The sequence below is a fragment of the Pseudomonas sp. B21-028 genome, assembly GCF_024749045.1.
Lineage (GTDB): Bacteria > Pseudomonadota > Gammaproteobacteria > Pseudomonadales > Pseudomonadaceae > Aquipseudomonas.
This window is the reverse complement of sequence record NZ_CP087184.1, coordinates 2,290,504-2,348,174: the sequence shown is the minus strand read 5'-3', so window position 1 is coordinate 2,348,174 and position 57,671 is coordinate 2,290,504. Positions and strand designations below refer to the sequence as shown.

At 63.3% G+C, this 57,671-nt stretch carries 47 protein-coding genes, 2 pseudogenes and 2 riboswitches (1 of these 51 running past the window's edge); of the genes and pseudogenes, 19 read left to right on the top strand and 30 right to left on the bottom strand.

Annotated features, from left to right (window positions below; genetic code table 11):
- The 5 genes from LOY35_RS10675 to LOY35_RS10655 all read left to right on the top strand — a co-directional run.
- A protein-coding gene (locus LOY35_RS10675) for an ABC transporter ATP-binding protein (protein ID WP_258633553.1) crosses the window boundary here: on the top strand, window positions 1-77 show its 3' end. The gene continues 1,504 nt to the left of window position 1, outside the view; only the last 77 of its 1,581 coding nucleotides appear in the window; its start codon lies off the left edge, out of view; the stop codon is at window positions 75-77.
- A 121-nt stretch (window positions 78-198) separates the two neighbouring features.
- Window positions 199-1,614: a sigma-54-dependent Fis family transcriptional regulator gene (locus LOY35_RS10670; RefSeq protein ID WP_258632333.1), complete on the top strand. Its 1,416-nt coding sequence runs from the start codon at window positions 199-201 to the stop codon at window positions 1,612-1,614.
- Window positions 1,615-1,897: 283 nt separating this feature from the next.
- Complete coding sequence (locus LOY35_RS10665) at window positions 1,898-3,289, top strand: GntP family permease (protein WP_258632331.1); 1,392 nt, start codon at window positions 1,898-1,900, stop codon at window positions 3,287-3,289.
- A gap of 7 nt (window positions 3,290-3,296) precedes the next feature.
- Window positions 3,297-4,073 carry a 3-hydroxybutyrate dehydrogenase gene (gene hbdH / locus LOY35_RS10660; protein ID WP_258632330.1) on the top strand — a complete coding sequence of 259 codons (777 nt, stop codon included), beginning with the start codon at window positions 3,297-3,299 and terminating at the stop codon, window positions 4,071-4,073.
- Window positions 4,074-4,282: 209 nt separating this feature from the next.
- Window positions 4,283-6,238 (top strand): acetoacetate--CoA ligase, encoded by a 1,956-nt coding sequence (locus LOY35_RS10655; RefSeq protein ID WP_258632328.1) that lies wholly within the window; start codon window positions 4,283-4,285, stop codon window positions 6,236-6,238.
- A gap of 419 nt (window positions 6,239-6,657) precedes the next feature.
- Here LOY35_RS10655 and LOY35_RS10650 read toward each other — a convergent pair whose 3' ends face one another.
- Window positions 6,658-7,773 (bottom strand): PilT/PilU family type 4a pilus ATPase, encoded by a 1,116-nt coding sequence (locus tag LOY35_RS10650; protein ID WP_258632326.1) that lies wholly within the window; start codon window positions 7,771-7,773, stop codon window positions 6,658-6,660.
- Between the two features lie 123 nt (window positions 7,774-7,896).
- Between LOY35_RS10650 and LOY35_RS10645 the strand changes: the two genes are divergently transcribed.
- Entirely contained in the window at window positions 7,897-10,434 is a 2,538-nt protein-coding gene (locus LOY35_RS10645; RefSeq protein WP_258632325.1) for a PAS domain-containing protein, read from the top strand.
- 43 nt (window positions 10,435-10,477) lie between these two features.
- A complete protein-coding gene (locus LOY35_RS10640; protein WP_003182808.1) occupies window positions 10,478-10,753 on the top strand; it encodes a peptidylprolyl isomerase in 276 nt (91 codons plus the stop codon).
- Between the two features lie 130 nt (window positions 10,754-10,883).
- On the opposite strand, the gene LOY35_RS10635 is transcribed toward LOY35_RS10640, so the two are convergent.
- The 14 genes from LOY35_RS10635 to cobW all read right to left on the bottom strand — a co-directional run bounded on the left by LOY35_RS10635 (window position 10,884) and on the right by cobW (window position 26,816).
- Window positions 10,884-11,801, bottom strand: coding sequence for a sugar kinase (locus tag LOY35_RS10635; RefSeq protein ID WP_258632323.1), 918 nt, complete (start codon window positions 11,799-11,801; stop codon window positions 10,884-10,886).
- A 144-nt stretch (window positions 11,802-11,945) separates the two neighbouring features.
- Window positions 11,946-13,163: an amino acid deaminase gene (locus tag LOY35_RS10630; protein ID WP_258632321.1), complete on the bottom strand. Its 1,218-nt coding sequence runs from the start codon at window positions 13,161-13,163 to the stop codon at window positions 11,946-11,948.
- 39 nt (window positions 13,164-13,202) lie between these two features.
- Window positions 13,203-13,967, bottom strand: coding sequence for an IclR family transcriptional regulator (locus tag LOY35_RS10625; protein ID WP_258632319.1), 765 nt, complete (start codon window positions 13,965-13,967; stop codon window positions 13,203-13,205).
- Between the two features lie 134 nt (window positions 13,968-14,101).
- Window positions 14,102-14,488, bottom strand: a complete 387-nt coding sequence (locus LOY35_RS10620) for a RidA family protein (RefSeq protein ID WP_024781238.1) — start codon at window positions 14,486-14,488, stop codon at window positions 14,102-14,104.
- A gap of 24 nt (window positions 14,489-14,512) precedes the next feature.
- Window positions 14,513-15,304, bottom strand: a complete 792-nt coding sequence (locus LOY35_RS10615; RefSeq protein WP_258632317.1) for an amino acid ABC transporter ATP-binding protein — start codon at window positions 15,302-15,304, stop codon at window positions 14,513-14,515.
- On the bottom strand, window positions 15,301-15,963 hold the full coding sequence (locus LOY35_RS10610; RefSeq protein WP_046062046.1) for an amino acid ABC transporter permease: 663 nt from the start codon (window positions 15,961-15,963) through the stop codon (window positions 15,301-15,303). The genes LOY35_RS10615 and LOY35_RS10610 overlap by 4 nt, the downstream gene beginning before the upstream one ends.
- Window positions 15,964-15,972: 9 nt before the next feature.
- Window positions 15,973-16,635 (bottom strand): amino acid ABC transporter permease, encoded by a 663-nt coding sequence (locus LOY35_RS10605; RefSeq protein WP_258632315.1) that lies wholly within the window; start codon window positions 16,633-16,635, stop codon window positions 15,973-15,975.
- A gap of 54 nt (window positions 16,636-16,689) precedes the next feature.
- Window positions 16,690-17,538 carry a transporter substrate-binding domain-containing protein gene (locus tag LOY35_RS10600; RefSeq protein WP_258632314.1) on the bottom strand — a complete coding sequence of 283 codons (849 nt, stop codon included), beginning with the start codon at window positions 17,536-17,538 and terminating at the stop codon, window positions 16,690-16,692.
- 337 nt (window positions 17,539-17,875) lie between these two features.
- Complete coding sequence (locus tag LOY35_RS10595) at window positions 17,876-18,199, bottom strand: hypothetical protein (RefSeq protein ID WP_408981252.1); 324 nt, start codon at window positions 18,197-18,199, stop codon at window positions 17,876-17,878.
- A 72-nt stretch (window positions 18,200-18,271) separates the two neighbouring features.
- A complete protein-coding gene (locus LOY35_RS10590) occupies window positions 18,272-19,918 on the bottom strand; it encodes a phospholipase D-like domain-containing protein (RefSeq protein ID WP_258632311.1) in 1,647 nt (548 codons plus the stop codon).
- 194 nt (window positions 19,919-20,112) lie between these two features.
- Window positions 20,113-20,676, bottom strand: a complete 564-nt coding sequence (locus LOY35_RS10585; protein ID WP_309475905.1) for a VWA domain-containing protein — start codon at window positions 20,674-20,676, stop codon at window positions 20,113-20,115.
- A gap of 101 nt (window positions 20,677-20,777) precedes the next feature.
- Window positions 20,778-21,782: an ATP-binding protein gene (locus tag LOY35_RS10580; protein WP_258632309.1), complete on the bottom strand. Its 1,005-nt coding sequence runs from the start codon at window positions 21,780-21,782 to the stop codon at window positions 20,778-20,780.
- A gap of 204 nt (window positions 21,783-21,986) precedes the next feature.
- Complete coding sequence (gene cobN / locus LOY35_RS10575; RefSeq protein ID WP_258632307.1) at window positions 21,987-25,748, bottom strand: cobaltochelatase subunit CobN; 3,762 nt, start codon at window positions 25,746-25,748, stop codon at window positions 21,987-21,989.
- A 3-nt stretch (window positions 25,749-25,751) separates the two neighbouring features.
- Entirely contained in the window at window positions 25,752-26,816 is a 1,065-nt protein-coding gene (gene cobW, locus LOY35_RS10570; protein ID WP_309475904.1) for a cobalamin biosynthesis protein CobW, read from the bottom strand.
- Between the two features lie 97 nt (window positions 26,817-26,913).
- Window positions 26,914-27,129: riboswitch (cobalamin riboswitch) on the bottom strand.
- A gap of 363 nt (window positions 27,130-27,492) precedes the next feature.
- A riboswitch (cobalamin riboswitch) is annotated at window positions 27,493-27,716 on the top strand.
- Between the two features lie 105 nt (window positions 27,717-27,821).
- On the opposite strand from cobW, the gene LOY35_RS10565 reads away from it, so the two are divergent.
- The 4 genes from LOY35_RS10565 to cobM all read left to right on the top strand — a co-directional run bounded on the left by LOY35_RS10565 (window position 27,822) and on the right by cobM (window position 29,956).
- On the top strand, window positions 27,822-28,010 hold the full coding sequence (locus LOY35_RS10565; protein ID WP_258632303.1) for a CbtB-domain containing protein: 189 nt from the start codon (window positions 27,822-27,824) through the stop codon (window positions 28,008-28,010).
- Between the two features lie 11 nt (window positions 28,011-28,021).
- Window positions 28,022-28,729 (top strand): CbtA family protein, encoded by a 708-nt coding sequence (locus LOY35_RS10560; protein WP_258632301.1) that lies wholly within the window; start codon window positions 28,022-28,024, stop codon window positions 28,727-28,729.
- On the top strand, window positions 28,726-29,130 hold the full coding sequence (locus LOY35_RS10555; protein ID WP_258632300.1) for a cobalamin biosynthesis protein: 405 nt from the start codon (window positions 28,726-28,728) through the stop codon (window positions 29,128-29,130). The genes LOY35_RS10560 and LOY35_RS10555 overlap by 4 nt, the downstream gene beginning before the upstream one ends.
- A gap of 79 nt (window positions 29,131-29,209) precedes the next feature.
- Complete coding sequence (cobM, locus tag LOY35_RS10550; RefSeq protein WP_258632298.1) at window positions 29,210-29,956, top strand: precorrin-4 C(11)-methyltransferase; 747 nt, start codon at window positions 29,210-29,212, stop codon at window positions 29,954-29,956.
- Window positions 29,957-30,193: 237 nt separating this feature from the next.
- Here the strand turns inward: cobM and nfuA are convergent, their stop codons facing one another.
- Complete coding sequence (gene nfuA / locus LOY35_RS10545) at window positions 30,194-30,778, bottom strand: Fe-S biogenesis protein NfuA (RefSeq protein WP_024781251.1); 585 nt, start codon at window positions 30,776-30,778, stop codon at window positions 30,194-30,196.
- A gap of 115 nt (window positions 30,779-30,893) precedes the next feature.
- Window positions 30,894-33,185 (bottom strand): fatty acid cis/trans isomerase, encoded by a 2,292-nt coding sequence (locus tag LOY35_RS10540; protein WP_258632295.1) that lies wholly within the window; start codon window positions 33,183-33,185, stop codon window positions 30,894-30,896.
- A gap of 155 nt (window positions 33,186-33,340) precedes the next feature.
- Between LOY35_RS10540 and metH the strand changes: the two genes are divergently transcribed.
- From metH to LOY35_RS10520, 4 genes are all read left to right on the top strand, one after another.
- A complete protein-coding gene (metH, locus tag LOY35_RS10535) occupies window positions 33,341-37,051 on the top strand; it encodes a methionine synthase (protein WP_258632293.1) in 3,711 nt (1,236 codons plus the stop codon).
- Window positions 37,052-37,139: 88 nt separating this feature from the next.
- Window positions 37,140-37,358 (top strand): DUF2970 domain-containing protein, encoded by a 219-nt coding sequence (locus LOY35_RS10530; protein ID WP_258632291.1) that lies wholly within the window; start codon window positions 37,140-37,142, stop codon window positions 37,356-37,358.
- A gap of 581 nt (window positions 37,359-37,939) precedes the next feature.
- The gene (locus LOY35_RS10525; RefSeq protein WP_258632289.1) at window positions 37,940-39,592 is read left to right on the top strand and encodes a nitrite/sulfite reductase; all 1,653 of its coding nucleotides are present in this window, start codon (window positions 37,940-37,942) and stop codon (window positions 39,590-39,592) included.
- Entirely contained in the window at window positions 39,576-40,070 is a 495-nt protein-coding gene (locus LOY35_RS10520; protein ID WP_139641944.1) for a DUF934 domain-containing protein, read from the top strand. Before LOY35_RS10525 ends, LOY35_RS10520 begins: the two co-directional genes overlap by 17 nt.
- A 185-nt stretch (window positions 40,071-40,255) precedes the next feature.
- Here the strand turns inward: LOY35_RS10520 and sohB are convergent, their stop codons facing one another.
- Window positions 40,256-41,287, bottom strand: coding sequence for a protease SohB (gene sohB, locus LOY35_RS10515; RefSeq protein WP_258633548.1), 1,032 nt, complete (start codon window positions 41,285-41,287; stop codon window positions 40,256-40,258).
- Window positions 41,288-41,519: 232 nt separating this feature from the next.
- Here sohB and LOY35_RS10510 point away from each other — a divergent pair, with 232 nt between their 5' ends.
- The 3 genes from LOY35_RS10510 to LOY35_RS10500 all read left to right on the top strand — a co-directional run bounded on the left by LOY35_RS10510 (window position 41,520) and on the right by LOY35_RS10500 (window position 43,582).
- Window positions 41,520-42,230 (top strand): histidine phosphatase family protein, encoded by a 711-nt coding sequence (locus LOY35_RS10510; protein WP_258632287.1) that lies wholly within the window; start codon window positions 41,520-41,522, stop codon window positions 42,228-42,230.
- Between the two features lie 51 nt (window positions 42,231-42,281).
- Complete coding sequence (locus tag LOY35_RS10505) at window positions 42,282-42,599, top strand: SCP2 sterol-binding domain-containing protein (RefSeq protein ID WP_258632286.1); 318 nt, start codon at window positions 42,282-42,284, stop codon at window positions 42,597-42,599.
- 119 nt (window positions 42,600-42,718) lie between these two features.
- Entirely contained in the window at window positions 42,719-43,582 is an 864-nt protein-coding gene (locus LOY35_RS10500) for a LysR family transcriptional regulator (protein ID WP_258632285.1), read from the top strand.
- A 100-nt stretch (window positions 43,583-43,682) separates the two neighbouring features.
- Here LOY35_RS10500 and LOY35_RS10495 read toward each other — a convergent pair whose 3' ends face one another.
- On the bottom strand, window positions 43,683-43,919 hold the full coding sequence (locus LOY35_RS10495) for a YdcH family protein (protein ID WP_258632283.1): 237 nt from the start codon (window positions 43,917-43,919) through the stop codon (window positions 43,683-43,685).
- Between the two features lie 216 nt (window positions 43,920-44,135).
- On the opposite strand from LOY35_RS10495, the gene LOY35_RS10490 reads away from it, so the two are divergent.
- On the top strand, window positions 44,136-44,657 hold the full coding sequence (locus LOY35_RS10490) for a DUF4142 domain-containing protein (RefSeq protein WP_139641935.1): 522 nt from the start codon (window positions 44,136-44,138) through the stop codon (window positions 44,655-44,657).
- Window positions 44,658-44,731: 74 nt separating this feature from the next.
- On the opposite strand, the gene LOY35_RS10485 is transcribed toward LOY35_RS10490, so the two are convergent.
- The 11 genes and pseudogenes from LOY35_RS10485 to LOY35_RS10435 all read right to left on the bottom strand — a co-directional run bounded on the left by LOY35_RS10485 (window position 44,732) and on the right by LOY35_RS10435 (window position 57,631).
- Window positions 44,732-45,001: a hypothetical protein gene (locus LOY35_RS10485; protein WP_258632279.1), complete on the bottom strand. Its 270-nt coding sequence runs from the start codon at window positions 44,999-45,001 to the stop codon at window positions 44,732-44,734.
- Window positions 45,002-45,097: 96 nt separating this feature from the next.
- On the bottom strand, window positions 45,098-47,209 hold the full coding sequence (locus tag LOY35_RS10480) for an ATP-binding protein (RefSeq protein WP_258632277.1): 2,112 nt from the start codon (window positions 47,207-47,209) through the stop codon (window positions 45,098-45,100).
- A gap of 137 nt (window positions 47,210-47,346) precedes the next feature.
- A pseudogene (locus LOY35_RS10475) lies at window positions 47,347-50,423 on the bottom strand (error-prone DNA polymerase).
- Entirely contained in the window at window positions 50,420-51,841 is a 1,422-nt protein-coding gene (locus tag LOY35_RS10470; RefSeq protein ID WP_258632275.1) for a DNA polymerase Y family protein, read from the bottom strand. Before LOY35_RS10470 ends, LOY35_RS10475 begins: the two are co-directional and overlap by 4 nt.
- A 7-nt stretch (window positions 51,842-51,848) precedes the next feature.
- Window positions 51,849-52,478: a translesion DNA synthesis-associated protein ImuA gene (imuA, locus tag LOY35_RS10465; protein WP_258632273.1), complete on the bottom strand. Its 630-nt coding sequence runs from the start codon at window positions 52,476-52,478 to the stop codon at window positions 51,849-51,851.
- Complete coding sequence (lexA, locus tag LOY35_RS10460) at window positions 52,478-53,095, bottom strand: transcriptional repressor LexA (protein WP_258632271.1); 618 nt, start codon at window positions 53,093-53,095, stop codon at window positions 52,478-52,480. Before lexA ends, imuA begins: the two co-directional genes overlap by 1 nt.
- Before the next feature lie 151 nt (window positions 53,096-53,246).
- A pseudogene (locus LOY35_RS10455) lies at window positions 53,247-53,516 on the bottom strand (DUF971 domain-containing protein); the annotation flags it as partial.
- Complete coding sequence (locus LOY35_RS10450; protein ID WP_258632268.1) at window positions 53,513-54,475, bottom strand: HEAT repeat domain-containing protein; 963 nt, start codon at window positions 54,473-54,475, stop codon at window positions 53,513-53,515. The pseudogene LOY35_RS10455 and the gene LOY35_RS10450, both read right to left, overlap by 4 nt.
- Entirely contained in the window at window positions 54,472-55,317 is an 846-nt protein-coding gene (locus tag LOY35_RS10445) for an ABC transporter ATP-binding protein (RefSeq protein ID WP_258632266.1), read from the bottom strand. Before LOY35_RS10445 ends, LOY35_RS10450 begins: the two co-directional genes overlap by 4 nt.
- On the bottom strand, window positions 55,317-56,099 hold the full coding sequence (locus LOY35_RS10440) for an ABC transporter permease (protein WP_258632264.1): 783 nt from the start codon (window positions 56,097-56,099) through the stop codon (window positions 55,317-55,319). The genes LOY35_RS10445 and LOY35_RS10440 overlap by 1 nt, the downstream gene beginning before the upstream one ends.
- Before the next feature lie 128 nt (window positions 56,100-56,227).
- Entirely contained in the window at window positions 56,228-57,631 is a 1,404-nt protein-coding gene (locus LOY35_RS10435; protein WP_258632262.1) for an ABC transporter substrate-binding protein, read from the bottom strand.
- Window positions 57,632-57,671: the final 40 nt, after the last annotated feature.

Genomic DNA, 57,671 nt, shown 5'->3' with positions numbered 1-57,671 from the left:
GTCATGAGGTGTTCGACGCACCAAAACATCCTTATACCAAGGAGCTGTTGGCGGCGGCGCATCCGGGGTGGGCATAATGCCGACACCGTGTCGCGCCCATCGCGAGCAGGCTCGCTCCCACATTGGAATGCGCTCACCTGTGGGAGCGAGCCTGCTCGCGATGGCGGCCTGACAGGCAAAACACAACCGGACCAGACCATGACCCCCACCGAAAACCTCAAGGACTACAAGCGCGTACGCACCCTGGCGATTCGCTCCTTGTTCGAGATCATCGAGCAGTCCAGCGAAGGCACGGTGATCGTCGACCGGGACGCCAACATCGTCTGGATGAACGAGCGCTACGCCCGGCGCTTCGGGCTGAACTCGGCGCAGGAGGCCATTGGTCGGGCCTGCGAGAGCGTGATTCCCGGCAGCCTGCTGCGGGAAGTGGTGCGGACCGGGCGGCCGATCCTGCTGGACATGCAGGAGATGCCCAAGGAGCCGCTGGTGGTCATGCGCCTGCCGATCCACGACAGCGCCGGCGCGGTCATCGGCGCCATCGGTTTTGCCTTGTTCGGTGAACTGCATAGCCTGTCGCCGATGCTCAAGCGCTACCAGAGCATGCAGGAAGAACTGGCCTCGACTCGTTCGCTGCTGCGGGCGCGGCAGACCAAGTACAACTTTGCCCATTTCATCGGCACCAGCAGCGCCGTGCTGGAGGTCAAGCGCCGCGCCCGCCGTAGCGCCAGCACCGATTCCCCGGTGTTGCTGCTGGGCGAGACCGGCACCGGCAAGGAACTGCTCGCCCAGGCCATTCACAGCGCCTCGCCACGGGCGCACAAGGCTTTCGTCAGCATCAACAGCGCGGCGATACCGGAGTCGCTGCTGGAAGCCGAGTTCTTCGGCACCGCGCCCGGAGCCTTCACCGGGGCCGACCGCAAGGGCCGCGCCGGCAAGCTGCAGATCGCCCAGGGTGGTACGTTGTTCCTCGATGAGATCGGCGACATGCCGCTGCCGCTGCAAAGTAAACTGCTGCGGGTGTTGCAGGAAAAGGAATATGAACCGGTGGGCTCCAACGAAGTGCTGCAAAGCGATGTCCGCGTGATCGCTGCCACGTCGATGGATCTGGAGGCGGCGATCAAACGCGGCGAGTTCCGCGCCGACCTGTATTACCGTCTCAATGTGCTGCCGATCCAGGTTCCGCCCCTGCGCGAGCGCCTGGATGACCTGCCGGCCCTGAGCGAGGCGATCCTCGAAGACCTGCGCAGCCAGCACGAACTGAACCCCGATGCTCTCGACCTGCTGGGGCAACACGCCTGGCCGGGCAACATCCGCGAGTTGCGCAACGTGCTGGAGCGCGCGGCGCTGCTCAGCGACAACCTGCAACTCACCGCCGCCGACATCCGCGCGGCCATCGGCACGTTCACCCCGGTGACCCGCACGGCCAGCCCAGGCCTGGAACTGTTGCCCCAGGAAACCTTCAGTCAGGCCCGGGCGCGATTCGACCGGCAACTGATCGAAACCACCCTCGCGCAATGCGGCGGCAAGGTGATCGAGGCGGCGGAGCAACTGGGGCTGGGACGGTCGACGTTGTACAAGAAGATGGTGGCGCTGGGGATTGCCGAGTCTCAATAGAGAGAAATCAATTCTCGTTTTGTAGACAACCACTTCGGAGCGCTTCGCGCTCATCGCGAGCAGGCTCGCTCCCACAGGATGATTGCATTCCCCTGTGGGAGCGAGCCTGCTCGCGATGAGGCCATCCAAATCAAAAAATCTCCAGAAAGAGACACCACTCTCCATACCTCCTCAAGCCAAACAACAAACCTCATACATTTCAACAAGTTACCAACTTGGCACAAAACTCGCTAAAGCCTTCCCACCGCTTCACCACAAAAATAACAATCCCAGGAGACACACCATGAGTGTGATCATTGCCTTGGCAGCCCTCGCGCTGCTGATGGTTGCCGCCTACCGTGGCTACAGCGTCATCCTCTTTGCCCCCATCGCCGCCCTCGGCGCCGTCCTGCTCACCGATCCGTCCGCTGTCGCCCCGGCCTTCACCGGGGTGTTCATGGAGAAAATGGTCGGGTTCATCAAACTGTATTTCCCGGTGTTCCTGCTCGGCGCGGTGTTCGGCAAGCTGATCGAGTTGTCGGGCTTCTCCCGCTCCATCGTGGCTGCGGCGATTCGCCTGCTGGGCACACGCCAGGCGATGTTGGTGATCGTGCTGGTCTGCGCCCTGCTGACCTATGGCGGCGTGTCGTTGTTCGTCGTGGTGTTCGCGGTGTACCCGTTCGCCGCCGAGATGTTCCGTCAGAGCAATATTCCCAAGCGCTTGATCCCGGCCACCATCGCCCTCGGTGCGTTCTCCTTCACCATGGACGCCCTGCCCGGCACGCCACAGATCCAGAACATCATCCCCAGTACCTTCTTCAACACCACTGCCTGGGCCGCGCCGTGGCTGGGTGTGATTGGCACGCTGTTCGTGTTCAGCATCGGCATGCTGTTCCTGCAACGCCAGCGCAACAAGGCCCTGCGCGTGGGCGAAGGCTACGGTACCGAACTACGCAACGAGCCGGAAACGGCCGAAGACATCAAGCTGCCCAACCCGTGGATCGCCGTTTCGCCGCTGCTGGCGGTCGGCCTCATGAACCTGTTGTTCACCCAGTGGATTCCCCAGTGGTACGGCAAGACCCACAGCCTGGCGCTGCCAGGAATGGCGACGCCGGTGACCAGTGACGTCGCCAAACTCACCGCGATCTGGGCGGTGCAGGCCGCGCTGTTGGTGGGCATCATCATGGTCCTGCTGTTCGGCTTCCGGGCTATTCGCAGCAAGCTGGCCGAAGGCAGTAAAAGCGCGGTGGGCGGTGCGTTGCTCGCAGCAATGAATACCGCCTCGGAATACGGCTTCGGCGCGGTCATCGCCTCGCTGCCGGGCTTCCTGGTGTTGGCCGACTGGCTCAAGAGCATTCCCAACCCCTTGGTCAACGAAGCCGTGACCGTGACGCTGCTGGCGGGTATCACCGGTTCCGCGTCGGGTGGCATGAGCATCGCCCTGGCGGCGATGTCCGAAACCTTCATCAGCGCCGCCCATGCCGCCAACATTCCCCTGGAAGTGCTGCACCGGGTAGCGGCCATGGCCAGCGGCGGCATGGACACCCTGCCTCACAACGGCGCGGTGATCACCTTGCTGGCGGTCACCGGGCTGACCCACCGCGAAGCCTACAAAGACATTTTCTGCATTACGCTGATCAAGACCCTCGCGGTTTTCGTGGTGATCGGTGTGTTCTACGCCACTGGCATTGTATGAGGCTCCTATGACGACAACTCTTTCCGGCAAAACGGCCCTGGTCACCGGTTCTACCAGCGGCATCGGCCTGGGCATCGCCCTGGTCCTGGCCAAGGCCGGCGCCGACTTGATCCTCAATGGCTTTGGCGATGCGTCGGCGGTGATCGCCGAAGTGCAGCAATTCGGCGGCAAGGTGGGCCATCATCCGGCCGATGTCAGTGACCCGGCACAAATCGCCGACATGCTCGCCTATGCCGAGCGGGAGTTTGGCGGCGTCGACATTCTGGTGAACAACGCTGGTATCCAGCATGTGGCGGCCGTGGAGGATTTCCCGGTGGAACGCTGGGACTCGATCATCGCCATCAACCTGTCCTCGGTGTTCCACGCCACCCGCCTGAGCCTGCCGGGGATGCGCAGCAAAGGCTGGGGACGGATCGTCAACATCGCCTCGGTGCACGGCCAGGTCGGCTCGGTGGGCAAGGCCGCTTATGTCGCGGCCAAGCACGGGGTGATCGGCCTGACCAAAGTGGTCGGCCTGGAAACCGCCACCAGCAACGTTACCTGCAACGCCATCTGTCCGGGCTGGGTGTTGACCCCGCTGGTACAGAAACAGATCGACGACCGCATCGCCAGCGGCATCGACCCGCAACAGGCCCAGCATGATCTATTGGCCGAGAAACAGCCGTCCCTGGCGTTCGTCACCCCGCCGCAACTGGGGGAACTGGTGCTGTTCCTGTGCAGCGAAGCCGGCAGCCAGGTGCGTGGCGCGGCGTGGAATATCGATGGTGGGTGGTTGGCTCAGTAAGGATCCAGTGATCCCCTGTGGCGAGGGGATTTATCCCCGCTGGGCTGCGAAGCGGCCCCAATACAATCGGTCTGATGCACCGAGGTATCAGGATTTAGGGCCGCTTCGCGACCCAGCGGGGATAAATCCCCTCGCCACAGGATTGGATTCCACCGGAAGCCCCGGCTCGCTCTATAGTTTGTGTGTACATAAAGAATAAGAGGCACGCCATGTCCGACACCCTCTGGCAACCCAGCCCCGAACGCATCGCCCGGTCGCGCATGAACGCCTTTCGCCGGTTCGTCAACGAACGGCATCAGCTGCAACTCAGCGACTACCCCGCCCTTCACGCCTGGAGCATCGACCGGCGCGAAGCCTTCTGGCAAGCCATCGTCGATTTCTTCAAGATTCACTTTCACCAGGCGCCCAGCGAAGTACTGGTGGAAGGTGTGCAAATGCCCAGCGCCCGGTGGTTTCCAGGGGCGACGCTGAACTTTGCCGAACACTTGCTGCGCCGTCGCGATACAGCGACGGCGGTGGTGGCCGTCGACGAAAATGGCGGCCAGGAACACCTGACCTGGGCCGAACTCGCCGCTCACGTCGCCGGCCTGCAAAAAAGCCTGCAAGCGGCCGGTGTCACCCAGGGCGACCGCGTCGCCGCGTGCATGCCCAACACCTGGCAGACCCTGGTGGGCATGCTCGCCACCACCAGCCTGGGAGGGATCTGGTCCTGTTCGTCGCCGGACTTCGGCACCCAGGGAGTGATCGACCGTTTCGGCCAGATCGAGCCCAAAGTGCTGATCACCTGCGCCGGTTACCGCTACGCCGGCAAGGTCATCGACCAACGGCCCAAGGTCAACGAGATCCTCGAACGGCTACCCTCGCTGCAACAGCTGATCGTGCTGCCCTATGCCCAGCCGGACGCCCGCGCTGAGGACTTCACGACCCCGGCCAGCGTCGCGCTGTGGGACGGGTTCTACCAAGCCGGCGGCGAGCCGCAATTCGTTGCCGTACCGTTCGACCATCCGCTGTACATCCTGTACTCCAGCGGCACCACCGGCGTACCGAAGTGCATCGTCCACGGCACCGGCGGCGTACTGCTGCAACACGTCAAGGAACATGGCCTGCACGTCGACCTCGGTCCCGAGGATCGACTGTTCTACTACACCACCTGCGGCTGGATGATGTGGAACTGGCTGGTGTCGGCCCTTGCCGTCGGCAGTGCCGTGGTGCTCTATGACGGCTCGCCGTTTCATCCCGGCCCCGAGCGTTTGCTGGACCTGATCGACCAGCAGCGCATCAGCGTGTTCGGCACCAGCCCCAAGTTCCTGGCCGCCCTGGAAAGCCAGGGCTTGAAGCCGCGGCAGACCCATGACCTGAGCAGCCTCAGGACCCTGCTGTCCACCGGTTCGGCGCTGGCTCCCCATAGCTACGACTACGTCTATCGCGACTTCAAGCCCGACGTCTGCCTGGCGTCGATGTCCGGCGGCACCGACATCGTGTCCTGCTTCGTCAATGGCAACCCACTGTCGGCCGTGCGTCGCGGCGAGATGCAGGGCAAGAGTCTGGGCATGGCGGTACAGGTCTGGAACGAGGCCGGGCAGGCCGTCATCGGCGAGAAAGGCGAACTGGTGTGCACCCGGCATTTCCCGGCGATGCCCATCGGCCTGTGGAACGACCCCGGACAGGAAAAACTCCGTGCGTCCTACTTCAGCCAATTCCCCGGTGTGTGGGCCCAAGGCGATTACGCCGAGGAACTGCCCCATGGCGGCTTCCTGATCCATGGCCGCTCCGATGCCGTGCTCAACCCCGGTGGCGTGCGCATCGGCACTGCGGAGATCTATCGACAGGTGGAAAAGGTCGAACAGGTGCTGGACAGCGTCGCCATTGGCCAGCAATGGCAGGGGGATGTGCGGGTGGTGCTGTTTGTGCGGCTGCGGGAGGGCCTGGTCCTGGATGACACCCTGGAGCAGCGGATCCGCCAGGTCATCCGGGCCAACACCACGCCGCGCCATGTACCGGCGAAGATCCTGGCGGTCAGCGACATACCGCGAACCATCAGTGGCAAGGTGGTGGAGCTGGCGGTGCGCAACGTGGTGCATGGCGAAGCGGTGAAAAACACCGACGCCCTGGCCAACCCCGAGGCGCTGGAGCAGTTTCGGGATCGGCCGGAGCTTCTCACTTAGCCGCAGCAACCAGGCTCCTGTGGCAAGAGGTTTCATCTGTGGCGAGGGGATTCATCCCCGCTGGGCTGCACAGCAGCCCCCCAATACCTTCAACACAAGTCTGTCTGATACACCGAGATGTCTGGATTTAGGGCCGCTTCGCAGCCCAGCGGGGATGAATCCCCTCGCCACAGGGGGATGTGCCAAACCCATCAATCCCCTGGCCAACTCCGAGGCGCTGGAACAGTTTCGGGATCGGCCGGAGGGCCTCCTGTGGCGAGGGGATTCATCTGTGGCGAGGGGATTTATCCCCGCTGGGCTGCACAGCAGCCCCAATACCTTCAACACAAGTCTGTCTGATATACCGAGATGTCTGGATTTAGGGCTGCTTCGCAGCCCAGCGGGGATGAATCCCCTCGCCACAGGGTGTGTCAAACCCATCAATCCATCAACCCCCACTCCCCCGCCGCCGGATCGGCCGGGGGCGCGGCGCCCGACTCCGCATGCAGCTTCAACCGCAAGCGCAGGTTGTTGGCCGAGTCGGCGTTCTTCAGGGCTTCTTCCTCGTCGAGCACCCCTTCCACCACCAGGTTGAACAGGGCTTGGTCAAAGGTCTGCATGCCGAGTTCTTCCGACTTCTCCATGATGCCCTTGAGTTCGCCCAGTTCGTTGCGCCGGATCAGGTCGGCCACGGTGGGCGAGCCGAGCATGACCTCCACCGCGGCCCGGCGCTGGCCGGTTCGGGTGCGCACCAGGCGCTGGGACACGAATGCCTGGAGGTTGTTGCCCAGGTCGCTCAACAGTTGCGACCGGCGTTCCTCGGGGAAGAAGTTGATCACCCGGTCCAGGGCCTGATTGGCATTGTGAGCATGCAGGGTAGAGATCACCAGGTGCCCGGTGTCGGCAAAGGCCAGGGCGTGTTCCATGGTTTCCCGGTCGCGAATTTCGCCGATCAGCACCACATCCGGCGCCTGGCGCAGGGTGTTCTTGAGGGCGGCATGGAAACTGCGGGTGTCGACACCGACCTCCCGCTGGTTGATGATCGACTTCTTGTGCCGGTGGATGTACTCCACCGGGTCCTCGATGGTGATGATATGGCCGCTGCTGTTGCGATTGCGATAATCGATCAGCGCCGCCAGGGAAGTGGACTTGCCTGATCCCGTCGCGCCGACGAACAGCATCAACCCCTGCTTCTGCATGATGGTGTCCAGCAGTACCTTGGGCAGTTTCAGGTCCTCGAAGCGCGGGATGTCCAGCTTGACGTTGCGGATCACCATGGACACGTCATTGCGCTGCTTGAAGATATTGACCCGGAATCGCCCGACACCCGACAACGAAATGGCCAGGTTCATTTCCAATTCCCGATCGAACTCAAGGCGTTGTTCGGCGTCCATCAAAGACTCGGCGAGCCCGGCGATGTCACCGACCTTGAACGCCTGGCTGCCCAAGGGCTTGAGCACGCCTTCGAACTTGGCACACGGCGGTGCCCCGGTGGACAGGTAAAGATCGGAGCCTTCCTGGCTGGCCAGGATGCGTAACAAGGGATCGATTTCCATGGACTGAAACTTCCGCGAGACATCAATGAAACAAGCTGACCCGAGCACGTACCTCTGCAGACCAACCCGCGCTTACCTCTTTCAGAGGATAGTAGACGCGACATGACAACCAGGGACTCCGTGATGGACGCAACACCCGCCGGCAGCGGCATACAACGCCTGATCGACCGACTGGACTGGATCTCCAGCCCACTGGGCGCTGCCGAAACCTGGCCCCAGAGCCTGCGCACCGCCGTGGACATCGTGCTGCACTCGCCGATGCCGATGGCCTTGCTGTGGGGGCCGCAGCTGATCCATTTCTACAACGACGCCTTTTCCCGGCTGGCCGGCGATAAACATCCCCAGGCGTTTGGCCAGCCGACCCATACGGCATGGCCTGAACTCAAAAGCGTCAGCGCGCCGATTTATCACAACGTGTTGCAAGGCCGCACGCACACCAGCCGCGACCAGCAATGGCGCCTGCCTTTTGCCGGCCGTCTCTGTGACCTCTGGCTGGACCTGACCTACAGCCCCGTGCGTGACGAAAGCGGCGCCGTGGCCGGCATCCTGATCACCGCCATCGAGACCAGCGAGCGGCGACGCCTGGCCCTGGAGTTCGAACGCCGTTCCGAAGCCAGCCTCAAGGCCCAGCAGGAAAGCGAAGAGCGCCTGCAACTGGCCTTGGCGGCAGCCGATACGCTGGGCACCTGGGACTGGGACATCAGCGAAGACCGCTTCACTGCCGATGCGCATTTCGCCCTGTTGCACGGTGTCGACCCCAGTCTGTCGCGGCAGTTGCCCATCAGTGCCTACCTCGAAGGCGTACACCCCGAGGATCGTGCGATGGTCGCCCGCAGCATCAAGCATTGCATCACCCACGGCACCGAATATGCCGAGGAGTACCGCCTGTTGCAGCCCGACGGCGAACTGCGCTGGGTGTTCGTGCGCGGTCGCTGCTACAAGGATCGCCATGGCCGGCCGAAGCGCTTTCTCGGCGCGGCCCTGGACCTGACCGAGCGCAAGCGCACCGAACAGGCCCTGCGCCAGAGCCAGACCGAGCTGCAACTGATCATCAACGCGATGCCGATCCTCATCAGCTACGTGGACCGCGAAGAACGTTTCCGCCTGAACAACAGCGCCTACCTGGACTGGTTCGGGCTGACCCCGCAGGAACTCTATGGCAAGACCATTCGCGAAGTGATCGGCGAAGAAGGCTATGCGGCTCGCGCCGAACAGATTGCCGCGGCCCTGGCGGGCAAGCCGTGCAGCTTTGCCGTGCAGTCGGACCACCGCGACGGCCGGCCGCGACATGCACTGACCAACTACCTGCCTCGTCATGGCGCGGACGGCGCGGTGAACGGCTTCTACATCTTTGTGATCGACGAGACCGAGCGCAAGAAAACCGAGGAAGCCCTGCGCAACCTCAACGAAACCCTGGAAGAACGGGTCATCGCCCGTACCCAGCAACTGGCCGAAGCCAACCACCGCCTGCAAAACGAGATGTTCGAACGCGAGCGCGCTGAAGAAGCGTTGCGCCATGCCCAGAAGATGGAAGCCGTTGGCCAGCTCACCGGGGGCATCGCCCATGACTTCAACAACATGCTCACCGGCATCCTCGGCAGCCTGGACCTGATGCAGCGCTACATCGCCAACGGCCGCGCCGACGAGATCGGACGCTTTACCGAAGCGGCGGTGTCATCGGCCAACCGCGCCGCGGCCCTGACCCACCGGCTGTTGGCCTTTTCCCGGCGCCAGTCCCTGGACCGCAAGCCGCTGGACGCCAATAGCCTGGTGCTGTCCCTTGAAGACCTGCTGAGCCGAACCACGGGCGACCACATCGCGCTGCGCCTGCAACTGGCCAATGAGCTCTGGCCCGTCAGCACCGATGCCAGCCAGTTGGAAAACGCCCTGCTCAACCTGGTGATCAACGCTCGGGACGCCATGCCCGACGGCGGCGAACTCACCATCGAAACCGCCAATATCTACCTCGACGGCAGCGACATCAGCACCCTGGAACCGGTCAAGCCCGGCGATTACGTGATGATTGCCGTCAGCGACAATGGCAGCGGCATGACCCCGTCCGTGCTGGCAAAGGCATTCGATCCGTTCTTCACCACCAAACCCATCGGCCAGGGCACCGGCCTGGGGCTGTCGATGATCTACGGGTTTGCCCAACAGTCAGGTGGGTTGCTGAACCTGGACAGCGTACCGGGCCAGGGCACACGCGTGCAGTTGTACCTGCCGCGGTTGCGCGTGGCGCCCGTCGAACAACCGACGCAGCCCACCACCGTGGAGGCTCCGGCCGCAATCGCAGGCGAAACCGTATTGCTGGTGGAAGACGAGCCAGCGGTGCGGATGCTGGTGCTGGATCTGTTACAGGCGCTGGGGTACACCGCCCTTGAAGCCGAAGACGCCAAGACCGCCCTGCCGCTGTTGGAGTCGGACCAGCGCATCGACCTGCTGGTCACCGATGTTGGCCTGCCCGGCATGAATGGCCGGCAATTGGCGGAAATCGCCCGCCAGCATCGGCCCGATCTGAAGGTGTTGTTCATGACTGGTTATGCGCAAAAAGCCGCCGAACGCCAGGGTTTCCTGGAACAGGGCATGGACATGGTCGCCAAGCCTTTCACCCTGGATTTGCTGGCGAACAAGATTCGGACGATGATCAACCATGTCTCCTGAGTTGAGGCATAATCGCCTCCCTTTTTTTCAGGTCAGCGCTGCGATGAAAGCCCAAGCCCGCCATATCCTGGTGAAAACCGCCGAAGAAGCCGAACAGCTCAAGCAACGTATCGCCAAGGGCGAAGCGTTCGATGTGCTGGCAAAGAAATACTCCACCTGCCCCTCCGGCAAACGCGGCGGCGACCTGGGTGAAGTGCGGCCGGGGCAGATGGTCGGCGTGATCGATGCGGTGATCTTCAAGAAGCCACTGCGGGTGGTGCATGGACCGATCAAGAGCAAGTTCGGGTATCACCTGGTGCAGGTGTTTTATCGGGATTGATGTCGCGCTCAGCATTGATCAAATGTGGGAGCGAGCCTGCTCGCGATAGCGGTGGGTCAGTTGACATGAATGCTGATTGGCACACCGCTATCGCGAGCAGGCTCGCTCCCACATGAGGTTCTGCGGTGGTTCATGACCGGGGAATCAACGCCCCCGGCACCTGGATCACCCGGCTCGCCAACAAATGCCCCGCCTCGGCAGCCTCCACCGGGCTGCCACCCATCAAGCGGCGCGCCAGGTACGCCGCGCTGAACGAGTCCCCGGCCGCCGTGGTGTCCACCACCCGCTCGACCCGCTGGGCCGGCACTTCATACGATTGCCCAGCGCACCGGATCAGGCACGCCTCGGCACCGCGCTTGAGCACCACTTCCGGCGTGCCGAGCTGTTGGTAGGCGGCAAACACCGCTTCGCTGTCGGCATAATCGAACAGCGCCTGCTCGTCGTCCACGGTCAGCAGCGCCAGCTCCACATAAGGCAATACACTGCGATAGGCCGCGCGGGCGGCGTCGACCGACGCCCAGAGCCTTGGCCGATAGTTGTTGTCGAACACCACCTGGGCGCCTCGGCGACGGGCCTCGACCAGGGTTTCGATGAGCTTGCAGCGCCCCTGCTCGCCCAGCACCGCCAGGGTGATGCCACTGAAATACAGCACATCGTAATCCGGCAACGCCGCCAGGATCGGCGCGGCAGCCGGCGTGGTGAAGCAATCGCGCACCGCCGCTTCGTTGCGCCAGTACAGGAACCGTCGCTCACCGGCCGCATCGGTCTGGATGCAGTACAAACCCGGCAAGCGGCCGGGCAAGCGCTGGACCCGTTCCAGGCCGATGTTCTCCTCGGCCCAGCGCTGGCACATGGCGTCACTGAAACTGTCGTCGCCCAGGGCCGTGACGTAATCCACCGATGCCCTGTCGCCCAAGGCGCGGGCCAGGTAGACCGCCGTGTTCAGGGTGTCGCCGCCGAAGCTCTGCTGCAGGCTGCCGTCGGCGCGTTGCTGCAGTTCGATCATGCACTCGCCGATCAGGGCGATGCGGGGGTTCGGATTACTCATGGATATTCCTGATGATTCGGTGGTGTCTGGCAGGCCGCCGTCGCGGGCAAGCCTTGCTCCCACAGACCTTGCCCCCACAGACCTGTGGGAGCAAGCCCTGTGGGAGCAAGGCTTGCCCGCGACAGGCGCAACTCGGTTTCAAGCCTAGAAACAAGTCTCCATGCTTTCGATCACCCGCAGTTGCTCATCCACCAGGCACCCCACCCGCCACTTGTCGAAGGTCAGGCACGGATGGGAAGTACCGAATGCAATGATGTCGCCGATCCGCAATTCAACCCCCGGCGCCACCGTCATGAACGCGTGCTGGTCCATCACCGCCGTCACTTTGCAGCCGCTTACATCGTCACCGGCTACCTCATCAGATCCAGGCTTGTAGCGCTTGAGCGGCACCGGCAGCCCCGCGTCGTAGGCCACGTCGCGCTTGCCCAGGGCGATGACCGCAAAGCCCGGCTCCGGCAGGGATTGCACATGGGCCCAGACCTCCAGCGCCGGTTGCAGGCCTTCGTGCAGGTCGTTGCGCCGCTCCAGTACGCAGCACTGGGCCTCCTTGTAGATGCCATGGTCGTGGGCCACGTAACTGCCGGGACGCAGCACGCTGAGGAAACGCCCATGGGCATTGCGGGCTTCGAAGGATTCAGCGATCAGGTCATACCAGGCCGAACCCGAAGCGGTGATGATCGGTTTATCGAGGGCAAACGCGCCGCTGTCCTGCAACTGCATCGCCAACCCCACCAGGGACGCCGCGAACGCACGGATGCCGCTGACGGCGTGGTCTCCGTGGATCACCCCTTCGTAGCCTTCGATACCGGTCAGGGCCAGCGCCGGTTGTACCCGGATCGCCTCGGCCAGGGCCAACACTTCGGCCTCGCTCCGGCAGCCGCAACGACCACCGACCACACCGTACTCGATCATCACGTTCAGCTTCATCCGGCGAGAAGCAAAGAATTCGCCCAAGTCGGCAACGTTGTCCGGATGATCGACCATGCAGTGGAAGTCGAACGTCGGGTCGGCCAGCAGATCGGCGATCAGCGCCATGTTCGGCGTACCCACCAACTGGTTGGCCATCAGCACCCGCCGCACACCGTGGGCGTAAGCGGCACGGGTTTGCACGGCGGTGGCAAGGGTCAGGCCCCAGGCGCCGGCATCGAGTTGGCGGCGGAACAGCGCCGGGGTCATGCTGGTCTTGCCGTGGGGCGCCAGCTCGGCACCGCTGTTGCTGACGAACTGTTGCATCCAGCGAATGTTGTGTTCCAACGCTTCGCGATGCAGCACCAGCGCCGGCAGGCTGACGTCGCGCAACAGGTGAGCGCCGACGGTGGCGGCGCCCTTCTCTACAGCTGCGTCCTGAATGGCAGAAGACATGCTCGAACTCCTCTCGCGGTCGCGGGTGACCGCTATTGTCTATTCATTGATGCGCCGGGCCAGGTTGTTGGCGCTGTCGATCAGCACCCGGCGGTAATCGGCGTAATTGTTCTTGGCGTCGGCCCGGGGGGCGACGATGCACAGGGTCGCAATGGCCACGCCGTTGGGGTCTTTGACCGGTGCGGCGAAGCAGTGGGTGAAGGTGTCGGCGACGCTGTCGAAGGAGAAAAACCCATCGACGCCAGCCTGACGGATCTCCTTGAGAAACTGCTCCACCGGCAGGCGCTCGCCGTCCGGCAGGATGAAGTCGTCAGGGTCGATCAGGTCGACGATCTGCTGGTCGCTCAGGTGCGCCAGCAGCAGGCGGCCGGAGGCGGTCCAGGGGATGGGCGCGTTTTCGCCGATATCCGATGAAATGCGGAAATGCCGCTCGCCCTCCTTCATCAGCGCCACCGTGTACTTGCGCCCGTTGAGCAGGCACATCTGCGCGGTTTCCCGGGTCTGGCGGACGATTTCCCGCAAGGCTTGATCGGCCTCGCGACTCAAATCGAAATGCCGCAGGTGCGCCTGCCCGAGAAAGTACAACTGGCGGCCCAGGTAGACGTGGCCGTCCTTGCCCACCGGCTCGAGGATGCGCCGCTCCAGCAGCGACGCCACTAGCTCGTAGACCGTGGACTTGGGGCTACCGATGCCGCTGGCGATGTCGTTCGGACGCAGCGGCTGGCCGATCTCCTTGAGGAAATCGAGGATATCGAACGCCCGATCCAGTCCCCGGGCCCGGCGTTTGATGGTGTCTTCGGTCATGTCTTGGGTTCCCATTCAGTTGGCCGCGAGTGTAACCAGACAGCGGTGGCGTCTGGTAGATCGCTATCGCGGGCAAGCCTTGCTCCCACAGGCACAGCTTGATCTTGTGGGAGCAAGGCTTGCCCGCGATGGCCTCACTTTTTCTTGTAGGCCACGCAATCGATCTCGACCTTGCAATCCACCATCATGCTCGCCTGCACACAGGCCCGGGCCGGGGCGTGTTCGGGGCTGAAGTATTCGCCGAATACCTTGTTGAAACTCCAGAAATCCCGCGGGTCATCCAGCCACACACCGCAGCGCACCACGTCCTTGAGCTCGTAACCGGCCTCTTCAAGAATGGCGATCACATTCTTCATGGTCTGGTGAGTCTGCTCGACAATCCCACCGGCGATGATCTCGCCGTTCACCGCCGGCACCTGGCCGGACACGTGCAGCCAGCCATCGGCCTCGACGGCGCGGGCAAAGGGCCGTGGCTGTCCGCCACCCGCGGTGCTGCCAGTCCCGTAGCGCTTGATGCTCATGAGTGGTTCTCCTTGTTCAATGGATTAAAAACGGGTGTTCTTGAGAAATTCCGCCAGGCGCGGTGACTGCGGCCGCTCGAACAGTTCCTTCGGCGGCCCCTGCTCCTCGATCCGGCCCTGGTTCATGAAGACGATCTGGTCGGAGACCTCGAAGGCGAAACGCATTTCGTGGGTCACCAGCAGCATGGTCATGCCATCTTCGGCCAGGCCCTTGATCACGTTCAGCACCTCGCCCACCAGTTCCGGATCGAGGGCCGAGGTGACTTCGTCGAACAGCATCAGGCTGGGGTTCATGGCGATCGCTCGGGCAATCGCCACCCGTTGCTGCTGGCCACCGGATAACTGACCGGGGAAATGGTTACGGCGTTCCAGCAGGCCGACCCGCTCCAGCCACTTTTCGGCCAGCGCCACGGCTTCATCCTTGGGCAGCTTCTTCACCTTGAGCAGGCCCAGGGTGACGTTCTGCAACGCGCTCAGATGGGGAAACAGGTTGAACTGCTGGAACGCCATGCCGGTCATCGCACGGTGCCGGGCGATGACTTTCTCGGGATGGCGCACGCGCCTGCCATCGACTTCGTCATAGCCGATGGACTCGCCGTCGAGCAGGATCCGCCCGCCCTGGAACTCTTCCAGCATGTTCACGCAGCGCAGCAGCGTGGTCTTGCCCGAACCACTGGAACCGATCAGCGTCACCACATTGCCGCGCTGCATGCTCAGGTCGACGCCCTTGAGCACTTCCAGCGGGCCGTATTGTTTGCGCAGGCCACGAATGTCGAGCAGCGGCTGAGCGTTGGAAGGGGTCGAAACGTCAGTCATGGCAAGGCCACCCGCTTTTCAATGTGCCGTCCGAGCAATTCGATGGCGTAGTTGATGATGAAAAAGAGAAAACCGGCAAACAGATAGAACTCCAAGGTCATGAAGGTCCGGGCGATGATCTGCTGGGTGCTGAGCAGCAACTCGGCGACACCGATCACCGACAGCAGGGTCGAGGCCTTGACGATCTCGGTGGAGGAATTGACCCAGGTCGGCAGGATCTGCCGCAATGCCTGGGGCAGCAGCACATAACCCAGGGCCTGAAAGAACGTCAGGCCGATGGCCTGGCTGGCTTCCATCTGCCCACGGGGCAACGCTTGCAAGGCACCGCGCACGATCTCGGCCACGTGGGAACCGCAGAACAGCGTCAGGCCCAGGACACCGGCCTGGAACGCGCCGATCTGCCAACCCAGCGCCGGAGCCATGTAGAAGCAGGCCAGCACCAGCACGAACACCGGCGTGCCGCGAATCAGGTCGACATAGAAGCGAAACGGCGCACGCATCCAGGTACGGCCATAGGTCAGCACCAGCCCGGCAACCAAGCCAATCAAAGTGCCCAGCACAATGGCCAGCAGCGAACACTGCACGCTGGTCAGGAACCCGGCCCACAGCGTCTCCCGGGCAACCCATAGCTCATGCAACCAACTGGGGGATTCGTACATGGGACGCTCCTAACGGCGGATCGCCAGGCGCTGCTCGAAATACCGCAGCAGCATGGCAATGAGATAACAGGCCGCGACATACAGGGCCGTGGTTACCAGCCAGGTTTCAATCACCCGGTAGCTCTCCACGTTGATCTTGCGGGCGTAATAGGTCAGCTCCGGCACGGCAATCGCCGCCGCCAGGGAGGTGTCCTTGAACAGCGAAATGAAGTTGTTCGACAAGGCCGGCAACACGTTGCGTAGCATCACCGGCACGGTGACATAAGCCTTCACTTGCCACTCGCCCAGGCCAATCGCCAGGCCCGCTTCCCGCTGGCCCTTGTGGATGCTCATCAGCCCACCGCGGAACACTTCGGTCAGGTAGGCGCCGGCGTACAACGACAGGGTGATGACGAACGACGGCAGCTTGTCCAGGCGAATGCCGAGGCTCGGCAAGGCAAAGTAGATCAACAGGATCAGCACCAGGATCGGCGTATTGCGGATCACCGTGACATACACCGACGCCAGCATGCGCAAGACCCGATGCTTGCTGAGCAGCGCGAATGCCATGGCCAGGCCGATCACGCAACCGATGGCGATCGACACCAGCGCCAGGCCAAGTCCCAGGCCAAGCCCCGCCAGCAAGGTGTCGAAATCGCGCCAGACGGCGGCAAAGTTCAACTGATAGTTCATGGTCGGCAGTACCTTCGACGGGACGCCCGCCCGGGGCGCCCCGGGCTCACGGGATCATTTGAACTCAACGGGGAAACCGATGGCCGGCGACGGCAGCTCGACGCCGAACCACTGCTTGAACGATGCGGCGTAGGTGGGAAATTCCACGCCGGTCATGGCTTCATGCAAGGTAGTGTTGACGAAGTTCAGCCAATCCTGGTCTCCGCGCTTGACCGCGCAGGCGTAGGTTTGCGGGCTCCAGGCATACGCCGGGCTGCGATAGCGACCCGGGTTCTGCACCATCAGGTATTTGACCGAAGACTGGTCGGTGGCGGCGGCATCGGCGCGACCGGAGTTCACCGCCTGGTACATCAGGTCGACGCTGTCGTACTGGTCGACCTTGGCCTTGGGCAGCGCCTGGTGCACCAATTCTTCGGCATAGACGTTCTGCAACACCGCAACGGTGACGTCATCGCCGGCGGCCTTGAGGTCGTCGATTTCCTTGTACTTGCTGTTGGCCGGCAACAGCAGGCCCACGCCTTCGCGGTAGTACGGCAAGGTAAAGGCCACTTGCTGGGCGCGGCTGGCAGTCACGGTGATGAACTGACAGCTCATGTCCACCTTGTCGGTCAGCAGGTTGGGAATCCGCGCATCGGAAGACTGCACCACGAACTCGACTTTTTCCGGGTCATTGAACAGGCCCTTGGCGACCATCCGTGCGATGTCGATATCAAACCCCTGCAACTTGCCATCCGCTCCCTGGAAGTGCCACGGCGCATTGGTGCTGCCCGTGCCCACGATCAATTTCCCCCGCTGCAGCACGCTGTCCAGCTTGCTGTCGGCCGCCTGAGCGACACCCATGGCAGCCGTCGTGGCCGCGAAGAGAAGAACACACGCTTTGAACAAGGAAGGTCGGCGATACATGGCAAGCACTCCAGGATGAGTTTATTCCGCTATACCGGAACATGGTATGTAACAACGGAATAGACAGCAGAAAGTGTGCCACAGGCTTGAGACCCATGGGCGAGGAAAATGGAAAGTGAATGGAATCAGGGAGATGGAGAAATCGGCCGTGCGGGGACCACTTGGGACGTGATCCCGAGACTGCTACCGTTGGCTACGAGGCGCGGGTAGCAAGGCCCCAAACCGGTGCCGCATGCCCTCTGTGGGAGCGAGCCTGCTCGCGATAGTGGTGGATCAGCTTGAGTTGATGTTGGATTGTCATGCCGCCTTCGCGAGCAGGCTCGCTCCCACAGGGGGACTATTTGCGCTTGTAGCTTTTGCTTCCACCAGGTGTGAGGCAATACACCCCACCCCGGGGGCCAACGCAGTAATTGCCGCTGCCGCATTGGCAGCCATCGGCCTGTTTGAGCAACGATTGCGGCCGGGCCTCGTTGCGAAGCCCCAGCACAGCGGAGCAGGATTTTTTCGACGCGCTGATGGAGCCGTCGTTGCACAGGAACGTATCACCGTCACATCCAGCGATCCCGCCCTTGCGTCCGGAACATGGCGTATTGGCAGCGACAGCGGACGCACAGAAAATCAACAACAGAGCGGCGACACAGGCGTGAAGCAGACCGGGCATTCCGTGGCAAGGGTTCATGGCAGCTTCCAGGCTGATAGATGGCCCCATGCTATCACCTCGTACTTCCTGCACCTAGCGCCCGCAAAACCTCACCCTCGACAACATCCGCAGGTCCTCGTCGCGGTAATAGTCATCGCTCCAGCTGTCATTCACCGCCAGCGGCTTGACCTGTTTGAGCGCGAGCTTCTTGGCGAAATAACGAAAGCGGTAATGCTCGTAGAAGCGCAGCAGTTCCAGCCCGTAGCGGTCGGCCAGGTCGGTGTCGCCCTGGATGATGAGGTAGTTCTCGTCGTTATTGCTGCTGGCCGCGGCGCTGAGGTTATGGCTGCCGCTGATGATGGTGGGCGTGTCGCTGGTGAAGTCGGTGACGATGGCTTTGGTGTGCACCAGCAGGTTGCCCTTCTGGCCTTTCATGTTTTCCCTGAGCCAGCCCTCCAGCCCGGTATTGAGCAGCGCGGTGGCGGCGAATTCGGCGGTGCGGTCGGCATGGAATCCGGTGATGCGGCTGGTGGTGTTTTGCAGCCCGTAGCGCAGGACGTCGTCGTGGGGTTGGCCGAGCAAGGCGTCGAGGATCCGGTCGGGCAGGACGAAGGCAGTGACGAACAACAGGTCCTTGCGGGCGGCATTGATGATCTCGACGAAGCGGTCCAGGTCGCCTTCTCCCGTACGCGGCGAGAACCCGACGAACAACCGTTGCCGTGGGTCCATGGGGTTGCTCCGGGTCAGCCATTGGCGGGTGGCGTCGACGTCCTGCGGGGCGGCCCAGATCTGTTCGAACACCTGGCGGTAGCTGTCGCTCACCCGGGGATCGTCCAGCACGTGAACGATATTGGCCTGGCGGTAGACACCGTTGGCGGTGAAATTGGTGCTGCCGCAGAGCACGGCCTCGGGATGCAACGCACCACTGCCATCGACCTTGCTCAAGACGATGAACTTGTCGTGGAAGATGCTCTGGGTTACCCGTCCACGCTTGTTCGCCACCGGCAGTTTTTCCAGGCTGGCTTCGTTGCGCAGCGTGGTGTCGTCGCCCGGCTCGGCGTGGTACAGCACCCGCACCTGCGCGCCACGGGTGAAAGCGGCATTCACCGCATCGACGATCACCGGCAGTTCGTACTCGTAGATGGCGACGTCCAGGGCCCAGGTGGCATCCAGCGCCCGGTCGATGAAGCCGGTCAAGCGCCCCAGCAGACCGTTCTCCAGCCAGCGACGCGGCGCATCGGGCCAATCGTCGATGGACAGGTTCCGGTTGGCACTGATCAACGCATCCAGTTCGGGGAATTTGCGCTGGAATGCCTGGCTGGCGGCCACGGCGCGGTTGAAGATCACTCGCTGGTTGGCCGGTTGTCCGTTATCGCTGGTGACCGAGACCTCCAGGGACTCTCCCAACTGCGGCGCATCGGGACTGCCGTAGGCCAGATGCACGCGGTAGTGGAGGGTCACACCGGGATTGACGGCGTAATCGGCCCAGCGAAATTTCTGCAAAGGCGCCTTGTCGCTGGGCGTGGCGTGAAACTGGGGGAAGGTGTGGGCCTTGTCGGGGAACGTCAGGCTGTTGAACAGGAACAACCAGGGCTTGTCACCCTGCTGCTTCTCGATGGCAAACCCCAGCAGCCCCTTGCGCCGCGGTTCGGCCAGATCCATGGCAAGCAGCACGCCATTGGTGCCGGCATACGCCTTGACCCGGAAGTCGTCCTGGGGGTTGGTGACGAGTATGCGCATGGTTCACTCCTGTGAAGTTGCCTGAGCATAGAACAGGGATCCGTCTGGGGGTGGGCAGATCGGGGACCGAGGCGATGCTATCGCGAGCAGGCTCGCTCCCACAGTGGGTTGTGGCGTAGATCAATCATGTATTCACAGCGCATCTCATGTGGGAGCGAGCCTGCTCGCGATGGCGCCCGTCCAGCCAACGACTATCAGCCAGATACCCCATCATCGATATGCCGATACTCAACCCCCAATTGCCCCGCCAACTGCCGGGCCCGGCCCAAACGGATCGGACCTCGTTCGATGTCGATCAACAGACACGGGCAATCGAGCGGCGGCAGCGGCGAGCCCTCCTTCACCCGTCCATCCGTCATCAGCAACACCCTCTGCTGCTCCGCCGGGTAGCGCTTGCGCCGGGCGATCAGCCAATGTCCGGCCTCCTGCAGCGCCGCCAGTAACGGCGTACCGCCACCGGCGCCCAGCCCGTCGAGCCAGTCGCGCAACCCGGCCGAGGCCTTGAGCCCCTGCACTTGCCAGTTCGGCTGCGCACCACTGGCCGTCAACAGCGCCAGCCGGGCGCGCTGCCGGTAGGCGTTGTCGAACAGCTGCGCCAACAGGCCCTTGCCGTCACTCAAGGCCCGATGACGACGGGTCGAGGCCGACGCATCGACGATGACCAGCCACAGCTCATGGGGCGAGCGATGGCGACCGTGAAAGCGCAGGTCTTCACGCAGACGTGGCCGGCCATTGAGCAACGTCCCCGGCCAGTTCACCGCACCGCTGGCTGCCGCTTTGCTATGGCCCTGGCGCCCCAGGTCGAGGCGCCCTGCACGGGGTCTGGCATTCGCCCCCGCGGCCGAACGGGGGCGAATGCCTAGGGCTTTTTTGGCCAGCTCGGCACGTCACGCCGGGCACCGGTCGGCAGCGCCTGGGCCGGCAGGTCACCCCATTGGCCCTGGCCTTCGTTTGGCTCCGCGGCTCGTTCGCCAGCCGAAGGGGCCTGGGACGGTGAAGGTGCCGGGGCTGAATGTCCGCGCCGACGGTGACGCAAGGCAAACTCGGCGACCGCATCGATGTCCTCGGCGGCGATAACCTGCGCCCCGTGCCAGGCCGCATGGGCCCGTGCGGCCCGCAACCAGACCAGATCGGCGCGCAAGCCATCGACGCCGGCGGCAAAGCAGCGCTCGGTAATCTGCGCCAAGGCCTGATCGTCCAGGGGAATCTGTGACAGGCGCTCGCGAGCACTCCGGCAGCGTTCGCGCAATTGGCCCTGGGCCGCTGCCCATTCAGCGCAAAACGCGGCGGGATCACTGTCGAAATCCAGCCGCCGCCGGATGATCTGCCCGCGCTCGGCCGGTGCGGTATGACCGTCGAGGGCCACGTTCAGGCCAAACCGGTCGAGCAGTTGCGGGCGCAACTCGCCCTCTTCCGGGTTCATGGTGCCGATCAGCACGAAACGCGCCGGATGCCGATGGGAGATGCCGTCGCGCTCGATCAGGTTGGTGCCGCTGGCGGCGACGTCCAGCAGCAGGTCCACCAGGTGATCCGGCAGCAGGTTGACCTCATCGACGTACAACACACCGCCGTCGGCCTTGGCCAGCACACCGGGAGAAAACTGCGCGCGCCCTTCTCCCAGCGCCGCATCCAGATCGAGGGTGCCCACCAGCCGCTCTTCGGTGGCGCCCAGGGGCAAGGTGACGAATTGCCCGCTCGCCAGCAAGTCCGCCAGTCCCCTGGCCAGGGTCGACTTGGCCATGCCCCGGGGACCTTCGATCAGCACGCCGCCGATTTTCGGATCGATGGCGGCCAGGCACAGGGCCAGTTTCAGGTCATCGGCGCCGACCACGGCGGAGAGCGGGAAATGGGGGGTGTCGGTCATGGTCGATTCTCAAAGGTGGTCGGTAAAGTCGGTTTGGAGAGAGTCTTGTGGCGAGGGGATTTATCCCCGCACTGTGGGAGCAAAGCTTGCTCGCGAAAACACGCCTCGATTTCTGAAGGATCGCATCGCCTGTATCGCGGGCAAGCCTTGCTCCCACAGACGACCTCGTCACAGATTCTGCATATGGCCTGCTGATTGTGCACATCAACCATCTTCTTCGATGTCGAGCAACAGATTCTCCAGCGCCTGGCGGTATTCGCCCGGTGCCTGCCACATCCCCCGCTGCTGGGCTTCAAGCATGCGCTCGGTCATGTCCCGCAAGGCATCGGGGTTGTGTTGGCGGACGAAGTCCCGGGTGTCCGGGTCGAGCAGGTAGGCATCGGCCAGCAAGGCGTACTGGTGATCGTCGATCAGTTGCGTCGTGGCGTCGAAGGCGAACAGGTTGTCCACCGTCGCTGCCAGTTCGAACGCGCCTTTGTAACCGTGACGCTTGACCCCGTCGATCCACTTCGGGTTGGCCGCCCGGGAACGGATGACGCGATTGAGTTCTTCCTTGAGGGTACGGATCCGGGGCAAGTCCGGTTGGCTGTGATCACCGTGGTAACTGGCCGCGGCGGTTCCACCAAGGGTTTCCACCGCCGCCAGCATGCCGCCCTGGAACTGGTAGTAGTCGTTGGAATCGAGCAGGTCGTGCTCGCGGTTGTCCTGGTTTTGTAGCACCGCCTGTACCTGGCTCAAGCGTCGGGAAAACTGATCCCGCGCAGCGGTGCCTTCATCTGCGCCGCCATAGGCGTAGCCGCCCCAGTTCAGGTACACCTCGGCCAGGTCTTCGCGGCTCTGCCACAGGCGACCGTCGATGGCGCCCTGCACACCCGCGCCATAGGCTCCGGGCTTGGCGCCGAAGATCCGCCAGCCGGCCTGCCGGGCAGCCGCGTCCGCCTCGAGGCCCGAAGCCAACAGGCTATCCCGCTCGCTCCGCACCTTGGCGGCCAGAGGGTTCATGTCTGGCGGCTCATCGAGCGCGGCTACGGCCTGCACCGCCGCATCGAACAGCCGGATCAGATTGGCAAAGGCGTCCCGGAAGAACCCCGAGACCCGCAGTGTCACATCGACCCGGGGCCGATCCAGCAGGCTCAGCGGCAGGATCTCGAAGTCATCCACCCTTTGGCTGCCCGTGGCCCACACCGGGCGCACGCCCATCAGCGCCATGGCCTGGGCGATATCATCGCCGCCGGTGCGCATGGTGGCGGTGCCCCACACCGACAGGCCGAGCTGGCGCAGGTGATCACCATGATCCTGCAAGTGCCGCTCCAGAATCAGGTTCGCCGACTGGAAACCGATGCGCCACGCCGTAGTGGTGGGCAGGTTGCGCACGTCCACCGAGAAGAAGTTGCGCCCGGTGGGCAACACGTCCAGGCGCCCACGACTCGGCGCACCACTGGGGCCCGCCGGCACGAAGCGGCCGCTCAAGGCGTCCAGCAGGCCGCGCATCTCCGCCGGGCCACAGGCGTCCAGGCGCGGGGCCACCACGGAGCGCAGGCTCTCGATGACGCTGTTCACCTCTTGCCAACCCGGCGTGTCCAACTGCTCGACCCGACCTTGCAGGGCCTGCTCGATCAAGCTTGCCGCAAACAGCTCCAGGCGCTCGCGGGTATCGCCGGCGGTACGCCAGGGCTCATCGCTGACCTGCCGCAACGCTTCGGGACAGTCGCCGGCCCAAGGGTCGGCCAAGGCGCAATCCAACGGATCGAAACCCAGCTCGAACGCTTTCGACAGCGCCCGCAACAGGCTCGACTGCGCGCCCTTGCCGTCGCCCCGGGGAATGCGCAGCAACGCCAGCAAGGTGTCGATGCGCAGCCGTCCGCTGGGTGACTCGCCAAAAATGTGCAGGCCGTCGCGGATCTGCGACTCTTTCAGATCGCACAGGTAGGTGTCCAGGCGCGGCAGCCAGATCGCCGCGTCGGCGTCCGCGTCCAATTGCAGCTCGCGATCGATGTGGGTTTCGCGCACCAGATTCAGGATGTCCCGCTGCAGCTCCCGGGCGCGGCGCGGGTCGAGCAGTTGTGCCTCGTAATATTCGTCGGCCAACAATTCGAGGTTACGCAGCGGCCCGTAGGTTTCGGCGCGGGTCAGCGGTGGCATCAGGTGGTCGATGATCACGGCCTGGGTACGCCGCTTGGCCTGGGCCCCCTCGCCCGGGTCGTTGACAATGAACGGATAGATATTCGGCAAAGGGCCCAGCAGTGCGTCCGGCCAGCAGCCTTCCGACAAGCCGACGCCCTTGCCTGGCAGCCATTCGAGGTTGCCGTGCTTACCGACGTGAATCACACCATGGGCGCCATAGGTATGGCGCAACCAGAAATAGAACGCCAGGTAACCATGGGGCGGCACCAGGTCCGGGTCGTGGTACACGGCACTTGGGTCGACCTGATAGCCCCGGGCCGGTTGGATACCGACGAACGTCAGGCCCAGGCGCAGGCCGGCGATCATCAGGCGACCGGCGCGGAACATCGGATCGGTCTCGGGTGGGCCCCAGCGCTCCAGCACTGCCTGGCGATTGGCCTCGGGCAAGGTGTCGAACATAGCCTGGTAAGCTTCCAGCGCCAGGCTTTGGTGACACGGACGAAGGTCGAGGCTGTCCAGGTCGTTGCTGACCCCGCCCAGCAGCTGTTGGATCAGCGCGGTGCCACTGGCAGGCAGTTCGATGGGCAGCGGATAGCCCTCATCCCGCATGGCGCGCAGGATGTTCAACGCCGCCGCCGGGGTATCCAGGCCGACGCCGTTGCCGATGCGTCCGTCCCGGGTCGGGTAGTTGGCGAGGATCAGCGCCACGCGCTTCTGCCCATTGGACAGGCGCGCCAGTTCGGTCCAGCGCCGGGCCAACTGCGCAACGAAATCCATGCGCTCGGGCACCGCGCGGTAGCAGACCACATCGCTCTGGCTGCGCTCGCTGCGCCAGGCCATGTCCTTGAAGCTGATGGGGCGGCTGATGATCCGCCCGTCCAGTTCCGGCAAGGCGATGTGCATCGCCAGGTCTCGCGGGCCGAGGCCCTGCTCGCTGGCTCGCCAACCGGGTTCGTTGTCCTGGGCGCAGATCGCCTGAATCACCGGAATGTTGCGACGAAACGGCCGCAAGTGCGGCGCTTCCGGGCTCGATTGGGCAAACCCGGTGGTGTTGAGGATCACCCCAGCCTCCACCTCGTCCAGCCAGTCTTCGACCTGCGCCAGACAGCCAGGCTCCTTGAGGCTCGCCACCGCCATCGGCAACGGATTGAGCCCGGCCACTTGCAGCCGCTGACAGAACACATCGATGAACGCGGTGTTGGCCGCTTGCAGATGGGAGCGATAGAACAGCACCGCCGCCACGGGTTGATCGGCCTGCCAGTCAGCTTGCCAGTCGTCGAGGCTGGCACTGGTTGTCCGCGGGTGGTAGATCGCCGTGCGCGGCAGGGTCTGCGGTTCAGCCCAGGCGTAGTCGCGCCCGAACCACTGGCTGGCGAGGTTGTGGAACAGGTCCAGGGCATTGCCCAGCCCACCCTGGCGCAAAAACTGCCAGAGTCGGTCGCGGTCCACGCTGGGTACGTTGCTGAGATCGCTGAGTTCCGGGTCTGGACGGTCGTCCCCCGGCACCAGGATCAACGTCACCCCGCGTCCGGCCAGTTCCATCAAGCGCTCGATGCCGTAGCGCCAATAGCCGATACCGCCGTGCAGCGACAACAGGATGACCTTGGCGTGACGCAACACGTCCTCGACGTACAGATCCACCGAGGCGTGGTTCTGCACCTGCATCGGGTTGGCGAGGCGAAACTGCGGATAGTCGTCCGGCAACTGCCGCGCCGCTTCGGCCAGCAGCGCCAGGCTGGAGTCGCCGCTGCACAGGATCACCAGCTCGGCGGGGGTTTGCCCCAGGTCGGCAATATTGTCGTCCGAGACGAAGCCACCGGGCTGGGTCCTGAGCAGGTGCATGGCTTAGACGCTGAGGGCGGCGCGCAGCTGCGCTTCGAGCAGCCCGGCATCCAGTGCCTGGCCGATCAACACCAGGCGCGTCACCCGCGCTTCGTCGGCGCCCCACTGGCGGTCGAAATGCTTGTCGAAACGCGTGCCGACCCCTTGGATCAACAGGCGCATCGGCTTGTTCGGGATCGCCGCGAAACCCTTGACCCGCAGCACGCCGTGTTGGACCACCAGTTGGGTCAGCGCATCCATCAATAGGCTTTCGTCGGCCTGGGGCAGTTCGATGGAAATGGAATCGAAAGCGTCATGATCGTGGTCGTCATCATCGCCGTCATGATGGTGGTCATGGTGGCTGTGGCGGCTGTCGATGTGTTCTTCGGAACCGGCACCCAGGCCGATCAGCACCTCCAGCGGCAGGCGACCGCTGCTGGCTTCGATGACCTTGACCGCCGGAGGCAGTTCTTCGGCCACTTCAAGACGGACTTTCGCCAGGTCTTCCGGGCTGATCAGGTCGGCCTTGTTGAGGATCACCAGATCGGCGCTCGCCAACTGATCGGCGAACAGTTCGTGCAGCGGCGATTCGTGGTCCAGGTTCGGGTCGAGCTTGCGCTGGGCATCGACCTGGTCGGGAAAGGCGGCAAAGGTGCCGGCGGCCACGGCCGGGCTGTCGACCACGGTGATCACCGCATCGACGGTGCAGGCACTGCGGATTTCCGGCCACTGGAAGGCCTGGACCAGCGGCTTGGGCAAGGCCAGGCCGGAAGTTTCGATGAGGATATGGTCGAGGTCGCCGCGCCGGGCCACCAGTTCGCGCATCACCGGGAAGAACTCTTCCTGCACCGTGCAGCACAGGCAGCCGTTGGCCAGTTCGTAGACGCGACCGCTGGCTTCTTCTTCGGTGCAACCGATGGAGCACTGCTTGAGAATTTCGCCGTCGATGCCCAGCTCGCCGAACTCGTTGACGATGACCGCGATACGGCGGCCCTGGGCGTTGTCGAGCATGTGTCGCAGCAACGTGGTTTTGCCCGAGCCGAGGAAACCGGTAACGATAGTGACGGGAAGTTTGGCCAGTGTTTTCATCGGATGCCCTTTGGCAAGGTGGCGGGCAAACGGGACGACAACCGCAGGCACAAGGGTGCGCGGAAGATTTCGCCACCGGATCACCCCGCCCGGTTGTAGTGAGAATCTGTCTCGAGGCAGGTCTCCTGGCTGACGGCGGGCCGGTTCCGGCTTTTCATGGAAAGCCCTGGCAATTCCTGCGCCTTCCCGTGCGGCATGCACAGTGGCCTGGCAGGAACGTCACCGTTCACAGTTGCGGGGGCAGCCGCGGCTTGGACCGCGTTCCCTTCTTAGCTTCGGCGCAAACCGAAGAACCTCGAAGGCGCAAGGCTACGCAGGGTGTGCGGGCGGGTCAATGTCTGCAAGCAGGCTCAAGGACAACTCATACCGTGGGAGCAAGGCTTGCCCGCGACAAACGATGACGCGGTTTGCCCCATGGCACCGCGTCGTCTGGATCGCGAGCAAGCTTTGCTCCCACTTGGGTGTTTCCATATCAGATCCAGCTCCTGACGTTGACGCCCCACCCCGCCCCATGCTCTCCTGTGCATGGTCCGTGTGGCGGGTTCTGTTAGTTCAAATTTGGATGCCGGAGCTCCATAGCCAAGGCGCTGTGACGAGTCATAGCCCGCTATGGCGAGGAACAGCAACGCAGGATATGGAGTTCTGGCATCCGAAGTTGAGCTAACAGAACCCGCTACACAGACCATTTGTTACGGGTGCCCTTCACAGGGTGAAACGGGAAACCGGTGAATCGTGTGCTTTACTTCAAGGCCACGTCAGTCCGGTGCTGCCCCCGCAACGGTAAGCGAGCGAAGCGTCAGATCCACTGTGCCCGATGGCATGGGAAGGTGACGCTTGCAGGCAAGGCCAAGACCCTGCCCCTCGTGAGCCCGGAGACCGGCCCGTAATTCAAACATCAACAAACCCGCGGTGGGCGGGCGCTGTTCGGATCCTGACGGGCTTTTGCCCGAGGTTTCATTGCGCTCGATTTACCCACTGGCCAAGACAAGAACAGAGGGAAGCGCCATGTCGACCATCAGCACCACCGCCCGCACCACCAGCAGCACCACGACCCTGAGCCAGCGCCTGAGCGCGGCGATCCTCGCTTCGATCCTGGGTGCAGGCCTGGTCTATTTCGCCGGTTTCTCCCACATCGAAGCGGTGCATAACGCGGCCCACGACACCCGCCACAGCGCCGCCTTCCCGTGCCATTGAGACCTGCCGACATGATCAAGCGTATTGCGCAAACCGCCGGGTTCAGTGGTTTGCTGGCCGCCCTGCTGCTGACCCTTCTGCAAAGCCTATGGGTTTCGCCGCTGATCCTGCAGGCCGAAACCTACGAAAAAGCCCCGGCTGCCGAAACCCCTGTCGAGGCCCATCAGCATGCCGACGGCGTCGCCCATACCCATGATGCCGAAGCCTGGGAGCCCGAAGATGGCTGGCAGCGCGTGCTGTCCACCACTGGCGGCAACCTGGTGGTCGCGGTGGGTTTCGCCCTGATGCTGGCGGGTCTGTACACCTTGCGCGCCCCTACCCGCACCTCCCAGGGCCTGCTCTGGGGCCTGGCCGGTTATGCCACCTTCGTCCTCGCGCCGACCCTCGGCCTGCCGCCGGAACTGCCCGGTACCGCGGCGGCCGACCTGGCTCAACGGCAAATGTGGTGGATCGGCACCGCGGCGTCCACGGCCGTGGGCATCGCCCTGATCGCGTTCGGCAGGCATTGGCTGCTCAAGCTGCTGGGCGTGGCGACTTTACTGGTACCCCACGTCATCGGCGCACCGCAGCCGGAAGCCCACTCGATGCTGGCGCCCGAAGCCCTTGAAAGCCAGTTCAAGATCGCCTCGCAATTGACCAACGTCGCGTTCTGGCTGGCCCTGGGCCTGATCAGCGCCTGGCTGTTCCGCCGTGACGGCCAAGCTCACCACGAGGCATGAATAGCGGGCAGGTGCTGGTGGTCGGCCTGGGCTGCCAGCGCGGCTGCCCGGCCAGCGTGTTGCGCACATTGCTGGAGGAAACGTTGCTGTCCCATGACATCGCACTTGAGGCGGTGACAGCCCTGGCCAGTATCGATCTCAAGCGTGACGAACCGGGCCTGCTGGAATTGGCGGAGCAACTGGCCCTGCCGCTGACCTTCTTCGGTGCCGCCCAGTTGGCAGGTTACAGGGAACGGCTCAGCCACCCTTCGCAGATCGCTTTCGAGCGCACGGGTTGCTACGGCGTTGCCGAAAGCGCGGCGCTGGCCCTCGCCGAACAGCTTGGACAGACCGCCGCCACCTTGCGGATTCCCCGCCAGAAGTGCGCCCAGGCTACCCTGGCATTGGCGGTCGCGTCGTAAAACCCGATAATCTCGCCCCATGGATCATGAGCGATCTTCATTCTGGCGTCGCTCCCCCACCTTATTTCAGGAACCGGTCATGACCGTCTACTTCATCGGCGCCGGCCCCGGCGATCCGGAATTGATCACCGTCAAGGGCCAGCGGCTCGTACGCAGCTGCGCGGTGATCATCTATGCCGGCTCCCTGGTGCCCGCCGCCGTGCTCGAGGGCCATTGCGCCGAACAGGTGATCAACAGCGCCGAGCTGCATCTGGAACAGATCATCGCGCTGATGGAGACAGCCCATCGCAACGGCCAGGACGTCGCCCGGGTGCATTCGGGCGACCCGAGCCTGTACGGCGCCATCGGCGAGCAGATACGGTGCCTGCGGGAACTGGGCATCCCCTTCGAGATCATTCCCGGCGTGACCGCCACCTCAGCCTGCGCCGCCCTGCTGGGCGCCGAACTGACCTTGCCGGACATCTCCCAGAGCGTGATTCTTACCCGCTACGCGGACAAGACCGCGATGCCCGCCGGAGAAGAACTGGTTAGCCTGGCGCAGCATGGAGCGACCATGGCGATCCACCTGGGGGTCAATCATCTGGAAAAAATCGTCGGTGAGCTGCTGCCCCACTACGGCGCGGATTGCCCGATTGCCGTGATTCACCGCGCGACCTGGCCGGATCAGGATTGGGTGATGGGGACGTTGGCGGACATTGCCGCAAAGGTGCAGGCCAAGGGCTTTCGCCGCACGGCGCTGATTCTGGTGGGACGGGTGCTGGGCAACGATGTGTTCAGCGACTCATCGCTCTACCGCGCCGGGCATGCTCATCTGTACAGGCCTTGACCCATAAAATCAAATCAACACAGAACCTGTGGCGAAGGGACTTATGTGGCAAGGGGATTTATGTGGCGAGGGGATTTATCCCCGCTGGGCTGCGTAGCAGCCCCCCCAACCCTGAGTTGGAGATATCTCAGGTGGTTGAGGGCCGCTACGCGCCCCAGCGGGGATAAATCCCCTCGCCACATAAATCCCCTGACCGCATAAATCCCTTCGCCAATCCCCTCGCCACAACAGCGACGATCAGTAGTAGGCGTTTTCTTTCTGCGTATGGTCGGTTACGTCGCGCACACCCTTGAGCTCCGGGATACGCTCGAGCAACGTGCGCTCGATGCCTTCCTTCAGGGTAACGTCAGCCTGGCCGCAGCCCTGGCAGCCGCCGCCGAACTGGAGTACGGCGATGCCGTCTTCCACCACGTCGATCAGCGACACCTGGCCGCCGTGGCTGGCCAGCCCCGGGTTGATCTCGGTTTGCAGGTAATAGTTGATGCGCTCGTTGATCGGGCTGTCGGCGTTGACCATCGGCACTTTGGCATTCGGCGCCTTGATGGTCAGTTGACCGCCCATCCGGTCGGTGGCGTAGTCGACGACCGCATCGTCCAGGAACGCTTCGCTGAACGAGTCGATGTAGGCGGTGAAGCTCTTGAGCCCCAACGCGGTGTCTTCGGGTTTTTCTTCCCCCGGCTTGCAGTAGGCAATGCACGTCTCTGCGTACTGGGTGCCGGGCTGGGTGATGAAGATGCGGATCCCGATACCCGGCGTGTTCTGCTTGGACAGCAGGTCGGCCAGGTAATCGTGGGCGGCATCGGTAATCGTAATGGCGGTCATGGAAACTCCTCGCAGGCTTGCCGGCAGTTTACGCCAAATCAGTGCGCCGGACAAAGTCCCAGTATTTTTGTCAGGAAAGCAGCCGGCGGCACGAACTCGCCGCCGGACACGCCGCTCAGAGGTTCTGGTAGCGATTCATGTCCAGCACACCGGCCTCCAGGGGCTCGGTTTCCTCGATGTAACGGCTCAGGTCATGGAAGTAATACCAGAACTGCGGATGACTGCGACGAATCCCCCAACGCTCGACAATCCGCTCGAACGCCTGCTCATCCTGAACGCTCTCCATGGCGTCGACGAACGCCGGGACTTGCCCAGCGGGGACATTGAACATGAAGTTCGGGTAGCTGCTGAGCACCCCCGGATACACCGTCAAGGTGTCCAGCCCCGGTTGGTAGCGCCGCTCCTCGCCCAGCAGGAACGCCACATTGCTATGGGCACGGTTGCGCAGCAGGCTGTAGATCTCGCGATGACCGTCGGCGGTTTCGATGCGCAGCATCGTCGCTTCCGGCAACTGATCGATCACCCGAAGCCCCGCCGCCGGGCGCGAGACCAGGCGACTGAGGGCCTGCTCGGCGTTCTGCAAGGCCGGATTAATATTCGGGCGCGAGCAATAGGCACCGTCGCAACGGTTGATCGGATCGGGCCGCGCATTCAGCTCGCCATAGCGGACCAGCAACTGCCGGGTGAAATCACCCTTGGGGTCGCGCTCGTCCAGCTTGAGGGCGGTCGGCTTGTCATTGTCGATGCTCTCGTAATCCAGCCACATCTTGAATTTGCCGCCGGACTGGTACCAGTCGTCGAGGTAGCCTGCCCGGGCATCGGCCGGCATCAGGCGCAGGAAGTTCTGTTCCGCGCCATTGCGAATCAGGTCGAAGTACAGCCGCGTCTGGGCCTGGTGGGAGACGTTGCCGAACACATCGAAATTCACCGCCAACTGGTAATAGGTGCGCTCCAGCAACGGAAAGTCGAACAGCCACATCGTCTGCGGTACTTCGCCGATCAGGCCCTTGGTGACCGAGGCACTGTCGAAGTGTCGGAAAATACTCAGCAAGGCATTGTCGTTACCGGCCCACAGCGTCGACCAGCTCGGCGCCGGCAACTCGGCGTAATTGTCCCGGCGCAGGGCCTCGTACGCGTTGCGCTTGTCGCGGTAGTCGAGCCACAGGCTGACAACGCTGCCCACATCATCGTTCTGCCCCGGCATCGCCAGCAATGGCGTGGCCTGGCCGCGATAGTTCGGATCGGTGATGTACAGGTCGTGCTCAGGGGCCTGGAACAGCGCCCAGAAGTTGTCGCGGATCACATCCGTGGCGATCTGGCCCCGGCACACCGGGCCGCGGATAAAGGTGCGGACGAAATATTCGGCGTTATCGAGCATGAACTGATAGCGGGCCTGGGCCGGGATCGCTTCAAAGGTGGAGAACGGGTTCGAGCGGCGCTCCGGCCCGTAGCCGGGCAACGCCGTGACTTGCCAGTTGCCCTTGTAGAACAGGCTCTTGATCCGCGCCATCTTGGCCGCACTCAGCCCGTAGGTGATGTGGGTCTTGTGCACGATCACCCCTTGCACCGCCCAGAGTCGGTAATAGACGCGGGTGCCGGGGTCGTCGCTCGGGCGACGGGTGTTGATCAGGTCGATCGGCTGGCCGCTGGGCGTGCGCGAGCGCACCCACTGGAAGAAATGTCCCGGCTCGCCGTCCTTGAAGTAGATGTGGGCCAGGAACCAATGCTCGAACAACCAGCGGGCCACCAGGCTTTCCCGGGCGCCGGGAGCGTTCAGCAGATTTTCCCACTGCAGCACCTGCAAGGCTTCGGCGGCGCTCGGAGCCAGGGCTTGCTGGTCGATGGGGGCGCCGGCGGCGAGCCAGCGTTGCAAGGTCTGGTATTGCTGATCGGTCAGGCCGGTGACCGCCAGGGGCATGCCTTCCCTGGGGTGCGCGGCAGCGTATCCATCGAATTGCCCCGGCATCGCGCAACTGTTTTCACGGCCCAGGCCGAGCACGATGTCTTCCGGCAGCTTGGCGTTGGGTTGCAGCGGCGCGCCGTGCCCCAGCGCCAGCATCTGCGCCATCAACGCAGCCTGGCTGCCCTGGGCATCGAGCACCGAATAGAAGCCCTTGCGCTGCCAGGCCCGGGGGCCGGAAGCGTCATAGAACAAGCGGGTCGGGACGGCGGCCTGGCGGCGCTCGCCGTCATACACCGACATTTTGCTCGCGCCCCGGGCCGCGCCTTCGCCGCTGCCCAGGTTCAACTGGCAGGCGGAGTCGTAGCAGGCGTGGCAGGCCACGCATTTCTCGGTGAAGATCGGCTGGATGTCGCGGGTGTAGGACAGCGCGGGTACGGGATCCTTGGCGGCTGCGGTAAAAGACAACAGCAGCAACAGACTGCCGAATAAGACGCGGTACGGCATGTCTCGGTCCCTAAGAGATGGAACGGCGATTCTACCGGGCCAGCAATCGCTTGCAAACATGAGCAGAATTCATGCAAAAGCCGCCCACGATCAAATCCGGCACAGGTTTGCTATGATTCCTGGCTTCGTAATGGTCTTTTTTTCCAGGTAGTCCTATGTCCGATCGCAGCGCTCGCCTTTATCTTCTCCAGCAAGCCCTCAAGGAACGCATCCTGATCCTCGACGGCGGCATGGGCACGATGATCCAGAGCTACAAGCTGGAGGAACAGGACTATCGCGGCAAGCGTTTCGCCGACTGGCCGAGCGACGTCAAGGGCAACAACGACTTGCTCGTACTGACCCGTCCCGATGTCATCGGCTCCATTGAAAAAGCCTACCTGGATGCCGGCGCCGACATCCTCGAAACCAACACCTTCAACGCCACCCAAGTGTCCCAGGCCGACTACGGCATGCAGGGCCTGGCCTATGAGCTGAACCTGGAGGGTGCGCGCCTGGCCCGCAAGGTGGCCGACGCCAAGACCCTCGAAACCCCGGACAAGCCGCGCTTCGTCGCCGGCGTGCTCGGCCCGACCAGCCGCACCTGCTCGCTGTCGCCGGACGTGAACAACCCCGGCTATCGCAACGTGACCTTCGACGAGCTGGTGGAGAACTACACCGAAGCCACCAAGGGTCTGATCGAGGGCGGCGCCGACCTGATCCTGATCGAAACCATCTTCGACACCCTGAACGCCAAGGCGGCGATCTTCGCCGTGCAGGGAGTCTACGAAGAACTGGGCGTCGAACTGCCGATCATGATTTCCGGCACCATCACCGACGCCTCCGGCCGCACCCTCTCCGGCCAGACCACCGAAGCGTTCTGGAACTCCGTGGCCCACGCCAAGCCGATCTCCGTCGGCCTCAACTGCGCCCTCGGCGCCAGCGAACTGCGCCCGTACCTGGAAGAGCTGTCGAACAAAGCCAGCACCCACGTCTCGGCGCACCCGAACGCCGGCCTGCCCAACGAGTTCGGTGAGTACGACGAACTGCCGGCGCAAACCGCCAAGGTCATCGAAGAGTTCGCCCAGAGCGGCTTCCTGAACATCGTCGGCGGCTGCTGCGGCACCACCCCGGCGCACATCGAAGCCATCGCCAAGGCCGTGGCCGGCTATGCGCCGCGGCAGATTCCGGAAATTCCCCGGGCCTGTCGCCTGTCGGGTCTGGAACCGTTCACCATCGATCGCAGCTCGCTGTTCGTCAACGTCGGCGAGCGGACCAACATCACCGGCTCCGCCAAGTTCGCCCGGCTGATCCGCGAAGACAACTACACCGAAGCCCTGGAAGTGGCCCTGCAGCAGGTCGAGGCCGGCGCCCAGGTGATCGACATCAACATGGACGAGGGCATGCTCGATTCGAAGAAGGCCATGGTGACCTTCCTCAATCTGATTGCCGGCGAACCGGACATTTCCCGCGTGCCGATCATGATCGACTCGTCGAAATGGGAAGTGATCGAAGCCGGCCTCAAGTGCATTCAGGGCAAAGGCATCGTCAACTCCATCAGCATGAAGGAAGGCGTCGAGCAGTTCATCCACCACGCCAAGCTGTGCAAGCGCTACGGCGCCGCCGTGGTGGTGATGGCGTTCGACGAAGCCGGCCAGGCCGACACCGAGGCGCGCAAGAAGGAAATCTGCAAGCGCTCCTACGACATCCTGGTCAATGAAGTGGGTTTCCCGCCGGAAGACATCATCTTCGACCCGAACATTTTCGCCGTCGCCACCGGTATCGAAGAACACAACAACTATGCCGTGGACTTCATCAATGCCTGCGCCTACATCCGCGACGAACTGCCCTACGCGCTGACCTCCGGCGGGGTGTCCAACGTGTCGTTCTCGTTCCGGGGCAACAATCCGGTGCGCGAGGCGATCCACTCGGTGTTCCTGCTGTACGCGATCCGCGCAGGCCTGACCATGGGTATCGTCAACGCCGGCCAGCTGGAGATCTACGACCAGATCCCGGCGGAACTGCGCGACGCCGTGGAAGACGTGATCCTCAACCGCACCCCGGAAGGCACCGACGCCCTGCTCGCCATCGCCGACAAGTACAAGGGCGACGGCAGCACCAAGGAAGCGGAAACCGAGGAATGGCGCAACTGGGACGTCAACAAGCGCCTGGAGCATGCGCTGGTCAAGGGCATCACCACCCATATCGTCGAGGACACCGAGGAATCGCGCCTGTCGTTCGCCCGTCCTATCGAAGTCATCGAAGGTCCGTTGATGGCCGGCATGAATATCGTTGGCGACCTGTTCGGCGCCGGCAAGATGTTCCTGCCCCAGGTGGTCAAGTCCGCTCGTGTGATGAAACAGGCCGTGGCCCACCTGATTCCGTTCATCGAGGCGGAAAAAGGCGACAAGCCGGAGGCCAAGGGCAAGATCCTGATGGCGACGGTCAAGGGCGACGTCCATGACATCGGCAAGAACATCGTCGGCGTGGTGCTCGGTTGCAACGGTTATGACATCGTCGACCTGGGCGTGATGGTGCCGGCGGAAAAGATCCTGCAGGTGGCCAAGGAGGAGAAATGCGACATCATCGGCCTGTCCGGCCTGATCACGCCGTCCCTGGATGAGATGGTGCACGTGGCCCGCGAGATGCAGCGCCAGGATTTCCATCTGCCGCTGATGATCGGTGGCGCCACGACGTCCAAGGCCCACACGGCGGTGAAGATCGAGCCCAAGTACAGCAATGACGCGGTGATCTACGTCACCGACGCCTCCCGCGCCGTCGGGGTGGCGACCCAGTTGCTGTCCAAGGAACTGAAACCGGCGTTCGTCGAGAAAACCCGCCAGGACTACATCGAGGTCCGCGAGCGCACCGCCAACCGCAGCGCCCGTACCGAACGCTTGAGCTACCCCGCCGCCCTCGCCAAGAAGCCGCAGTTCGACTGGAGCAGCTACCAGCCGGTCAAGCCGACGTTCACCGGTGCCCGGGTGCTGAACGACATCGACCTGAACGTCCTGGCCGAATACATCGACTGGACGCCGTTCTTCATTTCCTGGGACCTGGCGGGCAAGTTCCCGCGCATCCTCACCGACGAGGTGGTCGGCGAAGCCGCCACCGCGCTGTACGCCGATGCCCAGGCGATGCTGCGCAAGCTGATCGACGAAAAACTCATCAGCGCCCGCGCAGTGTTCGGTTTCTGGCCGGCCAACCAGGTGCATGACGACGACCTGGAAGTCTACGGTGACGACGGCAAGCCGCTGGCCCGCCTGCATCACCTGCGCCAGCAGATCATCAAGACCGACGGCAAGCCGAACTTCTCCCTGGCCGACTTCGTCGCGCCGAAGGACAGCGGCGTGACCGACTACGTGGGCGGCTTCATCACCACCGCCGGCATCGGTGCCGAAGAAGTGGCGAAGGCCTACCAGCAAGCCGGCGACGACTACAACTCGATCATGGTCAAGGCCCTGGCCGACCGTCTGGCCGAGGCCTGCGCCGAGTGGCTGCACCAGCAGGTGCGCAAGGAACACTGGGGTTATGCCAAGGACGAAAGCCTGGACAACGAGGCGCTGATCAAGGAGCAGTACACCGGCATCCGCCCTGCCCCCGGTTACCCGGCGTGCCCGGATCACACCGAGAAAGCCACGCTGTTCCGCCTGCTCGACCCCGAGGCCAGCGAACTGAAAGCCGGCCGCAGCGGCGTGTTCCTCACCGAGCACTACGCCATGTTCCCGGCGGCGGCGGTCAGTGGCTGGTACTTCGCCCATCCCCAGGCGCAATACTTCGCCGTGGGCAAGATCGACAAGGACCAGGTCCAGAGCTACACCGGCCGCAAGGGCCAGGAGCTGAGTGTGACCGAGCGCTGGCTGGCGCCGAACCTGGGTTACGACAACTGAGTGAAGGGATCACGGTCGGCAACGGCCGTGATCCTTTTTTTCACGGGTTGTCTATGCTTGTCCCAGACCCATAGCAGACGAGGGATTTATGGACGATCCAGCCGACAACAAGCCGCCGACCCTGCTGCAGATGATGCACAGCGTACTGGCCGCCGCCTTCGGCGTGCAGAGCGGCAAGAACCGCGCCCGTGACTTTACCCACGGCAAACCGAGTCACTTCGTGATACTGGGGATCGCCTTCACGGTGATCTTCGCCCTGACGCTGTTCGGCATCGTCAAGCTGGTGGTGCATCTGGCGGGGCTATAAGACTCTCTCCTGCACATCACCCCCTGTAGGAGCGAGCCTGTGGGAGCAAAGCTTGCTCGCGATGAACGATGACGCGGTCTCGACCGTGTCGTTTGCGTCGCGAGCAAGCTTTGCTCCCACAGGCTTTGCTCCCACAGGCCTGCTCCCACAGGTTTTTCATTGCATTGGACGACCGATTACTGGTGACTGACCCAGAACACCGCCGTGCCCACCACCAGGACAATAAGGAACAGAATGGCCCAGGCATCAACGGTACTGTCGCTTTTCCTTGCTTTGGTCGGATTGCTCATTGCATCGCCTCTTGTCGGTTTTTTAGGTGATTGCATAGGGACTCGACCACAGTTAAGACGATGATTGCCCATACGACAAATGTGGGTTCCGGGCCGATAGATCCCATTAGGTCATTTGGTTCTTTACATATACTCAAACATCACTTTTGCGCATAACTCAAAACAGGTATCTTGCACCGGCTCCTATAGGAGTGCGCGGCCGTGCGCGCAGAATTGCCGAGGCAGAACCCGATTCCAGCGAGCCAATACGCAGCTGTTTCTGATCGGCCCAAGCCTGAGACCGAGACTTATATGTACGTATATGACGAGTACGATCAGCGGATCATCGAGGACCGCGTCAAGCAGTTCCGTGATCAGACCCGACGCTATCTGGCAGGCGAGCTGAGCGAAGAAGAATTCCGCCCTCTGCGCCTGCAGAACGGCCTGTACATCCAGCGTTTCGCCCCGATGCTGCGGGTGGCGGTGCCTTATGGCCAACTGACCTCGCGCCAGGTGCGCAAGCTGGCCCAGATTGCCCGCGACTACGACAAGGGCTACGCCCACATCAGTACGCGACAGAACGTCCAGTACAACTGGCCGGCCCTGGAAGACGTGCCGGAGATCCTGGCCGAGCTGGCCACCGTGCAGATGCACGCGATCCAGACCAGCGGCAACTGCCTGCGCAACGTCACCACCGACCAGTTCGCCGGTGTCGCGGCCGATGAATTGATCGACCCGCGTCCGTGGTGCGAGATCGTCCGTCAGTGGACCACCTTCCACCCGGAATTCGCCTACCTGCCGCGCAAGTTCAAGATCGCCATCAACGGCTCGACCTCGGACCGCGCCGCCATCGAAGTCCATGACATCGGCCTGGAGGCGGTCTACAACGCCGCTGGCGAACTGGGCTTTCGCGTGCTGGTGGGCGGCGGCCTCGGTCGTACGCCGGTGGTGGGTGCATTCATCAATGAGTTCCTGCCCTGGCAGGACCTGCTGAGCTATCTCGACGCCATCCTGCGGGTGTACAACCGCTACGGCCGTCGCGACAACAAGTACAAGGCGCGGATCAAGATCCTGGTCAAGGCCCTGACACCTGAAGTGTTCGCCGAGAAGGTCGAAGCCGAAATGGTTCACCTGCGTGGCGGCCAGACCACCCTGACCGAAGCCGAAGTCCATCGCGTGGCCAAGCACTTCGTCGACCCGCAGTACAAGGCCCTGGACAACCAGGACTTCGTAGCGCTCGACAAGGAATATCCGGGCTTCGCCCGCTGGCGCAGCCGCAACACCCTGGCCCACAAGAAGCCTGGCTACATCGCGGTCACGCTGTCCCTGAAGCCGACCGGTGTTGCGCCGGGTGATATCACCGACAAGCAGCTGGACGCCGTGGCCGACCTGGCCGAGCGCTACAGCTTCGGTCAGTTGCGCACTTCCCACGAGCAGAACATCATCCTGGCAGACGTCGAACAGAGCCAGTTGTTCACCCTGTGGGGCGAATTGCGCGAACAGGGTTTCGCCACGCCGAACATCGGCCTGCTGACCGACATGATCTGCTGCCCGGGTGGCGACTTCTGCTCCCTGGCCAACGCCAAGTCGATTCCGATCGCCGAATCGATCCAGCGTCGTTTCGACGACCTGGACTACCTGTTCGACATCGGCGAACTGGACCTGAACATTTCCGGCTGCATGAACGCCTGCGGTCACCACCATGTCGGCCACATCGGCATCCTGGGCGTGGACAAGAAAGGCGAAGAGTTCTACCAGGTCTCCCTGGGTGGCAGCGGCACTCGCGACGCCAGCCTGGGCAAGATCCTCGGGCCTTCGTTTGCCCAGGACGACATGCCAGACGTGATCGAGAAGCTGATCGACGTGTACATCGAACAACGTACCGAAGACGAGCGTTTCATCGACACTTACCAACGTATCGGCATCGACCTCTTCAAGGAACGCGTCTATGCAGCGAATCATTAAGAACAACGAGGTCATCGACGAAACCTGGCACCTGCTGCCCAAGGACGCGACCCTCGATGGCATTTCCAACTGCGACGACCTGATCGTGCCCCTGGCCCTGTGGCGTGACCATTCCCGCGCCCTCAAGGCCCGCGATGGCGGCCTGGGTGTGTGGCTGGACGCCGACGAGGAAGCGGAAGAGATCGGCGATGACGCCAATCAGCTCCAGGTCATCGCCCTGAACTTCCCGGCCTTCACCGACGGCCGCAGCTACTCCAACGCCCGCCTGTTGCGTGATCGCTACGGCTTCAAGGGTGAACTGCGGGCCATTGGCGATGTACTGCGCGACCAGCTGTTCTACATGCGCCGCTGCGGTTTCGATGCGTTCGCCCTGCGTGCCGACAAGGACCCCTACGAAGCCCTCGAAAGCCTCAAGGACTTCTCGGTGACCTACCAGGCCGCCACCGACGAACCGCTGCCGCTGTTCCGTCGCCGCTAAGCCCGCTGTAATGAAAGAGCCCTGATCCGGATATCCGGCTCAGGGCTTTTTTCATTTTCGGCAACCACCAAAGCCCTCTGTGGGAGCGAGCCTGCTCGCGATGGCGGTGATTCAGTCGATGCGGCAGTGACTGACCGACTGCTATCGCGAGCAGGCTCGCTCCCACAGGGATTGAGGTAGCAGAGTTACCAGAACCGCTGCTGGGTCAATCGGCTCCACCAGCTCAACAACACCCGGTCCACCGAACCGCTGGCCGCGATGCCGACGCGCTCCTGCAGGCTTTTGCGTTCGGCATAGTGCAGGTGGTACAGCTCGGCGTTCTTGGCGCGCTCGGCCAGGTATTCGTCGCTGGTCTTCAACTCGTCCACCAGGTGCTTGCCGAGCGCGGCGACACCCAGCCAGACCTCGCCGGTCGCCACTTCGTCAATGGCCAGTTGCGGGCGGTAGTTGGACACGAAGCTCTTGAACAAGTCGTGGGTGATGTCCAGCTCTTGCTGGAATTTCTCCCGGCCTTTCTCGGTGTTTTCGCCGAACACCGTCAGCGTGCGCTTGTACTCGCCGGCGGTCAGCACTTCGAAGTCGATGTCGTGCTTCTTCAGCAGGCGGTTGACGTTCGGCAACTGGGCCACGACGCCGATGGAGCCGAGGATGGCGAAAGGCGCGCTGATAATCTTCTCGCCGATGCAGGCCATCATGTACCCGCCACTGGCCGCGACTTTGTCGATGCACACGGTCAGCGGTACGCCGGCCTGGCGGATCCGCGCCAGTTGCGACGAGGCCAGTCCATAGCTGTGGACCATGCCGCCACCGCTTTCCAGGCGCAGCACCACTTCATCCTTGGGCGTCGCCAGGGTCAGCAGCGCGGTGATTTCATGACGCAGGCTCTCGGTGGCCGAGGCCTTGATGTCGCCGTCGAAATCCAGCACGAACACCCGGGGCTTGGCCGCCGGTTTATCCTTCTGTTTCTTCTGCGTTTTTTCAGCCTTGCCTTCGCTCTTGCGCAGGGCCTTGAGCTGATCCTTGTCCAGCAGCGTCTGTTCCAGGCGCTCGCGCAGTCCCTTGTAGAAATCGTTGAGTTTGCTCACCTGCAACTGGCCGGCCGACTTGCGCCGTCCCTTGCTGCGCAGGGCAGCAAAACTGGCCAGCACCACCAGGATGGCGATGACCAGCGTCACGGTCTTGGCCAGAAAACCGGCGTATTCGATAAAGAACTCCACGATCACTCCTAATAGATTCTCGACTCGCCGCTCGACGGCGGACATTAAACGTTCCCAGCATACCCATGCGTCTGCGTCGCTACCAGCCGGGAAACCTGTGGTTACCTTAAGCCCGGGCCAGGCCGGGCAAGGCTGTAACGGACATTTCAAACAAGCGTATGTTTTTTCATTGACAGCTCACGGTCATCCTCATAACCTCGCCAAACCTTCAACGTACCGGGATGACGCGGACGTGGGCAGTATTTATCTGATTCGACATGGCCAGGCCTCCTTTGGTGCGGACGACTACGATGTCCTTTCACCTAATGGCCTGCGCCAGGCAGAGGTGCTGGGCAGCCACCTGGCGGAGCTCGGTGTCGTGTTCGATCGCTGCCTCTCGGGCGACCTGCGTCGTCAGCAGGATACCGCCACCGGCGCCTTGGGCCGGATGTCCGCCGCCGGGCTGCCGGTTCCCGAAGTGGAAACCGACGCCGCGTTCAACGAATTCGATGCCGACGCAGTGATCCGCGCCTTGCTGCCGGACATGCTGCCCCAGGAGCCCGAGGCCCTGTACATCTTGCGCAATGCCGCACAGAACCGCGCCGAATTCCAGCGCATTTTCGCCCTCGTGGTCGAGCGCTGGCTCAGCGGCCAGTACGACCCGCCCGGGCTGGAGAGCTGGCAGGGTTTCGTCGAGCGGGTCCAGGCCGGCCTGCGGCGCATCCTGGAACAGGCCGACAACAGCCACAAGATCGCCGTGTTCACGTCCGGCGGCACGATTACCGCCCTGCTCCACCTGGTCACCCGGATACCGGCCCGTCAGGCCTTCGAACTGAACTGGCAAATCGTCAACACCTCGCTCAACCACTTGAAATTCAGGGGGCGCGACGTGGCCCTGGCTTCCTTCAACAGTCATGCTCACCTGCAACTGCTGAAGACCCCGGACCTCATCACCTATCGTTGAGGCCGAATTACCGTAGACCCTTGCTGTATCAACCCGATAAGGATCGAAACCATGACCTCCGTAGTCGACGCCGTACAAAAGATGAAAGAAAAATTCAACCCAGCCGCCGCTGCCGGCCTGGACCTGGTATTCGGTTTCAACATCACCGACGAAGACAAGCAGTACGCCCTGATCGTCAAGGACGGTACCTGTAAATTGCAGGAAGGCGAAAATGCCGACGCCAACTGCACACTGGTGATGGACAGCGAAACCCTGAAGGGCATCGTCAGCGGTGAAACCGACGGCATGCAGGCATTCATGGGCGGCAAATTGCGTGTCGAAGGCGATATGATGCTGTCGATGAAGCTCTCCGAGCTGTTCCCGGCCTGAGCCTGCACGCCTGCACTGGGTGCCCTCGGCTGTAACGAATCCCGCCCACGTGGCGGGATTCGTATTTTTCGGGCAGGCTTGGCAATCCCTTCATACCCACCTCCCGTATCGGCCAGCCCATGGACATCGACCTCGCCCGCACCTTCCTGGAAATTGTCCGCCACGGCAGTCTCGCCGCGGCGGCCGACAAGCTGCATGTCACTCAGACGGCGATTACCGCTCGGGTACAGAAACTGGAGAGCCAGCTCGGCTGTGCGCTGTTCGTGCGCAACCGTGCCGGCGCACGGCTGACCACCGACGGCGAAGCCTTCGTCGTCTACGCCAATCAGCTCGTGCAGACCTGGGAAGCGGCCCGCCGGGACCTGCCGCTGCCCGAGGGCTATCGCAATGTGCTGCACATCGGTGGCGAGGTCAGCCTGTGCAATCCCCTGATGCTCACTTGGGCCCGTGAACTGCGTCGGACGATTCCCGGCCATGCCTTGCGCATGGACATCCGCGACGGCGAGAAACTGTTGCAACAGCTCGAGCTGGGTCTGCTGGATGCCGCGGTGGTGTACCAACCCGAGTACTGGCCGCGACTGCAGGTTGAACAGTTGCTGGAAGAGAAACTGATCCTGGTGCGCCTGGCCAATTGCCCGGAGCCCTACGTGTACATCGACTGGGGCGTCGATTTCCGTCGCCAGCACGACACCGCCCTGCCGGACAAGGCCAAGGCTGCCGTCACCTTCAACCTCGGCCCCCTGGCCTTGCAATACATCCTGGAAAACGGCGGCAGCGGCTACTTTCGCACGCGCGTCGTGCAGAGCTATCTGGATAGCGGCATCCTGGAGCGGGTGCCCAAGGCGCCGGAGTTCAACTACCCGACTTACCTGGTCTATTCCCGGGACCGGGATTCGGCGGCCTTGCAACAGGCGTTCGAGGTGTTGCGGACGCTCGTCAGGAGCGGCAGTGACTGGTCCCAACGCTGGGATCCGCTGAGTTGATGCGCGCTGCTGGAAAGCAGGGGGGCCGCTTCGCGACCTGACGGCGGTGCGACGTTTCGCTAAATCCCCTCGCAGGAAAAAGCCCCCCCGCATCATCGGGTTACTTCTGCAAATGCTCCATGATCTCGTCCTTGACCTGCAATCGTTTCTTCTTGAGCGTCTCCAAGGCGACGTCAGGCAGTGCGGCGGACGTCGGCTTCTCGGCGTCTACCACCTCGGCATCAAGTTGGGAGTATTTGTGAAGCAGCGAGTCGAGTCTTGGATTCTCGCTGCGCTTTTGCTGGATGAGGTCTTTTTTGCACTTGAGATCCTGGCACAGATCATGGGACACCGGCATGGAACACCTCCTTTTGGTGGATCAGTGGCAGGCGCCTTTGAGGGCGCCTCAAGCATCAGGATGGCCTTGCCGAAGGGGTTCTGTCGACCGCCAATCCGACCAGCGGTGACCGTTCGTCGTACCGTATCGCTTTGCGATCAAACCTTTGCTCACACGCCACTCTCCATTGAACAGTGACACTCAAGATCACTTGTACAACCTGTTCGGAGAATACCTATGGACGGATTTACCCTGCGTCAACTCGGCCTGGCAGTTGCCCTGAGTACCAGCATGGGCATGGCATGGGCCGCGAGTTCCAACGACTTTGTCGACAACGCGGCGGCCGGTGGCATTGCGGAAATCGAAACCAGCAAACTGGCGCTGGAAAAGAGCGCATCGGCGGACGTCAAGGAGTTCGCCAACAAGATGATCGCCGACCACACCAAGGCCAACCAGGAGTTGATGACCCTGGCGAAAAAGCACGACATCGAAGTGCCGGACGAAACCACTCTGGTGAAAAAGGCGAAGGCCAAGATTCTTGACATGCGCGATGAATCCTTCGATGCCGCCTATGCCAACAATCAGGTCAAGGCCCACGAAGAAACCATCACCCTGTTCAAGAAAGAAGCCGAGACCGTCACGGACGACAAGAAGCCTGGCAACACCGAGCTCAAGGCGTTCGCCCAGAAGATGCTGCCGGATCTGCAACACCACCTGGAACTGGCCAAGAAACTCCAGGCCGCACACCCCAGCAAGTAGTGTTTCCCGGCAGTATTGAAGGTCAGAAAAAGGCTCGTCCTCCCAGGAGAACGAGCCTTTTTTGCGCAGGTCGATCAACCGCCGTCGGTGTCGATATCGGCGTCTGTGTCATCGCCGGACTTCGGCCGGTCAGGATCGGGCTTGAAGCCCGGGCTGAAGGTATTGTCGTTTTCCTGGTGATGTTTTTTCTGATCGACCTCCTCGGCAGCGCTCTGGGCCTGGTCCGCGCCAGCCGGGCTGACCGGTTTGGCGTCGGGCAGTTGGGGATCGATGGCCGGGTCGTTGCGTGGTGACGGGGTCTGCGTCTGACCTTGTTGCGCCGTGTTTGCACGATCGTCGTTCATGGGCACCTCTTCATGACAGAGGCCGGGTTGATGACCGGCCTTGATCATTCGAAGGGACCGCAACGGCTTCGGTTCCATTTGTTTGCGGCAGTGCGCTCAGCCGCCGAGCACCGACCGGACCATACGGGTCAACGCATCCGGCCCATAGGGTTTGCTCAGCAGATGGGTATCAGGGCTCAGTTGATGGTTGCGGGAAATGATGTCCTTTGTGTTGCCTGACGTGAACAGTACTGGCACCGGCGGCGTCTGCACCTTGGCCCAGGCCGCCAGATCGGAACTCTTGATCAGGCCGGGCATGACCACGTCGGTGAAAATCAGGTCTATCTTGGCGCCTTCAAGCAACAGCTTCATGGCCGCATCGGCATTGGCGGCGGTGAGGGTTCGATAGCCGGACTGTTCGAGCAACTCCACCGATGCACTGCGCACCGCATCGTTGTCCTCCACCACCAGGATCGTCTCATGCCTGCCGGGCTGGGGCGTGTAGTCGTGGGTCTGTTCGCCGGCTTCAGGCTGGTAGCTGCGAGGAAAGTACATCTGCGCCCGCGTGCCCTTGCCCAGGTCGCTGGCGATCTCGATATGCCCGCCGCTCTGCTTGACGAACCCGAACACCATGCTCAGGCCCAACCCGGTGCCCTGGCCATCGGTCTTGGTGGTGAAAAACGGCTCGAAGACCTGATTGAGAATCTCCGGCGACATGCCTGCGCCACTGTCGATCACCGACAACCGCACATAGTCACCCGCCGGAATGCCTTTGCCGGCACAGGACGCTTCGTCGAGCATGATGTTCTCGCCCGCTATCCGGATGGTGCCTTCGCCGCCCATGGCATCGCGGGCATTGATCGCCAGGTTCAGCAGGGCATTTTCCAGCTGGTTGCGATCCACATGGATACACCAGGGCTCGTCGGGCAGGGTCACTTCGATCCGGATGGTCTCGCCCAAGGCCCGTTGCAGTAATTCCTCCAGGTCGTCATAGATGCGCCGGGGGTTGTAGACCGCCGGTGACAGCGGCTGGCGACGGGCAAAGGCCAGCAGTTGCGATGACAGCTTGGCGCCCCGCTCCACCGCCTCGATGGAAGCGCTGATCCTGCGCTGCACATTGGCATTGTCCGGCTCGTGTCGTGCCAGCAAATGCAGGTTGCCAGCGATCACTTGCAGCAGGTTATTGAAGTCATGGGCGATGCCGCCGGTGAGGCCGCCAATGGCTTCGAGCTTCTGCGACTGGCGCAACAGCTCTTCGGCCGCCAGCCGCGCCTGGACCTCATCGGCGACCCGCTGCTCCAGGTCACGGGTGAACCTGAGCAACGACGCTTCGGCGGTCTTGCGTTCGTTGATGTCAATCAGCACACCGGGGAAACGCAGGGGTTTGCCCAACGCATCGAACTCGCATTGACCGCTGGCCTGGACCCACAGGTCATCGTCCTCGGGGCGACGCACCCGGTATTCGGCATTGAAGGACGCCCCCGTGCGCAAGGTCAGTTCAATGCGTTGCTTGACCTCATCAAGATCATCGGGATGAACACGCTGACGGGCAATCTCGATGGGCAACGCCTCCAGCGGCGTGTCTGGCGGGTAGTCGAACGTGCGGGCGAAACGCTCGTCGCCGGACAAGGTGTCGGCCTGGATATCCCAGACAAACGAGCCCAGCAGTGGCCCGGCCGAAAGGGCCAGCTGGATGCGCTCATTGACGGCGCGATAGCTGCGTTCCGCTGCCTGGCGAGCCCGCTCGGACAGGACCAGTTCGGTGGTTTCCACGACAATCGCCAGCACGCCGGCCGGTGTCTGGTCATCGTCGGGCACGGGGCTGTAGAAAAGGTCCATCCACACATCTTCAGGCTTACCATCACGCAACAGGACCAGCTCCTTGTTGCGATAGGACAACGTGCCTCCGGCCAGGCACACGTCCAGTACGTGACGATTGAATTCGGCCACTTCCGGCCAACCCAGCTCTACCGCGCATCCCAACAGATAAGGGTGACGCCCGCCGGCGACCTCGGCGTAGGCATCGTTGTAGATCATGAAGCCCTGGCGGCCCCACAACATGACCATCGGCAAGGGCGAAGCGAGCAACACCTGGACGGCACTGCGCAGGCTGGCGGACCAGTGTTCGATAGGGCCCAGTTCGGTCTGGCGCCAATCGTACGCCCGGATGCGCCGGGCCATTTCACCGTCCCATCCGGGACATCCGTGAGGCTGGGATAAGAACTCCATGGGCGACTCTGAACCTCGAATGGCTACGGGGAATCGGCATATCGCGAGCCCCTTGTGCTCAGACCTTCGAGCGCGAGGTTGGCATTTGGTTTCATGGCGGCCAAGCCAAAGGCACCCGTGACCAGATGACAACAGGCTCAGCGAAAATCGCGGCTGCGCACGTTGATGCCCGCCAGCAACCCGGTCAGGTCGCTCAAGCGCCCGGCGATCAGATGACGGACTTCGCCGACGCTTTCCCAGCGCCCGTCGACCCGAAGCAATTGCGAACCCACCAGGACCTTGCGTTGGCGCTCCGCCAGGTCGCGCCAGACCACCACGTTGAGGTTGCCGAACTCATCTTCAAGGGTAACGAAGGTCACCCCACTGGCCGTGCCGGGGCGCTGGCGACCGGTCACCAGGCCGGCGACGCTGACGTTGCGGCCATGTTCCACCTCCTGCAACTCCCGGGAGCTGCGACAGCGTCGGGCACGCAGTTCAGGGCGCAGCAAGGCCAGCGGATGAGGGCCCAGTGTTGTGCCGAGGGTGGCGTAATCGGCGAACAAATCCTCTCCCAACGAGGGCTTGGGCAGATTTACCGACGGCTCTTCCTGGCTGGGCAGACCGGCAAACAGACCCAACTGTTTTTCCACACCGGCCACTTCCCAACGCGCGCGATGGCGATCACCGGCCAAGCCACGCAAGGCCCCGGCGTCGGCCAATTGCGCCTGGGCCCGGGCATCGAGTTGCGCGCGCTCGCCCAGGTCGGCCACGTCAGTGAATGCTCGCTGTCGGCGGGCCGCTTCGATACGCCGGGCGTCGTCTTCACGAAAGCCCTTGATCAGGCGCAAGCCCATGCGAATCGCCGGTTGCCGACCTTCCTGGGGTTCGAGACTGCAATCCCAATCGCTGGCGCGCACGTCTACCGGACGGATCTGCAATTGATGCCGGCGAGCATCCTGCAGGATCTGGTCCGGGCTGTAGAACCCCATGGGCCAGCTGTTGATCAGGGCGCAGGCGAACGCTGCCGGCTCGTGGCACTTGAGCCAACTGCTGGCGTAAGTCAGCAAGGCGAAGCTGGCGGCGTGGGACTCCGGGAAACCATAGTTGCCGAAGCCCTTGATCTGCTCGAAGATCTGCGCGGCGAACTCGGGGGTGTAGCCATTGCGCGCCATCCCCTCTGCCAGGCGCACACGGTGCGGTTCAAGCCCGCCGTGACGTTTCCAGGCGGCCATGGAACGGCGCAATTGGTCCGCTTCGCCGGGGGTATAGTCGGCCGCCACGATGGCGATCTGCATGACCTGTTCCTGGAACAACGGAATGCCCAGGGTACGCCCGAGCACTGTCTTCAATTTTTCCGAAGGATAGGTGACCTTCTCCTCTCCATTCCGCCGCTTCAGGTACGGATGCACCATGCCGCCCTGGATCGGCCCCGGGCGCACGATCGCCACTTCGATCACCAGGTCGTAGAAATCCTTGGGCCTGAGCCGGGGCAACATCGCCATCTGCGCCCGTGATTCGATCTGGAACACACCGATGGTGTCCGCCCGGCTGATCATCTCGAAAGTGGCGACATCATCCCTGGGCAAACCCGCCAAGGTGTATCGCTCTCCTCGATAGCGCTCGATCAGATCAAAACACCGGCGGATCGCGCTGAGCATGCCCAGGGCGAGGATATCCACCTTCAGCAGCCCGACCGCATCCAGGTCATCCTTGTCCCACTGGATGATGGTGCGCTCGGCCATGGCGGCGTTTTCCACCGGCACCAGGGTGTCCAGGGGCTGTTCGGAAATCACGAAGCCGCCGGGGTGCTGGGACAGGTGCCGGGGAAAGCCGATCAATTGCTGGGTCAGGCTCAGCACCCGGCGCAAGATCGGGGTGTCCGGGTCGAAACCGCCCTCGCGCAGACGCTCCACGGGTGGCGCCTCGTCGCTCCAGCGACCGCAACAGTCGGCCAACGCATTGACCTGATCCGGCGGCAGGCCCAGGGCCTTGGCAACGTCCCGCACCGCCCCGGCGCCGTGGTAACTGCTGACCACCGCCGTCAGCGCCGCGCGATGGCGACCGTAGCGCTGGAAGACGTACTGCAACACCTCTTCGCGGCGCTCATGTTCAAAATCCACGTCGATGTCCGGCGGCTCGTTGCGCTCCCGGGACAGGAACCGCTCGAACAACAGGTTGGTTCGGCTCGGGTCGATTTCGGTGATGCCCAGGGCATAACAGACCGCCGAGTTGGCCGCCGAACCACGACCCTGGCAAAGAATGTTGCGCTGGCGGGCAAAGCTGACGATGTCCTGCACCGTGAGGAAGTAGCTGTCGTAGCCCAGCTCGGCGATCAGTTCCAACTCGATGTCGATCTGCTGGCGAATCCGATCCTCCACGCCTTTCTTCCAGCGCTCGCGCAGGCCCCGTTCGGTCAGTTCCCGCAACCAAGACGTCGGATCATGCCCCTCGGGCACCAACTCCCGGGGTATTCATAGCGCAACTGTTCCAGGTCGAAGGTGCAACGCCGGGCGATTGCCAGGGTTTCATCGAGCAACCTGCGCGGATAGAGATCGGCCAGATCCTTACGGCTGCGCAGATGGCGCTCGCCGTTGGGGTGCAAGCGCTGGCCGGCCTCGGCCACCGTGACGTGATGCCGGATGGCGGTCATGGTGTCCTGCAAGGCACGACGACCGCGCACGTGCATGTGCACATCGCCCGTGGCGACGGCAGGCAGCGCCAGGCGTTCCGCCAGCGCCAACAAGTCGGCCAGGCGACGCCGGTCGTCCTGTCCGCAATGCAACTGCACCGACAGCCACAGGCGTCCGGCAAAGACCGACTGAAGCCAGCGGCCCTGCGCTTCGACGTCGTTGCCATCGGGCACCCACAGTGCCAACAACCCCGGCCAGGGCTCGTCGAAGTCTTCCCGCACGATGCGATAACGGCCCTTCTCGCTGCGACGGCGGGCGCGGGTGATCAACCGGCACAAGGCTTGATAGCCCTCGAGGTTTTCCACCAGCAGCACCAGTTTCGGACCGTTCTCGATCTGGATCTCGCTGCCGACGATCAACGGCAGGTTCAGTTCCTTGGCCGCTTGCCAGGCACGCACGATGCCGGCCAATGTGCATTCGTCGGTGATCGCCAGGGCCCGGTAACCTTGCTGGCTGGCCCGGCGACACAGTTCCAGTGCACTGGAGGCACCGCGCTGGAAGCTGAAATTCGACAGGCAATGCAGCTCGGCATAGTCGACGTTCATGCGAACCAGCCCTGCAACCACAACGGCCCGCCCTCGCCCACCGGTCGATAGGCCCAGCCCCGTTGTCCCGCACGGGTTTCGACCAGGTAGTAATCGCGGCGCACGTCGGCGCCGTCCCACCAGCCGGTCTCGATGCGCTCCGGGCCCATGAGGACGCGCGCCTGGCCTTCCGGCAACGCCTGGGGCTCGTCCAGCAGCCAGCCGGGACGCTGCACAGCGCTGCGCACCACACAGGCCTGGGGCCGGGGCTGAGGTGTCATCTGCCAGGCGCACTCAGGCCGATGGTCGTCGCGAAACCCCAGGCCCTGCACCGCGTCGTCCCCCAATCGTGCGCGCAACCGTTCCCGCAGTTGCTCCCAGGGCAAGGACTGCTGGGGACGCTCATCGAACAGCTCCAGGCGCTGAGGCACGAAACTCGGCAAGTCTTCGGCACACAAGCGAAAGCCGCGCACCGGCGCCTCGACCTGCACCTGCTCCAGACGGCCACGGGCCAGTTCGAAAAGCATCGAGGGGTCCCGTTCGGCACCGAGCAGGCCGACCTTGATAATCGTGTCCGGCAACCCGGCATGTTCCAGGTGCAGGTCAAAACGCTGCACGCCACTGTCGCGGCCGCACAGGAAGGCCGACAGGTCACCGGTCAACCGGCGTAACGGGAACAGCAGCGCCTGATGGGACTGGACGTCGTAGTTGAGTTCGATGCGCACATCGAAACGGTCCGGCGGCAGGTAGAACGACAGCGCCAGGGTGCGACTGCCGATCAATGCGTCGAGGTGCTTGAGGACCTGGGCTTCGAAGCGCCGTGCCAGCGTGTGCCGGGGCAAGGCCTGGACCTGCTCCAGGCAGCGCAACCCCATGCGCGACAACGCCGTGGCGACGTCGGCGGGCAGGCCGATCCGATCCACCGGCATCTGTCCCAGGCGTTGTTGCAGGCACTCGGCATCCGGTACCACCAGGGCGTCATGGGCATTGGCGAGCACCCGCGCCGCCACCGGGTTCGGGGCCGCGACGATGCGATGACGAAAGCCCAATTCCGTCAGTTCGGCCCGCAGCCGCGCCTCGAAAACCGGCCAGGGCCCGAACAGGCCCAGGCTCGACTCGATCTCGAACAGCACCGTGCGCGGGTAATGCACGCTGACCTGGGAGCTGAACCGATAGGCCCAGGCCGCCAGGAACTGTTGCCAGTGCTCGATCTGCGCGGCGTCATATTCGGCAGTGGCAAAGCCTTTGCTCAGGGCCTGGGCGGCGGTCATGGTCTGGCCGGGACGCAGGCCCAGGGCCCGGGCGGGATCGTTGACCGCTTGCAACACGCGACGCTGGGCCGGGCCGGTCAACAGCGCCAGGGGCTCCTCGGGATCGGGGCGCTGACGTAGCGCGGCGTCCAGCGCCAATTGCGGAAAGAGAATGCAGACCCAGCGCATCGCAACCTCAATGCCCTGTTGGCGTGGCGTGGGCAAAAGCAATCGGTGCCGAACGGACCAACCCACCACGGCATTTAAGCACGCGCAGTTGTCCGGGCCCGGCATCGATGGCGATGCGCAGGGCCGCTGGCGACGGATTGATGGCTTCCTGGATCGGCCGCCAGGCGAACGCCAGGGTCTGGCCGGTTTCCGCGGCCACTTGCAGGCGGCGCAAGGCACGATCGTCCACCTGGCGAGGCCAGCACAGGACCGCCCCGCAACTGCCCGAACGCAAGCATTGTTCGGTGGCCCACAGGGCATCGCGCTCATCGGCCCGGATCACCGACAATTGGCTCAGGTCCACCCCGGCGCCCTGCCAGGCCTGGGGATAGGGCACGAACGGCGGTGCCACCAGCACGATCCGTTCGCCTTGCGCAGACAATCGCGCCAGGGTCGGCCACACCAGTTGCAATTCACCCAGGCCCGGCGCGGCGAGGAGAATCTCTGTCAGCGCCGCTTCCGGCCAGCCACCACTGGGCAATGCCGCGTCCAGTGCGGCATGGCCGGTGGGTTGCGGGCTGGCGGCCGGAGGCGCAGGCCGGCCTTTCCAGACCTGGCCGCCATTGAATAGCGTATCCAGCGCAACGACCGCGCCCATCAGCCTTGCCTCAACAGGCCACAGAACACCCCTTCTATCGCCAGGTCCTGGTCGGCCTCGACGATGATCGGCTGATAGGCCGGATTGCGAGGCAACAAGCGCACCCGCTCGCCGACGCGCTCGAAGCGCTTGATGGTGACTTCACCGTCGAGCCGCGCCACCACGATTTGTCCGTTCGAGGCCTGGGGCGTGCGCTGGACACCCACCAGGTCGCCGTCGAGGATGCCGTCGCCGATCATCGAGTCACCCTGGACCCGCAGCAGATAGTCCGGCGCCCTGGTGAAAATCGCCGGGTCCAGCATCAGGCGGTCGTGGACCTCGGCATCGGCGCCGATCGGCCGGCCGGCGGCTACTCGCCCCAGCACCGGCACGTCGAGCAGCTCGGGACGCGGCGGCTGGTTCAGCAAGCGGATGCCCCGGGCCTGGTGCGGATTGACTTCGATAAAACCGGCTTCGGTCAACGCCAGCACATGCTTGCGCGCCACGCTGCGGGAGGCGAAACCGAACGCCTCGCTGATTTCAGCGAGGCTTGGAGGCTGACCCTGCTCGGCGATGCGTTCGCGGATGAAGGTCAGGATGGCGGCGCGGCGGGGTGTGAGAGTCGTCATGGAGTACATTTGTACTCCTGTCGGTTTTTTCTGACAAGCGCCGCCAGTCAGTTCACATTCCGGCAGTGTCGTCGCTATCGCGAGCAGGCTCGCTCCCACAGTTTCCGAAGGTGTTCAATGAAACTGCATCCATCCAGATACCCTGTGGGAGCTCAGTGTTCAGTCCAGCCAGGTAAGCCCACGGATAAATCCCGCGCTCATGCCCATCACTGAAGACCAGTTGGACCCCATACCCCTGGGCATTGACTTCAACCACCCGAATCCGCGAATCCACCAGGACCGCCAGCCCTTGCAGGCGAAACGCCCGGCACTGGGAGCATGGGCACTGGCGGCGCAGTTCGGCGTGGTCCAGTCGCTGTTCGCGACCATCGGGCCAATTCAAGCGCAATTGTCCCGTGCCTTGGGAATTGCCAATCGCCAGCGGATTCATCGCAACTGCTCCAGGGCAATGCGCACGGCTTTGCGCACTTCGGGGTCGCCATCGTCCTGGGCAGCCTGCAAGGCCGCAATGGCGCCTGGATCATGCAACTCCCCCAACGCCAGGGCCGCCTCCTTGCGCAGGTTGCTGATGGGATGCCCCAGGGTATCGATCAAGGACTGCAACGCTGGGGCGTAGCGCAAGCGGCCAAGGCTGCGGGTGGCCCGCAGGCGCACTTGCCAATAATCGTCAGCCAGCGCATCGATCAGGGCCGGGCCGGCCTCGCCGTGGCCGACCTTGCCCAAAGTGGTGGCCGCCTCTTCGCGCACCGACCAGAACGGGTCGCGCAACGCCCGGCACAGCGCCGGCAAGACCTGTGGGTCCGAAGCCAGGCCAAGGGCGCCGGTGGCCGCCCGGCGCACTTCGCTGTCCGGATCGTCACTGGCAAGCCTTGCCAGGGCCGGCAAGGCGTCGAGGCGCTTGAGCCAACCGAGCACCCCGACGGCCTCGCGGCGCACGCCGGCATCGCTATCGGCCAGGGCCGCGATCGCAACCGGTGCTGCGTCCACCAGGCGCAACTCGCGCAAGGCCCTGAACGCGGCGACCCGCACGCTGACATCCCCATGGGCGACCCAGGGCAGGATCACCCTCCCCGCCGCCTCGCTCTTGAGCAGGCTCAGGCTCTGTGCGGCAGCGCTCTGTACGGTTGGAGACGGATCGGTCAGGGCCCGGCACAAGGCCTCGACCACCGCCGCATCTTCCCAGGCCTCAAGCAGGCGCGCAGCTTCGGCCCGCACCTCGGCACTGGAATCCCGACCCAGGCGATCCACCAGCCACGACAGGCCTTCGGGCTCCTCAAGATCAGCCAGTTCAATCAAGGCAATACGGCGCACACCGGGATCGTCGTCAATCAGCCGCGGTTGCAGGAGGAGAATATCGTCGTTGTCGGTGCTTTCGAATAAAGAGGTCATAAGGCAAATCGCGGCAAGGAGGTTTCAGGAAGCCCGAGGGGATTGAGACGCGGCAATTGCCGGCCCTCTTCATGGCGCAGCAACTCGAGGCAGTGGCGTTTCAAACGGGTGAACTCGGGATGGGTCACCAGCTCCGTCGTGCGAGGCCGGGCAAAATCCAGCCGCAGGTCCTCGATGATCCGGCCGGGGCGCGGACTCATCACCAGCAAGCGGTCGGCCAGGAACAACGCCTCATCGATGTCATGGGTGACGAACACCACGGTGGTGCGGATGCGCGTCCAGATATCCAAGAGCAGTTCCTGCATGCGCAACCGGGTCAGGGCATCCAACGCGCCGAAGGGTTCGTCCATCAGCAGCAGCCGCGGGCGATTGACCAGCACCCGGGCGATTTCCACCCGTTGCTGCATCCCCCCGGAGAGCTGATCCGGCCAATGCCCGGCAAAGCCTTCCAGCCCCACCAGCGCCAGGATTTCATCGGCGGCGCGGTATCGCTCGGCCTTGCCGAGACCGCGCATCTTCAGGCCGAAAGCGACGTTGTCGCGCACACTGCGCCAGGGAAACAACGTGTGTTGCTGGAACACCATGCCCCGCTGGGGCGACGGACCGGACACCGGCACACCGTCGACATTCAGGGTACCGGCACGCGGTTGCAGATGCCCGGCCAAGGCGCCGAGCAAGGTGGATTTTCCGCAGCCGGACGGTCCCAGGACACAGACGAACTGGCCCGCTTCGAGCTGGCAATCGAGACCCTGGACGGCTTCGAACGCCTGGGCTCCCGTGCCAAGGACAATGGACAACTGGCGGATATCGATCCGCCCTTCGGGCGTTTGCATGACACTCATCAGGCTTTTCCTCGGGGTCGATGCCAAGGCGTGAACAACCCGCCCAGGCGCTTGATCAACACACTGCTGCCCATGCCCAGCACACCGATGAGCAGCATGCCGACCACGATGTCGGCGTAGTTCTGCACGGTGTAGGAAGCCCAGGTGTAGTAGCCGATGCCGTACTGGCCGGCGATCATTTCCGCCGTCACCAGGCAGAACCAGGACGTGCCCATGCCGATGGCCAGGCCGGTGATGATGCTCGGTGCCGCACCCGGCAGGATCACCTCCTGCAGGATCGCCCGGCGCCCGGCCCCCAGGCTTTTGGCCGACGCGATCAGCCGCCGGTCCACGCCTTCGACGCCATGCACGGTGTTGAGCAGGATCGGAAACAACGCGCCGGTGAAGGTGATGAACACCATCGACAGTTCCGACGAGGGAAACATCAGGATTGCCAGGGGAATCCAGGCCACGGCCGGGATCGGGCGCAGGACTTCCAGCGGCGGTAACAGCAGGTCTTCCGCCCATTTCGAACGACCGATGGCGAGCCCCACGGCCACACCAATCAACACCGCCGCGCCATAACCGGCAAAGACCCGGCCCAGGCTGCTACCCAGGTGCCGGGCGAGATTGCCCGATTCCCCCAGCCCAAGCGCGGCCTGGATCACGGCCAGTGGCGTCGGGACGTTGGCGAAGGTCACCAGGCCAAGATCCCAGTGGCCATTGGCGGCGAGTTGCCAGAACAGCAGGCAGAGCAGTAACGAGGCGGCTCGCGGGAGCCAGCGCAGGTAAGATCGATTCACAATGCTTCCTCTCGACCGAGATCCCTGTGGGAGCGAGCCTGCTCGCGATGGCGGTGTCCCTGTCACATCAATTCCAACTGATCTGACGCCATCGCGAGCAGGCTCGCTCCCACAGGTCATTTGGCAGGTTATCGGGTGGCTACGGCTTGGGCCGTGGCTTCGCTGAAATCCAGAACCCTGCCGCCCTGCTGCACGGCGAACTGCTCGGCCTGGCCCTTGAGCAGGAACGCACTGAGCCGGCCCTGGGCATCACTGGCGAACCACGCCTGCTCGGCCAGCAACTTGATCCCGCTGTCGCTGGCCTGGGCATAGACCGCACGGATGCCCTTGCCTTCCTGCTTGAGGCTCGCCAGGGCGGCGAAAGCCGATTGCGCCGAGGCGTAGTGACGTACTTTCGGCTCGCCACGCACCCAGATCTCGGCCACGCGGCTGAAGTCGGTAATCGCCTGCCCGGTCGAAGCATCGACGTCGCTCAACGGTGTCCGGGCGTAGTGACCCAGTTGTGCGTCGTAATCCAGGTTCGAGGCCTTGAATGCGGCACGGATGTACTGGTCATCGATGAACGTATTGAGGTCCAGGCCGCGATCGGCTTTTTTCAGCAGCTTGAGGGTGTCGATGGCGGTGCCGACGGCTTGCCGGTATTCCGGCTTCCAGGTCAGGTCACGGGTCTGCACGCCCAGCGGCCCGTGGAACAGATAATTGACCTCGGCATCGACCCCGGTAACCTGGGCGATCAGCTCGCTGTACTTCTCCGGCTCTGCGGCCAGCAACTGGTTGGCCTCGAGGGTTGCGCGCAAATATGCGACGACAATTTCCGGGTATTTCCTGGCGTAGGCCTGGTCCACCAACGCCCCATGGAACGTCGGCGCGCCGGCCTGGGCGCCGTCGTAGATCTTGCGGGCGAAACCCCGGCTGGGGAACAGTTCGGCGAACGGCACGAAGTCGGCGTGGGCGTCGATCTTGCCGGCCTGCAAAGCCGAGCCGGCGACTTCCGGCGGTTGGGCGATGATGTTCACATCCTTGAGCGGGTCCCAGCCCTGGGCCGCCACGGCACGCAGCAACATGCCGTGGGCAGTGGACGCAAATGGCACGGAGATCGTCTTGCCCTTCAGTTCGGCCAGGGACTGTACCCCGGACGCGCTGGGCACGACGATGCCATTGCCGCTGCCCTGGATGCTGCCCGACAGCACGCTGATGAACAGGCTGTGCTTGCCGGCGGTTTCGAATGCCACGCCGTTGAATGCGCCGGGGAAGTCGGCCATGGCACCGAAGTCGAGTTTGCCGGCGACCATCTCGTTGGTCAGGGGCGCACCGCTGGTGAAGTTCTTCCACTGGATATCGTACCGGGCGTCTTTATAGGCGCCGTCATGGGGCAAGTATTTGTCCAGCAGGCCCAACTCACGGATCAACAACCCGCCGGCGGCGCAGTTGATGGTGGTGTCCTGGGTGCCGATGGCGACACGGATGGTTTCTGCCTGGGCAGACAAGCTCAATGAAGCCAGTACCAGACCGGCCAGCGTTGCACGCAACATGGGGATTCCCCTCGAATCATGTATAGGAGGTTCGTCTCCG

Coding starts and splice junctions, on each gene's coding strand:
- LOY35_RS10620 (WP_024781238.1), bottom strand. CDS start 14,488: ATGAGCATCAAGCGCTACGGGACTGGCAGCACCGCGGGTGGCGGACAG.
- LOY35_RS10670 (WP_258632333.1), top strand. CDS start 199: ATGACCCCCACCGAAAACCTCAAGGACTACAAGCGCGTACGCACCCTG.
- LOY35_RS10605 (WP_258632315.1), bottom strand. CDS start 16,635: ATGAACTATCAGTTGAACTTTGCCGCCGTCTGGCGCGATTTCGACACC.
- LOY35_RS10470 (WP_258632275.1), bottom strand. CDS start 51,841: ATGCGCTGGGTCTGCATTCTCTTTCCGCAATTGGCGCTGGACGCCGCG.
- LOY35_RS10560 (WP_258632301.1), top strand. CDS start 28,022: ATGATCAAGCGTATTGCGCAAACCGCCGGGTTCAGTGGTTTGCTGGCC.
- LOY35_RS10580 (WP_258632309.1), bottom strand. CDS start 21,782: ATGACCGACACCCCCCATTTCCCGCTCTCCGCCGTGGTCGGCGCCGAT.
- LOY35_RS10435 (WP_258632262.1), bottom strand. CDS start 57,631: ATGTTGCGTGCAACGCTGGCCGGTCTGGTACTGGCTTCATTGAGCTTG.
- cobM (WP_258632298.1), top strand. CDS start 29,210: ATGACCGTCTACTTCATCGGCGCCGGCCCCGGCGATCCGGAATTGATC.
- LOY35_RS10530 (WP_258632291.1), top strand. CDS start 37,140: ATGGACGATCCAGCCGACAACAAGCCGCCGACCCTGCTGCAGATGATG.
- LOY35_RS10595 (WP_408981252.1), bottom strand. CDS start 18,199: ATGCCCGGTCTGCTTCACGCCTGTGTCGCCGCTCTGTTGTTGATTTTC.
- LOY35_RS10635 (WP_258632323.1), bottom strand. CDS start 11,801: ATGAGTAATCCGAACCCCCGCATCGCCCTGATCGGCGAGTGCATGATC.
- LOY35_RS10500 (WP_258632285.1), top strand. CDS start 42,719: ATGGACATCGACCTCGCCCGCACCTTCCTGGAAATTGTCCGCCACGGC.
- LOY35_RS10505 (WP_258632286.1), top strand. CDS start 42,282: ATGACCTCCGTAGTCGACGCCGTACAAAAGATGAAAGAAAAATTCAAC.
- LOY35_RS10540 (WP_258632295.1), bottom strand. CDS start 33,185: ATGCCGTACCGCGTCTTATTCGGCAGTCTGTTGCTGCTGTTGTCTTTT.
- lexA (WP_258632271.1), bottom strand. CDS start 53,095: ATGTACTCCATGACGACTCTCACACCCCGCCGCGCCGCCATCCTGACC.
- LOY35_RS10615 (WP_258632317.1), bottom strand. CDS start 15,304: ATGACTGACGTTTCGACCCCTTCCAACGCTCAGCCGCTGCTCGACATT.
- LOY35_RS10610 (WP_046062046.1), bottom strand. CDS start 15,963: ATGTACGAATCCCCCAGTTGGTTGCATGAGCTATGGGTTGCCCGGGAG.
- LOY35_RS10450 (WP_258632268.1), bottom strand. CDS start 54,475: ATGACCTCTTTATTCGAAAGCACCGACAACGACGATATTCTCCTCCTG.
- LOY35_RS10625 (WP_258632319.1), bottom strand. CDS start 13,967: ATGACCGAAGACACCATCAAACGCCGGGCCCGGGGACTGGATCGGGCG.
- LOY35_RS10520 (WP_139641944.1), top strand. CDS start 39,576: ATGCAGCGAATCATTAAGAACAACGAGGTCATCGACGAAACCTGGCAC.
- LOY35_RS10600 (WP_258632314.1), bottom strand. CDS start 17,538: ATGTATCGCCGACCTTCCTTGTTCAAAGCGTGTGTTCTTCTCTTCGCG.
- cobW (WP_309475904.1), bottom strand. CDS start 26,816: ATGAAAACACTGGCCAAACTTCCCGTCACTATCGTTACCGGTTTCCTC.
- LOY35_RS10480 (WP_258632277.1), bottom strand. CDS start 47,209: ATGGAGTTCTTATCCCAGCCTCACGGATGTCCCGGATGGGACGGTGAA.
- LOY35_RS10630 (WP_258632321.1), bottom strand. CDS start 13,163: ATGTCTTCTGCCATTCAGGACGCAGCTGTAGAGAAGGGCGCCGCCACC.
- LOY35_RS10555 (WP_258632300.1), top strand. CDS start 28,726: ATGAATAGCGGGCAGGTGCTGGTGGTCGGCCTGGGCTGCCAGCGCGGC.
- LOY35_RS10655 (WP_258632328.1), top strand. CDS start 4,283: ATGTCCGACACCCTCTGGCAACCCAGCCCCGAACGCATCGCCCGGTCG.
- LOY35_RS10525 (WP_258632289.1), top strand. CDS start 37,940: ATGTACGTATATGACGAGTACGATCAGCGGATCATCGAGGACCGCGTC.
- LOY35_RS10640 (WP_003182808.1), top strand. CDS start 10,478: ATGAAAGCCCAAGCCCGCCATATCCTGGTGAAAACCGCCGAAGAAGCC.
- imuA (WP_258632273.1), bottom strand. CDS start 52,478: ATGGGCGCGGTCGTTGCGCTGGATACGCTATTCAATGGCGGCCAGGTC.
- LOY35_RS10445 (WP_258632266.1), bottom strand. CDS start 55,317: ATGAGTGTCATGCAAACGCCCGAAGGGCGGATCGATATCCGCCAGTTG.
- nfuA (WP_024781251.1), bottom strand. CDS start 30,778: ATGACCGCCATTACGATTACCGATGCCGCCCACGATTACCTGGCCGAC.
- cobN (WP_258632307.1), bottom strand. CDS start 25,748: ATGCACCTGCTCAGGACCCAGCCCGGTGGCTTCGTCTCGGACGACAAT.
- LOY35_RS10495 (WP_258632283.1), bottom strand. CDS start 43,919: ATGCCGGTGTCCCATGATCTGTGCCAGGATCTCAAGTGCAAAAAAGAC.
- LOY35_RS10665 (WP_258632331.1), top strand. CDS start 1,898: ATGAGTGTGATCATTGCCTTGGCAGCCCTCGCGCTGCTGATGGTTGCC.
- LOY35_RS10565 (WP_258632303.1), top strand. CDS start 27,822: ATGTCGACCATCAGCACCACCGCCCGCACCACCAGCAGCACCACGACC.
- LOY35_RS10590 (WP_258632311.1), bottom strand. CDS start 19,918: ATGCGCATACTCGTCACCAACCCCCAGGACGACTTCCGGGTCAAGGCG.
- LOY35_RS10485 (WP_258632279.1), bottom strand. CDS start 45,001: ATGAACGACGATCGTGCAAACACGGCGCAACAAGGTCAGACGCAGACC.
- LOY35_RS10645 (WP_258632325.1), top strand. CDS start 7,897: ATGGACGCAACACCCGCCGGCAGCGGCATACAACGCCTGATCGACCGA.
- metH (WP_258632293.1), top strand. CDS start 33,341: ATGTCCGATCGCAGCGCTCGCCTTTATCTTCTCCAGCAAGCCCTCAAG.
- hbdH (WP_258632330.1), top strand. CDS start 3,297: ATGACGACAACTCTTTCCGGCAAAACGGCCCTGGTCACCGGTTCTACC.
- LOY35_RS10490 (WP_139641935.1), top strand. CDS start 44,136: ATGGACGGATTTACCCTGCGTCAACTCGGCCTGGCAGTTGCCCTGAGT.
- LOY35_RS10650 (WP_258632326.1), bottom strand. CDS start 7,773: ATGGAAATCGATCCCTTGTTACGCATCCTGGCCAGCCAGGAAGGCTCC.